Annotated in this window: 56 protein-coding genes (2 of these 56 running past the window's edge); 25 read left to right on the top strand and 31 right to left on the bottom strand. The window is 66.1% G+C overall.

What is annotated here, in order from left to right; genetic code table 11:
* Both GO606_RS12680 and GO606_RS12675 read left to right on the top strand, forming a co-directional pair.
* Window positions 1–870: the 3' portion of a lipopolysaccharide biosynthesis protein gene (locus tag GO606_RS12680; RefSeq protein ID WP_169117165.1), read on the top strand. Its footprint begins 591 nt before the window's first position; the window shows 870 of its 1,461 coding nt (coding positions 592–1,461); the start codon falls outside the window, past its left edge; its stop codon occupies window positions 868–870.
* Complete coding sequence (locus GO606_RS12675; protein ID WP_169117164.1) at window positions 867–1,901, top strand: polysaccharide pyruvyl transferase family protein; 1,035 nt, start codon at window positions 867–869, stop codon at window positions 1,899–1,901. The genes GO606_RS12680 and GO606_RS12675 overlap by 4 nt, the downstream gene beginning before the upstream one ends.
* A 134-nt stretch (window positions 1,902–2,035) precedes the next feature.
* On the opposite strand, the gene galU is transcribed toward GO606_RS12675, so the two are convergent.
* The 4 genes from galU to smc all read right to left on the bottom strand — a co-directional run bounded on the left by galU (window position 2,036) and on the right by smc (window position 9,785).
* On the bottom strand, window positions 2,036–2,908 hold the full coding sequence (gene galU, locus GO606_RS12670) for a UTP--glucose-1-phosphate uridylyltransferase GalU (RefSeq protein ID WP_169117163.1): 873 nt from the start codon (window positions 2,906–2,908) through the stop codon (window positions 2,036–2,038).
* 44 nt (window positions 2,909–2,952) lie between these two features.
* Window positions 2,953–4,971 carry an NAD-dependent DNA ligase LigA gene (ligA, locus tag GO606_RS12665; protein WP_169117162.1) on the bottom strand — a complete coding sequence of 673 codons (2,019 nt, stop codon included), beginning with the start codon at window positions 4,969–4,971 and terminating at the stop codon, window positions 2,953–2,955.
* Window positions 4,971–6,080 carry a cell division protein ZipA gene (locus tag GO606_RS12660; RefSeq protein ID WP_169117185.1) on the bottom strand — a complete coding sequence of 370 codons (1,110 nt, stop codon included), beginning with the start codon at window positions 6,078–6,080 and terminating at the stop codon, window positions 4,971–4,973. The genes ligA and GO606_RS12660 overlap by 1 nt, the downstream gene beginning before the upstream one ends.
* Before the next feature lie 120 nt (window positions 6,081–6,200).
* Entirely contained in the window at window positions 6,201–9,785 is a 3,585-nt protein-coding gene (gene smc / locus GO606_RS12655; protein ID WP_169117161.1) for a chromosome segregation protein SMC, read from the bottom strand.
* Between the two features lie 54 nt (window positions 9,786–9,839).
* On the opposite strand from smc, the gene dapC reads away from it, so the two are divergent.
* The 6 genes from dapC to GO606_RS12625 all read left to right on the top strand — a co-directional run bounded on the left by dapC (window position 9,840) and on the right by GO606_RS12625 (window position 15,749).
* Window positions 9,840–11,036 carry a succinyldiaminopimelate transaminase gene (dapC, locus tag GO606_RS12650; RefSeq protein ID WP_169117160.1) on the top strand — a complete coding sequence of 399 codons (1,197 nt, stop codon included), beginning with the start codon at window positions 9,840–9,842 and terminating at the stop codon, window positions 11,034–11,036.
* A 14-nt stretch (window positions 11,037–11,050) separates the two neighbouring features.
* The gene (dapD, locus tag GO606_RS12645; protein WP_169117159.1) at window positions 11,051–11,872 is read left to right on the top strand and encodes a 2,3,4,5-tetrahydropyridine-2,6-dicarboxylate N-succinyltransferase; all 822 of its coding nucleotides are present in this window, start codon (window positions 11,051–11,053) and stop codon (window positions 11,870–11,872) included.
* A gap of 94 nt (window positions 11,873–11,966) precedes the next feature.
* Entirely contained in the window at window positions 11,967–13,151 is a 1,185-nt protein-coding gene (locus GO606_RS12640) for a PilT/PilU family type 4a pilus ATPase (RefSeq protein ID WP_169117158.1), read from the top strand.
* A gap of 36 nt (window positions 13,152–13,187) precedes the next feature.
* On the top strand, window positions 13,188–14,342 hold the full coding sequence (dapE, locus tag GO606_RS12635; RefSeq protein ID WP_169117157.1) for a succinyl-diaminopimelate desuccinylase: 1,155 nt from the start codon (window positions 13,188–13,190) through the stop codon (window positions 14,340–14,342).
* Between the two features lie 2 nt (window positions 14,343–14,344).
* Window positions 14,345–15,286: a 50S ribosomal protein L3 N(5)-glutamine methyltransferase gene (gene prmB / locus GO606_RS12630; protein WP_169117156.1), complete on the top strand. Its 942-nt coding sequence runs from the start codon at window positions 14,345–14,347 to the stop codon at window positions 15,284–15,286.
* A gap of 4 nt (window positions 15,287–15,290) precedes the next feature.
* Entirely contained in the window at window positions 15,291–15,749 is a 459-nt protein-coding gene (locus GO606_RS12625) for a response regulator (protein ID WP_169117155.1), read from the top strand.
* A gap of 83 nt (window positions 15,750–15,832) precedes the next feature.
* Here GO606_RS12625 and GO606_RS12620 read toward each other — a convergent pair whose 3' ends face one another.
* The 12 genes from GO606_RS12620 to GO606_RS12565 all read right to left on the bottom strand — a co-directional run bounded on the left by GO606_RS12620 (window position 15,833) and on the right by GO606_RS12565 (window position 24,576).
* The gene (locus GO606_RS12620) at window positions 15,833–16,321 is read right to left on the bottom strand and encodes a glutathione peroxidase (protein ID WP_169117154.1); all 489 of its coding nucleotides are present in this window, start codon (window positions 16,319–16,321) and stop codon (window positions 15,833–15,835) included.
* A gap of 1 nt (window position 16,322) precedes the next feature.
* Window positions 16,323–16,517 (bottom strand): Fe-S cluster assembly protein IscX, encoded by a 195-nt coding sequence (gene iscX, locus GO606_RS12615; RefSeq protein ID WP_169117153.1) that lies wholly within the window; start codon window positions 16,515–16,517, stop codon window positions 16,323–16,325.
* Window positions 16,517–16,858: an ISC system 2Fe-2S type ferredoxin gene (gene fdx / locus GO606_RS12610; protein WP_169117152.1), complete on the bottom strand. Its 342-nt coding sequence runs from the start codon at window positions 16,856–16,858 to the stop codon at window positions 16,517–16,519. The genes iscX and fdx overlap by 1 nt, the downstream gene beginning before the upstream one ends.
* A complete protein-coding gene (gene hscA / locus GO606_RS12605; protein ID WP_169117151.1) occupies window positions 16,855–18,723 on the bottom strand; it encodes a Fe-S protein assembly chaperone HscA in 1,869 nt (622 codons plus the stop codon). Before hscA ends, fdx begins: the two co-directional genes overlap by 4 nt.
* Window positions 18,723–19,256, bottom strand: coding sequence for a Fe-S protein assembly co-chaperone HscB (gene hscB, locus GO606_RS12600; protein ID WP_169117150.1), 534 nt, complete (start codon window positions 19,254–19,256; stop codon window positions 18,723–18,725). The genes hscA and hscB overlap by 1 nt, the downstream gene beginning before the upstream one ends.
* A 16-nt stretch (window positions 19,257–19,272) precedes the next feature.
* Window positions 19,273–19,596 carry an iron-sulfur cluster assembly protein IscA gene (iscA, locus tag GO606_RS12595; protein ID WP_169117149.1) on the bottom strand — a complete coding sequence of 108 codons (324 nt, stop codon included), beginning with the start codon at window positions 19,594–19,596 and terminating at the stop codon, window positions 19,273–19,275.
* A 17-nt stretch (window positions 19,597–19,613) separates the two neighbouring features.
* Window positions 19,614–19,994: a Fe-S cluster assembly scaffold IscU gene (iscU, locus tag GO606_RS12590; protein WP_053421769.1), complete on the bottom strand. Its 381-nt coding sequence runs from the start codon at window positions 19,992–19,994 to the stop codon at window positions 19,614–19,616.
* Between the two features lie 25 nt (window positions 19,995–20,019).
* Window positions 20,020–21,231, bottom strand: coding sequence for an IscS subfamily cysteine desulfurase (locus GO606_RS12585; RefSeq protein WP_169117148.1), 1,212 nt, complete (start codon window positions 21,229–21,231; stop codon window positions 20,020–20,022).
* A 23-nt stretch (window positions 21,232–21,254) separates the two neighbouring features.
* Complete coding sequence (locus GO606_RS12580; RefSeq protein WP_169117147.1) at window positions 21,255–22,409, bottom strand: cysteine desulfurase family protein; 1,155 nt, start codon at window positions 22,407–22,409, stop codon at window positions 21,255–21,257.
* Between the two features lie 22 nt (window positions 22,410–22,431).
* Window positions 22,432–22,914 carry a Fe-S cluster assembly transcriptional regulator IscR gene (gene iscR / locus GO606_RS12575; protein WP_169117146.1) on the bottom strand — a complete coding sequence of 161 codons (483 nt, stop codon included), beginning with the start codon at window positions 22,912–22,914 and terminating at the stop codon, window positions 22,432–22,434.
* A 114-nt stretch (window positions 22,915–23,028) separates the two neighbouring features.
* The gene (gene cysE / locus GO606_RS12570) at window positions 23,029–23,796 is read right to left on the bottom strand and encodes a serine O-acetyltransferase (protein ID WP_169117145.1); all 768 of its coding nucleotides are present in this window, start codon (window positions 23,794–23,796) and stop codon (window positions 23,029–23,031) included.
* 51 nt (window positions 23,797–23,847) lie between these two features.
* A complete protein-coding gene (locus GO606_RS12565; protein WP_169117144.1) occupies window positions 23,848–24,576 on the bottom strand; it encodes an RNA methyltransferase in 729 nt (242 codons plus the stop codon).
* A gap of 79 nt (window positions 24,577–24,655) precedes the next feature.
* On the opposite strand from GO606_RS12565, the gene GO606_RS12560 reads away from it, so the two are divergent.
* The 3 genes from GO606_RS12560 to GO606_RS12550 all read left to right on the top strand — a co-directional run bounded on the left by GO606_RS12560 (window position 24,656) and on the right by GO606_RS12550 (window position 26,949).
* Window positions 24,656–25,462, top strand: a complete 807-nt coding sequence (locus GO606_RS12560) for an inositol monophosphatase family protein (protein WP_169117143.1) — start codon at window positions 24,656–24,658, stop codon at window positions 25,460–25,462.
* A gap of 297 nt (window positions 25,463–25,759) precedes the next feature.
* Window positions 25,760–26,383, top strand: a complete 624-nt coding sequence (locus GO606_RS12555) for a hypothetical protein (protein ID WP_169117142.1) — start codon at window positions 25,760–25,762, stop codon at window positions 26,381–26,383.
* A gap of 116 nt (window positions 26,384–26,499) precedes the next feature.
* On the top strand, window positions 26,500–26,949 hold the full coding sequence (locus tag GO606_RS12550; RefSeq protein WP_211166475.1) for a hypothetical protein: 450 nt from the start codon (window positions 26,500–26,502) through the stop codon (window positions 26,947–26,949).
* On the opposite strand, the gene GO606_RS12545 is transcribed toward GO606_RS12550, so the two are convergent.
* Together GO606_RS12545 and arsS are read right to left on the bottom strand one after the other, a co-directional pair.
* Entirely contained in the window at window positions 26,888–27,592 is a 705-nt protein-coding gene (locus GO606_RS12545) for a glutamine amidotransferase (RefSeq protein WP_169117141.1), read from the bottom strand. The genes GO606_RS12550 and GO606_RS12545 overlap by 62 nt on opposite strands.
* A 102-nt stretch (window positions 27,593–27,694) precedes the next feature.
* Window positions 27,695–28,726, bottom strand: a complete 1,032-nt coding sequence (gene arsS, locus GO606_RS12540) for an arsenosugar biosynthesis radical SAM (seleno)protein ArsS (RefSeq protein ID WP_169117140.1) — start codon at window positions 28,724–28,726, stop codon at window positions 27,695–27,697.
* Window positions 28,727–28,840: 114 nt separating this feature from the next.
* Between arsS and GO606_RS12535 the strand changes: the two genes are divergently transcribed.
* From GO606_RS12535 to GO606_RS12525, 3 genes are all read left to right on the top strand, one after another.
* Window positions 28,841–28,987 carry a hypothetical protein gene (locus GO606_RS12535; protein ID WP_169117139.1) on the top strand — a complete coding sequence of 49 codons (147 nt, stop codon included), beginning with the start codon at window positions 28,841–28,843 and terminating at the stop codon, window positions 28,985–28,987.
* A 202-nt stretch (window positions 28,988–29,189) separates the two neighbouring features.
* Window positions 29,190–31,748, top strand: coding sequence for a DNA mismatch repair protein MutS (gene mutS, locus GO606_RS12530; protein ID WP_169117138.1), 2,559 nt, complete (start codon window positions 29,190–29,192; stop codon window positions 31,746–31,748).
* Window positions 31,749–31,890: 142 nt separating this feature from the next.
* Window positions 31,891–32,646, top strand: a complete 756-nt coding sequence (locus tag GO606_RS12525) for a fused MFS/spermidine synthase (RefSeq protein WP_169117137.1) — start codon at window positions 31,891–31,893, stop codon at window positions 32,644–32,646.
* 33 nt (window positions 32,647–32,679) lie between these two features.
* Here the strand turns inward: GO606_RS12525 and dnaQ are convergent, their stop codons facing one another.
* From dnaQ to GO606_RS12510, 3 genes are read right to left on the bottom strand one after another with little or no spacing between them, the layout of a single operon-like run.
* Complete coding sequence (gene dnaQ, locus GO606_RS12520) at window positions 32,680–33,399, bottom strand: DNA polymerase III subunit epsilon (protein ID WP_169117136.1); 720 nt, start codon at window positions 33,397–33,399, stop codon at window positions 32,680–32,682.
* Window positions 33,400–33,437: 38 nt separating this feature from the next.
* Window positions 33,438–33,899, bottom strand: a complete 462-nt coding sequence (gene rnhA / locus GO606_RS12515; RefSeq protein ID WP_169117135.1) for a ribonuclease HI — start codon at window positions 33,897–33,899, stop codon at window positions 33,438–33,440.
* Window positions 33,896–34,636, bottom strand: coding sequence for a class I SAM-dependent methyltransferase (locus tag GO606_RS12510; protein ID WP_169117134.1), 741 nt, complete (start codon window positions 34,634–34,636; stop codon window positions 33,896–33,898). The genes rnhA and GO606_RS12510 overlap by 4 nt, the downstream gene beginning before the upstream one ends.
* Here GO606_RS12510 and gloB point away from each other — a divergent pair.
* Window positions 34,635–35,426: a hydroxyacylglutathione hydrolase gene (gloB, locus tag GO606_RS12505; protein ID WP_211166474.1), complete on the top strand. Its 792-nt coding sequence runs from the start codon at window positions 34,635–34,637 to the stop codon at window positions 35,424–35,426. The two genes, GO606_RS12510 and gloB, sit on opposite strands and share 2 nt — an antisense overlap.
* A 188-nt stretch (window positions 35,427–35,614) precedes the next feature.
* Window positions 35,615–37,102 (top strand): transglycosylase SLT domain-containing protein, encoded by a 1,488-nt coding sequence (locus GO606_RS12500; RefSeq protein ID WP_425532209.1) that lies wholly within the window; start codon window positions 35,615–35,617, stop codon window positions 37,100–37,102.
* 99 nt (window positions 37,103–37,201) lie between these two features.
* On the opposite strand, the gene GO606_RS12495 is transcribed toward GO606_RS12500, so the two are convergent.
* The 4 genes from GO606_RS12495 to GO606_RS12480 form a co-directional block, all read right to left on the bottom strand.
* Window positions 37,202–39,247 (bottom strand): ABC transporter ATP-binding protein, encoded by a 2,046-nt coding sequence (locus GO606_RS12495; protein WP_169117133.1) that lies wholly within the window; start codon window positions 39,245–39,247, stop codon window positions 37,202–37,204.
* Between the two features lie 72 nt (window positions 39,248–39,319).
* On the bottom strand, window positions 39,320–39,805 hold the full coding sequence (locus tag GO606_RS12490) for an FKBP-type peptidyl-prolyl cis-trans isomerase (protein ID WP_211166473.1): 486 nt from the start codon (window positions 39,803–39,805) through the stop codon (window positions 39,320–39,322).
* A complete protein-coding gene (locus tag GO606_RS12485; protein WP_169117131.1) occupies window positions 39,765–40,277 on the bottom strand; it encodes a peroxiredoxin in 513 nt (170 codons plus the stop codon). Before GO606_RS12485 ends, GO606_RS12490 begins: the two co-directional genes overlap by 41 nt.
* 90 nt (window positions 40,278–40,367) lie before the next feature.
* A complete protein-coding gene (locus tag GO606_RS12480; protein WP_169117130.1) occupies window positions 40,368–41,363 on the bottom strand; it encodes an AraC family transcriptional regulator in 996 nt (331 codons plus the stop codon).
* Window positions 41,364–41,568: 205 nt separating this feature from the next.
* Between GO606_RS12480 and GO606_RS12475 the strand changes: the two genes are divergently transcribed.
* The 3 genes from GO606_RS12475 to GO606_RS12465 all read left to right on the top strand — a co-directional run bounded on the left by GO606_RS12475 (window position 41,569) and on the right by GO606_RS12465 (window position 42,870).
* On the top strand, window positions 41,569–42,426 hold the full coding sequence (locus tag GO606_RS12475) for a class I SAM-dependent methyltransferase (RefSeq protein WP_169117129.1): 858 nt from the start codon (window positions 41,569–41,571) through the stop codon (window positions 42,424–42,426).
* Between the two features lie 100 nt (window positions 42,427–42,526).
* Window positions 42,527–42,721, top strand: a complete 195-nt coding sequence (locus GO606_RS12470) for a hypothetical protein (RefSeq protein WP_169117066.1) — start codon at window positions 42,527–42,529, stop codon at window positions 42,719–42,721.
* On the top strand, window positions 42,718–42,870 hold the full coding sequence (locus GO606_RS12465) for a sigma factor-like helix-turn-helix DNA-binding protein (protein WP_246979537.1): 153 nt from the start codon (window positions 42,718–42,720) through the stop codon (window positions 42,868–42,870). Before GO606_RS12470 ends, GO606_RS12465 begins: the two co-directional genes overlap by 4 nt.
* 119 nt (window positions 42,871–42,989) lie before the next feature.
* Here the strand turns inward: GO606_RS12465 and GO606_RS12460 are convergent, their stop codons facing one another.
* The 3 genes from GO606_RS12460 to GO606_RS12450 all read right to left on the bottom strand — a co-directional run bounded on the left by GO606_RS12460 (window position 42,990) and on the right by GO606_RS12450 (window position 45,461).
* Window positions 42,990–44,036, bottom strand: a complete 1,047-nt coding sequence (locus tag GO606_RS12460) for a methyltransferase domain-containing protein (RefSeq protein ID WP_169117128.1) — start codon at window positions 44,034–44,036, stop codon at window positions 42,990–42,992.
* A gap of 48 nt (window positions 44,037–44,084) precedes the next feature.
* A complete protein-coding gene (locus GO606_RS12455) occupies window positions 44,085–44,825 on the bottom strand; it encodes a DUF3641 domain-containing protein (RefSeq protein ID WP_169117127.1) in 741 nt (246 codons plus the stop codon).
* 213 nt (window positions 44,826–45,038) lie between these two features.
* A complete protein-coding gene (locus tag GO606_RS12450) occupies window positions 45,039–45,461 on the bottom strand; it encodes a hypothetical protein (protein WP_169117126.1) in 423 nt (140 codons plus the stop codon).
* 672 nt (window positions 45,462–46,133) lie between these two features.
* Between GO606_RS12450 and GO606_RS12445 the strand changes: the two genes are divergently transcribed.
* From GO606_RS12445 to GO606_RS12420, 6 genes are all read left to right on the top strand, one after another.
* Window positions 46,134–46,430, top strand: a complete 297-nt coding sequence (locus GO606_RS12445; RefSeq protein WP_169117125.1) for a hypothetical protein — start codon at window positions 46,134–46,136, stop codon at window positions 46,428–46,430.
* Entirely contained in the window at window positions 46,427–47,218 is a 792-nt protein-coding gene (locus tag GO606_RS12440; RefSeq protein ID WP_169117124.1) for a DUF6969 family protein, read from the top strand. The genes GO606_RS12445 and GO606_RS12440 overlap by 4 nt, the downstream gene beginning before the upstream one ends.
* A gap of 92 nt (window positions 47,219–47,310) precedes the next feature.
* The gene (locus GO606_RS12435) at window positions 47,311–47,502 is read left to right on the top strand and encodes an anti-sigma factor family protein (protein WP_169117123.1); all 192 of its coding nucleotides are present in this window, start codon (window positions 47,311–47,313) and stop codon (window positions 47,500–47,502) included.
* A gap of 308 nt (window positions 47,503–47,810) precedes the next feature.
* Window positions 47,811–48,044: a hypothetical protein gene (locus GO606_RS12430; protein WP_169117065.1), complete on the top strand. Its 234-nt coding sequence runs from the start codon at window positions 47,811–47,813 to the stop codon at window positions 48,042–48,044.
* 271 nt (window positions 48,045–48,315) lie between these two features.
* On the top strand, window positions 48,316–48,543 hold the full coding sequence (locus GO606_RS12425) for a hypothetical protein (protein WP_169117122.1): 228 nt from the start codon (window positions 48,316–48,318) through the stop codon (window positions 48,541–48,543).
* Between the two features lie 72 nt (window positions 48,544–48,615).
* Window positions 48,616–50,832 (top strand): FAD-dependent oxidoreductase, encoded by a 2,217-nt coding sequence (locus GO606_RS12420; RefSeq protein ID WP_169117121.1) that lies wholly within the window; start codon window positions 48,616–48,618, stop codon window positions 50,830–50,832.
* A 78-nt stretch (window positions 50,833–50,910) separates the two neighbouring features.
* Here the strand turns inward: GO606_RS12420 and GO606_RS12415 are convergent, their stop codons facing one another.
* The 3 genes in view from GO606_RS12415 to GO606_RS12405 are tightly spaced (at most 20 nt apart) and all read right to left on the bottom strand, a layout consistent with a single transcriptional unit that may run on beyond the window.
* Entirely contained in the window at window positions 50,911–54,282 is a 3,372-nt protein-coding gene (locus GO606_RS12415) for an EAL domain-containing protein (RefSeq protein ID WP_169117120.1), read from the bottom strand.
* A gap of 20 nt (window positions 54,283–54,302) precedes the next feature.
* Complete coding sequence (locus tag GO606_RS12410) at window positions 54,303–54,698, bottom strand: response regulator (RefSeq protein WP_169117119.1); 396 nt, start codon at window positions 54,696–54,698, stop codon at window positions 54,303–54,305.
* Between the two features lie 3 nt (window positions 54,699–54,701).
* Window positions 54,702–55,234: the end of a PAS domain-containing sensor histidine kinase gene (locus GO606_RS12405; protein WP_169117118.1), read on the bottom strand. It continues 946 nt past the right edge of the window; only the last 533 of its 1,479 coding nucleotides appear in the window; its start codon lies off the right edge, out of view; the stop codon is at window positions 54,702–54,704.

Here is a 55,234-nt window from a genome sequence, read left to right as displayed (position 1 = left end):
GCCGGTGTCAGGGCGAACTTGCGCACCGTGGTCGCCGGCGGCTGCAAATACACGATCGCGCAACTGTTCTCGTCGCTGAACAACACCGTCTATGGCCTGGCCATCGGGTTTTTCGTCAGCACCGAGGCGGCCGGTGTGTTCCGTCTCGCATGGACCGGGCTGGACCTGTGCATCCAGCTGACGATCCGCCCGTTCGCGCAGGTGGCGCAGCCGTTATTCGCGCGGATTCAGGCCGACCGCAAACGCCTCGGCGAAGCTTTCATCAAGGTATGTCAGCACTGCGCCGTGGTGACATTCCTGGTGTTCGGATGGATGGCGGTCATGGGACCGGAGGTGGGTACGTTCGCTTATGGCGCCCGCTGGGCCGGTGCGGGCGAAGTGCTGTCGATCATTTGCTTCGTGGTGTTCCCCGCGACGCCGAATTACCTGATCGCCGTGCTGCTCAACGCCGTGGGACGGCCGGACCGGGTCTTGACGCTCTCGGCGGTGCAATCCGCACTCAGCGTGCTGTTCGCCGTCGTCGCCGTGCATTGGGGCATGACCGGCATTGCCGTCGCCTTCGTGCTTCGCGCGCTGATCACGACGCCGCTGGGGTTCGTCTTCCTCAAGCGCAGCGCCGAGGTCCGCGGGCGGGATATCGGGCGCGCACTGGCGGCGCCCGTCATCGCAGCGACCCTGACGATGCTGGTCATCGTGGCGGCCAAACATTTCGCGCCGCAGTTCCACCCGGTACTGCTGACCCTCATCGTCAGCGGCATTGCCGCCGTGGTGATCTACGGCGCGGCCCTGTTCCAGTTGCAGCGAGAATTGCTGATGAATCTGTGGTCCTTGTTCAGCCACAAGCTGGGCCAAGCAAGCGTGCCGAAATGAAACTGTTCCACTGGGCGTCGAGCCACGGCAATTTCGGCGACGACATGAACCTTTTCCTCTGGGAGCATTTCCTGCCCGACCTGTTCGACAGAAATGACGATGCGCTCTTCATCGGCATCGGTACGATCCTGTCCGCCGATATTCCCAAGGCGCGTCACCGTATCGTGATGGGCAGCGGTACCGGTTACGGGCGCTTGCCCGCCGATCTCGGCGACGACAGCTGGCGCATCTATGCCGTGCGCGGCCCGCTCACAGCGCGGGCGATCAACGCAGATCCGAAGCTCGCGGTGGCCGATCCGGCGATTCTTCTGCCGCTGCTGCCGGAGTTCGCGCCGGCCTCGCGGTGCGGCGTCGCCTTCGTGCCACATTGGACGACGGCCGAAGAAGGCATCTGGCAAATTGCCTGCGCTCGCGCCGGTTTCGATTTCATCGATCCACGGCATGAAGCCAAGCGCGTGATTAGGCAGATCGCCTCGGCGCAGCTGGTGATCGCCGAGTCCATGCACGGGGCGATCGTGGCCGATGCGTTTCGCGTTCCGTGGATCGCCGTCGTCAGCGGCCGTGACACGCCTTTGAAGTGGCACGACTGGGCGTTGGCGCTGGACATGGAATATCGGCCGTACGAGGTGGGACCGCTGAGCGTGATCCCGATGGTCCGCGACGGCCGTCGAGAGGTATCTTCGGTCCGGGCCGAGATGAGTGCGCAGGAGTACACGTCGGGCGTCGACGCAGTGGTCAGCAGCTTCGTGGAACGTTCCTCACGGCCGGCGGCAGTCGTCCGGCCCGGAGCTGGAGCGCGCGTCAAGGCAGGTGTTTGCCGCCTGCTGGACCGCGCCGGTCATTCCATGCTCGCGGATCGGGGAGCGCGGATGCTGACCCAGCTCGGCAAGCTCCCGCCACGGCTCAGCGCTGACGGTGTCTTGCGTGACAGACAAGCCGAGCTCATGAGGCGAATCGAATCGTTTCGCGAGGATTTCAGGGCGGGCGCGTTCTCGGCCTCGCGGCCTCCAAACCCCCTGGACGCGCCATGAGCCGGGCTCATCGTTCGCCACCGGGCACGGCGCCGTCAGCGCGGAGCGCGCGAAAGCTGCTTTGCCGGCCACTCCGCGCGGGGTGAAAATCGCAACCGCCGGCGCCGTCCGGGCGCCGGTCGCCGCGCGCGGTTTCAGCTTCGGCTGGCCAGATACGCTGCGAACTCCTCGCCGATCTCCGGATGGCGCAGGCCGAGTTCGACCGTCGCCTTCAGGTAGCCGAGCTTCGAGCCGCAGTCGTAGCGCACGCCCTTGAACTGGTACGACAGCACCGCCTCGTCCTTCAGCAATGCGGCGATTGCGTCGGTCAGCTGGTACTCGCCGCCCGCGCCCGGCTGCAGTGCGCGGATGTGGTCGAAGATGCGCGGCGTCAGGATGTAGCGGCCGACGACCGCCTGCGTCGTCGGCGCCTCTTCAGGTTTCGGTTTCTCGATGATTCCGGTCACCCGCTGCACGTCGCCCTGCTGCCCCTCGGTGCTGACGATGCCGTACTGGCGCGTCTCTTCGCGCGGCACGTTCATCGTGCCGAGCACGGAACAGCGGTTGTAATTATAGACGCCGACCATCTGCTCCATGATCGAGGCCGAGCCCGGGTTGTCGAGCAGGTCGTCGGCGAGGATCACCGCGAACGCTTCATCGCCGATGACCGGTGCCGCGCACAGCACCGCATGGCCGAGGCCGAGCGCTTCCGACTGGCGGATGTAGATGCAGTTCACGCCCTTCGGCACGGTGCGCTTCACCAGCGCGAGCAATTCCTTCTTGCCGCGGGCTTCGAGCTCGGTTTCAAGCTCGTAGGCCTTGTCGAAGTGATCCTCGATCGAGCGCTTGGTGCGCCCGGTGATGAAGATCATGTCGGTGATCCCGGCCGCGACGGCTTCCTCGACCGCGTACTGGATCAGCGGCTTGTCGACGATCGGCAGCATCTCCTTCGGGCTCGCCTTGGTGGCCGGCAAAAAGCGCGTGCCCATGCCGGCCACCGGAAATACCGCTTTCGTGACTTTCTTCATGTCGTGACTCTCCTTCTTGAATGTTCTGGACGGGCCGCCGCCCGTCATGCTGGCTGTTCGAGCAGGCGGCGCAGGCCGTCTTCGTCGAGGATCGCCACGCCGAGTTCCTGCGCCTTCGCGAGCTTCGAGCCGGCCTCGGCGCCGGCGACCACGTAATCGGTCTTCTTCGACACCGAGCCGCTGACTTTTCCGCCATGCGACTCGATCAGCGCCTTCGCGTCGTCGCGGCTCATCGTCGGCAGCGTGCCGGTGAGCACGAAAGTCTTGCCGCTCGCGCGGCCCTCAGCGGCCACTGCGGGCGCGCCCTCGTCCCAGTGCACGCCGGCCGCGCGCAACTGCTCGATGACCTCGCGGTTGTGCATTTCGGCGAAGAATCCGGCGATGCTGTGCGCGACGATCGGCCCGACATCCGGGACCTGCTGCAGGCGCTCGACATCGGCGTTCATCAGCGCGTCGAGCGAACCGAAGTGGCGCGCGAGTTCCTTCGCCGTCGCCTCGCCGACGTTGCGGATGCCGAGCGCGAAGATGAAGCGTGCGAGCGTCGTATGGCGGCTCTTCTCGATCGCCGCGAGCAGGTTCGCCGCCGATTTGTCCGCCATCCGCGGCAGATTCGCGAGCTTCACCAGCCCGAGCCGGTACAGATCGGCCGGTGTCCTGACGATGCCACCATCGACGAGCTGGTCGACGAGCTTGTCGCCGAGCCCCTCGATGTCCATCGCGCGGCGGCCGGCAAAATGCAGCAGCGCCTGCTTGCGTTGCGCCGGACAGAACAGCCCGCCCGAGCAGCGCGTCACCGCCTCGTCGGGCTGCTTCTCGGCGTGCGAGCCGCACACCGGGCAGGTGTGCGGCATCACGAACGGGCGTTCGCTGCCGTTGCGACGCTCGACGACCGGTGCGACGATCTGCGGAATGACGTCGCCCGCGCGGCGCACGATGACCTGGTCGCCGATCAGCAGCCCCTTGCGCTGGATTTCCTCTTCGTTGTGCAGCGTCGCGTTCGTCACCGTCACGCCGCCGACGAAAACCGGCTTCAGCCGTGCGACCGGAGTCAGCGCGCCGGTGCGCCCGACCTGGATCTCGATATCGATGAGCTCGGTGATCTCTTCCTGCGCGGGGAACTTATGTGCGATGGCCCAGCGCGGTGCGCGAGAGATATATCCCAAGACAGCTTGTTCTTCCAGGCGATTAACCTTATAGACGACGCCATCGATATCGTAAGGAAGTTGCGTCCGCATTTCGCTGACTTCACGGTAATAGCTGAGAAGTCCTCTCGTGCCGCGGACGACCTTTCGCTTTGGTGCCGTAACGAAACCCCAGCTCTCCAATAGGTCGAGTGTTTGGGAGTGCGTTGGGGGCAAGTCATCGCCTTCAACTTCGGCTAGTGCATAGGCAAAGAAGCGCAATGGACGCTTGCCTGTAATTCGCGAGTCTAGTTGTCTAAGACCCCCCGCTGCAGCATTGCGTGGATTTACGAAGACCTTCTCACCAGCCGCGATCTGCCGCTCATTCAAGCGTTCGAAGTCGCCGCGTTGCATCAGCACCTCGCCCCGAACCTCGGCTCTTGACGGAGAGGCTCCTCGGAGACGAAGCGGAACGGAACGTACAGTCCGCAAATTAGCGGTGACGTCCTCGCCCGTACTTCCGTCGCCGCGGGTCGCTCCGCGAATAAAGAGCCCGTTCTCATAGATCAGGGTGATCGCCAAGCCGTCGAGCTTTGGTTCCACTGCATATTCAACCTCGTGGCGATCCAATTGCTCCCGACACCTGCGATCAAACGCTTCAACTTCAGCGTCTTCGAAGGCGTTTGCTAGCGAAAGCATGGGAATCTTGTGCGGAACCTGGTGAAAAGCAGAAAGAGGCGCCGCACCTACTCTTTGCGTTGGCGAATCTAGCGTCAATAGCTCGGGGTAACGAGTCTCGAGGGTTTCTAGCTCTCGGAACAGCCGGTCGTACTCCGAGTCTGGAATCGTGGGAGCACCGAGGACGTAGTAGGCGTAGTTGTGCGCGTCGAGCTCCCGCCGCAGCTGCGCGGCGCGCTCGAAGTCTCCAGGCGAAGCGGACATCAGGCGGAGAACAGGCGCAATGCCAGCGGGCTGCCCGCGGGGACCTCGGAATCGGCCATCTGCGCCTGGAACTGCTGGATCTGCGAACGGATCAGCAGCGCCGCGTCCGGGCCGAACGGTGCGTGATTGTCATCGACGACGCTGCCCTGCAGCGCGTCGGCCATATGGCTCGCCTGCTGCATCATGTGGTCGAACACGACGACGCCGTTGGCGACGCGCGGCACGTCGATGACGAACGTCAGGCCGTTGGTCATCAGGTTGCGCATTTCGTCGGCGGCAAAGAGCGCGGGCTCCATGTTGCACAGCGTGAACAGCGTGTGGCCGCTTTCGTCGCGGGCGTGGAACGCGCCGTCGTCGCCGATCGTCATGCCGCTGGCTTCGGCCAGCGCGCGGATCTTCGTGCCGGCGAAAGGCTGGTTGTGGCTGACGATGTTGACGCCGATCTGCACGTCGACTCCGGCGCAGAACTGGTCCAGGTCAGCGGCATTGCGCAGCGCTTCGGCGCGCGTCGGCAGATCGGTCGGCACCGCGAGGAACTGGTCCGCGACGCGCTGCACGCCGCCCGAAAAGTGCATGAAGTCGTTTTCGCCGATCGCCCCGTGCCGGTCGACGAGCTGCATCGCCGTGCAGAACCAGTGGAACGCGCCGGCGGAATGTGCGGTCAGCGGGCGCCACAAATTTTCGGCGTCGTCGAAGGCGAACCAGCGCACCGGCTTCGCGATCCCCTGCAACTGTTCGCTTTGCGCGGCCCACAGGCGCGGAGCGTCGAGCAGTTCGATCGATTCGATGCGGATCACGCAATCGATGCGCGGATCGATTGCGGCCGGCAGTCCCGGCGTCACCCGCCCCACCGGGCTGTGCGCGGCCGGATGGCGGATCGCCGGAGCGGGATTCGCATCGGGGGAGGGAGACTCGGTCGTCCAGGGTTCGACGCGTTCGTCTTGCGGCGCGGCCTCGTGCGGTTCGAGCAGCACGTCGCGGTGCTCGGACTTGAAGGCCTGCTCCGCCTGCCGCCGATGCTTGCGTTCCTGCCACTTGTTGTACGCGATGATGCCCACGACTGCCGTCATGCCGAGCGCGGCCAATCCGATCTGCAATTCGCTGTCCATCTTCATTCCCGTTGTGAACGCTTCACCGCCGCTGGCGAGAATCGTCACCAGTTGTCCTGTAAACAAAAAAAATCGGCGCCACCGCCCGGTCGTGCGGGCAAGCCGACGCCCGTCGGTGCGTCAGGCTGCCGCCGGCTCGGCCAGGCGCAGCGCCTCTTCGATATCCACTTCCACGACCCGCGAAACGCCCTGTTCCTGCATCGTCACGCCGACCAGCTGCTGGGCGATTTCCATCGTGATCTTGCTGTGGCTGATGAAAACGAACTGAGTCTGCGATGACATTCGTTTCACCATCTGGCAATAACGTTCGGTGTTGGTATCGTCCAGCGGCGCGTCGACCTCGTCAAGCATACAAAACGGCGCGGGATTGAGCTGAAACATCGAGAATACCAACGCAATGGCCGTCAGCGCCTTCTCGCCGCCCGAAAGCAGATGTATCGAGGTGTTTTTCTTGCCCGGCGGCTGGGCGACGATCTGGATGCCGGCGTCGAGAATCTCGTCGCCGGTCAGCACCAGCCGGGCCTGGCCGCCGCCGAACAGCTGCGGGAACAGCGTGCCGAAATGCTGCGTGACGGTATTGTAGGTGTCCTGCAGCTGTTCGCGGGTTTCGCGGTCGATGCGGCGGATTGCGTCCTCGAGCGTGGCGATCGCCTGGCTCAGGTCCTCGTTCTGCGCGTCGAGATAACCTTTGCGCTCCTGCGCGCTGCGCAGTTCGTCGAGGGCCGCGAGGTTGACCTGTCCGAGTTCGGCGATCTCGCGCGCGAGCCGCGCCACTTCGCGCACCAGCGCGGTCTCGCGCAGGTCGCCCGTCAGCAGCGGCTGCAGCGCCGCTTCGTCGGCCTGCGCTTCGGCGAGGCGCTCGTCGAACTGCGCGGCGGCAAGCTCCGCCGCCTGGACGCCCAGCCGCAATTCGGCAACGCGGCTGCGCGCCGGGGCCGCCTCCTGCTCGGTGCGCAGGCGCAGCTCCTCGGTCTGCTTGAGCAGGGACGCGGTCTGTTCGAGCGCGTCGCGTCGCGCCGCGAGCGCCGTCTCGCGGCTCTGGCGCAGCGTCAGCGCTTCCTGCAGCGCCTCGCGGCTGCGGCTGCAGTCGGTCGCGTCGAGTTCACGCCGGCGGGCGTCGAGCTCGGCGGCGATGCGGTCGATCTGTTCGGTCGCAAGCTCCGCGTTGCGGGCGATGTCGTCGAGCTTGCCGGCGCATTCGCGCTCGGAGAAGCGCGCTTCCTGCAGATCCCGCGCCGTCGCCTGTTCGAGCGCGCGCGTCTCGCGCAGCAGGTTGTCGCGCTCGGCGAGCACTTCCATCGCGGCGTCGAGCCGCTCGCGCTGCAGTTCGGCCAGCTCGGCCGAACGCGCCTGTTCCGTCTCGGCGCGCGCGAGCTGTTGGCGCTCGGCGGCTTCGAGGTGCACCAGGTCGTCGAGATCGCGCGTGAGCTGGGCGCGGCGCTCTTCGGCGCGCTGGCGCGCCTGGGTCAGCTTCAGTAGCGCGACCTGTTCGGCGTGGGTCTGCTGTTGCATCGATTGCAGCTCGCGCCGCAGCGCGTTGCCGCGCTCCTGCAGGTCCGCCGCGATCGCTTCGGCTTCCATCAGCGCGTCGTGCGCCTGCTGCGCCCCGGCTTCCAGCTCGCGCTGGCGATCGGCCAGCGTGTCGATTTCGCGCTGGCGTTCCATGACGCCGTGGGTGCGGCTGTCCGGAGCGTAATGGACGAGCGCGTGGCGCGTCAGGATCTGCCCGCGCGGACCGACGACGCAGGTGCCGGGGGCGAGTTCGGCGCGCCGGCCGAGCCACGGTTCGAGCGCATCGACGGCAAAACAGCCGTGCAGCCAGTCGGCCAGCGCGGGACGCAGCGCCGCTTCCGGCAGGTGCACCCGGTCGATCAGCGCGGTCGCGCCGGAGGGGGGTTCGACCGGCGGGAGCTGCGCGTCCTCCCCGGCGAACGCGACCGCGAACGCCGCCGGCGGCACCTCGTCGAACATCGCGCGGGCAGCGTCGTCGACGGCGCCGGTGAGCGCCGCGAGCCGTTCGCGCAGCACCGCCTCGACGGCGGTCTCCCAGCCGGCGTCGACGCGCAGTTCCCGCCACAGCGGCGCCAGCTCGGCGAGCTGGTGGCGCTTCAACCAGTCGCCGAGCTGCCCCTGCGACTGCACTTTCGCCTGCAACTGCACGAGCGCATCGCGCCGCGCGCGCAGTTCGGTCAGCCGGCGCTGCATCTGGCGTTCGTCATCGAGCGCGGCCTTCAGCACCGCCTGAGCCTGAGGCAGACGCGCCTGCGTTGCCGCGAGTTCCTGCTGGCGGGCGTCGTGCTCGTCGCGCAGGGTGTCGAGCCGGGCTTCCTGCTGCGCGAGCGCCGCCTCGTCCGGCCCCTCGATGGCGCCGCTGTCACCCAGGAGGCGCGCCCGGCGCTGCGCGAGCGCGTCGAGCGCGCGCAGCGCGTTTGCCCGGTTCGCCTCGCCGACGCGCAGCTGCTGCTCGGTCTGGCCGAGCTCGCGGCGTGCGGCGGCGACGGTGGCGTCTGCCGCCTGGCGCGCCGATTCGGCCTCCGGCAGGCGCTCGGCGACTTCGGCATGGCGTGCTTCGGCCTGCTCGGCGCGCAGCCCGGCGTTGTCCAGCAGGGCACTCCAGCGCTCGCGGTCGCTGCCGAGCGCTTCACTGCGCGCGCACCAGTGCGCTTCGTCGGTCGCAAGCTGGGCGAGACGGGCTTCGAGGCGCTTGCGCGCGTCCTCGAGATGCCGAAGCTCGGCTTCGAGGCGGCTGACTTCGGCGGAAATCGCGAACAGGTCGCTCTGGGCGGCGTGCATCGCCTCGGATGCCGAAAAATGCGCTGTGCGGCCGGAATCGACCGCGCTTTCGAGTTCCTGCAGGCGGGCGCTGTCGGCTTCCATCTTCGCCGACAGCTGATTGAGTTCGCTCTGCAACCGCGCCTGTTCGGCGCGTGCGTCGTTGCGCTTGAGCAGCCACAACAGCTGCTGCCGCTCGGTATGCGCTGCGCTCAGCGCGCGAAAACGGGCCGCGATCGCGGCCTGCGTGTCGAGGTGGCTGATGCGCTCGCCGAGCTCCATGCGGATGTCGTCAAGCCGGGCGAGATTGTCGCGCGCGTCGGACAGCCGGCCTTCGGTTTCGCGGCGCCGCTCGCGGTATTTCGTGACGCCCGCGGCCTCTTCGAGAAAGCCGCGGATTTCCTCGGGCCGTGCCTCGATGATCCGCGAAATCATGCCCTGCTCGATGATCGCGTAGGCGCGCGGCCCGAGCCCGGTACCGAGGAACAGGTCGATGACGTCCTTGCGCCGGACATGGACGTTGTTGAGGTAATACGTCGATTCGCCGCTGCGGTCGAGCACGCGCTTGACCGAGATTTCGGCATAGCGCGACCACTGTCCCGCTGCGCGCCCTTCGGCGTTGTCGAACACCAGTTCGACGCTCGCCCGCGACACCGGCTTTCTCGTCGTCGAGCCGTTGAAGATCACGTCCTGCATCGACTCGCCGCGCAGCGCGCTCGCGCGCGTTTCGCCGAGCACCCAGCGCACCGCGTCGATGATGTTCGACTTGCCGCAGCCGTTCGGCCCGACGACCCCCACGAGGTTGCCGGGAGTGAGGACGGTGGTCGGGTCGACGAAGGTCTTGAAACCGGCGAGTTTGAGCTTGGAAAGACGCACGTCGGAACGGGGGTGAACGGTCGGTTCAGGGCTGTCGAAAGCGCGCCATGATAACATCCCCGCTCCACGGCCCCAGCGGCCGACGCCCCGAAATATGCCGACACAATCGACGTGAATCCGAACCTCGACCGACTGCAGTCCTACCCTTTCGAAAAATTGCGCAAGCTGTTCGAAGGACTCACCCCGCCCGCCGGCCTGGAGACGATCCGGCTGTCGATCGGCGAGCCCCGGCACGCGACGCCGGCCTTCATCACGCAGGCACTGATCGACAATCTGGACGGTCTTGCCAGTTATCCGACGACCCAGGGCAGCGACGCGCTGCGCGGCGCGATCGCAGGCTGGCTCGAGCGGCGCTACGGGCTGCCCGCAGTCGACGCCGCGACCCAGGTGCTGCCGGTCAATGGTTCGCGTGAGGCGCTGTTCGCGTTCGCGCAGTGCGTCGTCGACGGCAGCCGTCCCGGCGCGAAGGTGCTGTGCCCGAATCCGTTCTATCAGATCTATGAAGGCGCCGCGCTCCTGGCGGGCGCCGAACCGGTGTTCCTCAACAACCTGCCCGAAAACCGTTTCGGCTCGGACTTCGATTCGCTGCCGGAAGCGGTGTGGCGCGACGTCCAGCTGGCGTTCGTCTGCTCGCCGGGCAATCCGACCGGACGCGTGCTGTCGTTGCAGGAATGGGCGCGCCTGTTCGAGCTTTCCGACCGCTACGGCTTCGTGATCGCCGCGGACGAATGCTATTCCGAGATCTATTTCGACGAGAACGCGCCCCCGGTCGGCGCACTGCAGGCCGCGCGCGAGCTCGGTCGCGGCGATTTCCGCAATCTCGTGACGTTCTCGAGCCTGTCGAAGCGCTCGAACGTGCCGGGCATGCGCTCCGGATTCGTCGCCGGCGACGCCGCCGTGCTCAAGGCTTTCCTGCGCTACCGCACTTACCACGGCTGCGCGATGAATCCCGCGGTGCAGGCCGCTTCGGTCACTGCATGGAACGACGAAGCGCACGTCGTCGACAACCGGCGGCTGTACCGCGAGAAATTCGATCGCGTGACACCGCTCGTCGCGCGCCACCTGAAAGTCGAGCGGCCCGACGCCGGCTTCTACCTGTGGGCGCAGACGCCGATCCCGGACACCGAGTTCGCCCGCCGCCTGCAGGGTGAATATAATGTCACGGTACTGCCGGGCAGCTTCCTCGCCCGCGAGGTGAACGGCGTCAATCCGGGCGCCGGCTTTGTGCGCATCGCTCTCGTCGCCACGACCGCCGAATGCATCGAGGCGGCCGAGCGCATCGCCGCTTTCTGCCAATCTCTCCCATAACGGAAAACTCCCCCATGCAAGACCTGCAAAAGATCATCGACGACGCGTTCGAGAACCGCGCGAACCTCTCCCCTTCCGCCGCGCCGGCGATCGTGCGCGACGCGGTCGCGTCGGTCATCGCCGGACTCGACGCCGGCCGCCTGCGCGTCGCCGAGAAGATCGACGGCAACTGGACCGTCAACCAGTGGATCAAGAAGGCCGTGCTGATCTCGTTCCGCCTCGCCGACAACGAGGTCATGGCGGGCGGCACGAACCAGTATTTCGACAAGGTGCCGACGAAGTTCGGCGACTACACGCCGGAGCAGTTTCGCGAAGGGGGCTTCCGCGTCGTGCCGCCGGCCGTCGCGCGCAAGGGCAGTTTCATCGGCAAGAACGTCGTGCTGATGCCGTCGTACGTGAACATCGGCGCCTATGTCGATGAAGGCACGATGGTCGACACCTGGGCGACGGTCGGCTCGTGCGCGCAGATCGGCAAGAACGTGCATCTGTCGGGCGGCGTGGGCATCGGCGGCGTGCTCGAACCGGTGCAGGCCGGGCCGGTGATCATCGAGGACAACGTGTTCGTCGGGGCACGCTCCGAAGTCGTCGAAGGCGTGATCATCGAGGAGAACGCGGTGCTGTCGATGGGCGTGTATATCGGCCAGAGCACCAAGATCTACGACCGGGCCAGCGGCGAGATCACCTACGGCCGCGTCCCCTCCGGTGCCGTCGTCGTGCCGGGCAGCCTGCCGTCGGCCGACGGCAAGTACAGCCTGTACTGCGCGGTGATCGTCAAGCGCGTGGATGCGCAGACGCGCGCCAAGACCGGCATCAACGAACTGCTGCGCGGCGCCTGATCCCCGCCTTGCGCTGCTGCTGATCCAGCCGGACGGGCGGTCCGGCCGGTTCCACTGTCTGCACCTCCCCTTTCCGCCCCGGAGGCCCGCCGCGATGATTTTCGACAAACTGTTCCAGCTGATGGCGGAAAAGCTCGCATCGGATATTTTCATTTCGGCCGGCGCCCCGATCAACATCAAGATCCAGGGCATCACGATGCCGATCAACCAGCAGGTCATGGAACCGCCCATGATCAAGCGGATGATCTACGAGATGATGACGCCGGAGCAGATCGACACGTTCGAACGCGTGAGGGAGCTCAATCTCTCGTTCGGGCGCCGCGATCTGGGCAATTTCCGCGTCAACCTGTTCTGGCAGCGGCACAGCATCGGCATCGTCGTGCGCTACATCCAGGGCGACATCCCGACGCTCGATTCGCTCGGCCTGTCGCCGGTGCTCGCCGAGGTGGTCACCGAGAAGCGCGGACTGGTGCTCGTCGTCGGCGCGACCGGCTCGGGCAAGTCGACAACGCTCGCGTCGATGATCGATCACCGCAACACGAACCAGTCCGGCCATATCCTCACCGTCGAGGACCCGATCGAGTACCTCTTCAAGCACCGCAAGTCGATCGTCAACCAGCGCGAAGTCGGCATCGACACCCACAGCTGGCACGACGCGCTGCGCAACGCGATGCGCCAGGCGCCCGACTGCATCCTGATCGGCGAAATCCGCGACCGTGAGACGATGCAGGCCGCGCTGGCCTATTCCCAGACCGGCCACCTGTGCCTCGCGACGCTGCATGCGAACAACGCCTATCATGCGCTCAACCGCATCGTGAACTTCTTCCCGCTCGAGAACCGCTCGCTGCTGTTCCTCGACCTGGCGGTGGCGCTCAAATGCATCGTCTCGCAGCGGCTCGTGCGCAAGCCCGATGGCGTACGCGTTCCGGCGGTCGAGATCCTGATGAACACGCGGCACGTCGCCGAACTGATCGAACGCGGCGAACTGAGCGAGGTCAAGGAGGCGATGCAGCAGAGCCTCGCGCCGGGGTCGCAGACATTCGAGCAGGATCTGTACCGGCTCTACCACGAAGGCACGGTGACGTTCGAGGAAGCGCTCGCGAACGCGGATTCGCCGACGAACCTCTCGTGGCTGATCAACAACGCGCAATTCGACAACGTGCCCGATCCGCAGGACGGCAGCGACGAGCCGCCAACCGTCGATTTCACGCGGAAAGAGCCGGGAAACCGGTCCTTCAGTGACTTCGCGCTGCACCTCGACGACGGCGTGAAGCCTTGAACCACATCACGACGACACCACGAATTCCCGAAAACAATGACTCCTGCTTCATCCGGTGACACTTTCAGGTTCGCCTGCGAACTCATCTCGCGCCCTTCCGTTACCCCCGACGATCGCGGCTGCCTCGACTTGATCACCGCCCGCCTGACGCCGCTGGGTTTTCGCTTCGAGCGCATCGACAGCGGCGGAGTCTGCAACCTGTGGGCGCGGCGCGGCGACACTGCGCCGGTGCTGTGCTTCGCGGGGCACACCGACGTCGTGCCGGCCGGCCCGCTCGAGGGGTGGGATTCGCCGCCGTTCGAGCCCACTATCCGTGGCGGCCAGCTGTTCGGCCGCGGCGCCGCAGACATGAAGACTTCGCTCGCCGCCTTCGTCACCGCGATCGAACGCTTCGTCGCAGCACACCCGGACCACGCCGGCTCGATCGCACTGCTGCTGACGTCGGACGAGGAAGGCATCGCGACGCACGGCACGGTCAAGGTCGTCGAAGCGCTCGCGGCGCGCGGCGAGCGACTCGATTATTGCGTCGTCGGCGAGCCGACTTCGGTCAATACGCTCGGCGACACGATCAAGAACGGACGGCGCGGCTCGCTGTCAGGCACGCTGCGGGTCAAGGGCGTGCAGGGGCATGTCGCCTACCCGCAGCTCGCGCGCAACCCGATCCACGAGTTCGCCCCGGCGCTCGCCGAACTCGCGAGCATTCGCTGGGACGAAGGCAACGAGTTCTTTCCGCCGACGACCTGGCAGGTGTCGAACATCCACGCCGGCACCGGCGCGAACAACGTCATTCCGGGTGCGTGCGAAGTGCTGTTCAATTTCCGCTTCGGCTCGGTCAGCAGCGCCGACGAGCTCAGGCAGCGCACCCATGCCGTGCTCGACCGCCATGGACTCGACTATGAACTCGACTGGCACCTGTCCGGCAAACCGTTCCTCACCGGCCGCGGCAAGCTGGTCGCAGCGCTGTCGGCGGCGATCCTCGACATCGCCGGCGTCGACACCGAACTGTCGACGAGCGGCGGCACCTCCGACGGCCGCTTCATCGCCGACATCTGTAGCGAGGTAGTCGAGTTCGGACCGGTCAATGCAACGATCCACAAAGTCAATGAGAGCGTCGCCCTCGACGCGATCGAACCCCTTTCCGCCATCTACGAGCGCACGCTGAACGCGTTGCTGCTGCCCAACCGAGACTGAAGATGTCCGACCTCCACGATGACACCGAACACGAACACGAACATGAACACCAGCATGGCCCGCTTGGCGAACTGGTCACGCTGCGCGACTGGCTGCGCTACGCGGTCACCCGATTCAATCGCGCCGGCCTGTTCTTCGGCCATGGCTGCGGCGATGCCTACGACGAAGCCGTGTGGCTGCTGCTGCACACGCTGTCGCTGCCGCTCGACCGGCTGGAGCCGTTCCTCGACGCCTGCATCACGGCCGACGAGCGGGAATCATTGTTCGCGGTCATCGAGCGCCGCGCCGCCGAGCGTGTGCCGGCCGCGTACATCACCGGGGAAGCCTGGCTGGGCGACTTCCGTTTCCAGGTCGATGAGCGTGTGATTGTTCCCCGCTCCTTTTTCGCCGAACTGCTCGAAGACGGCTTCGCCCCGTGGATCGACGATGCCGAAAGAGTCACTGCGGCGCTCGACTTGTGCACGGGCTCAGGCTGCCTCGCGATCCTGATGGCGCATGCGTTCCCGAATGCACAAATCGTCGGCGCCGATCTTTCCGACGAGGCGCTGGACGTCGCGCGCGCGAACGTGTCCGACTACGATCTCGACGACCGCATCGAACTGTTGAAAAGCGACGTGTTCGACGGCCTTGCCGGCCGCACCTTCGATCTCATCATCAGCAATCCGCCGTACGTCACGGCAGATGCGATGGCGACGCTGCCGCCCGAATACCTGCACGAGCCGCACATGGCGCTCGCGGCGGGCGAAGACGGGCTCGACATCGTCCGCCGCCTGGTCGCAGGCGCGAAGGCACACCTCAGTCCGGGTGGCGTGCTGGCGGTCGAGGTCGGCCACAACCGGCACCTCGTCGAAGAAGCCTTCCCCGACCTTTTGCCGGTCTGGCTTTCGGCCAAGGGAGGCGACGACATGGTTTTCGTGCTGCGCGCCGACGAATTACCGGAGTAAGAAAATGCCTGCCGAACGCCCGATCCTGCTCGTTGAAGACAATCCGGACGACGAAGCCCTGATGTTGCGGGCCTTCAGCAAGAACAGTATCCGCAATCCCGTCGTCGTCGCGCGCGACGGGGTGGAAGCGATCGACTATCTGTTCGGTACCGGCAGCTTCCAGGGCCGCGACCTTTCGCTGATGCCGTCCGTGGTGCTGCTCGACCTGAAGCTGCCACGGATCGACGGCCTCGAAGTGCTGCGCCGGATGCGGGCGGACGAACACACGGGTTTGTTGCCGGTGGTCGTCCTCACCACCTCGCGCGAAAGGCAGGACATCCACGAAGCCTACCGGCTCGGCGCGAACAGCTACATTCGCAAGCCCGTGGATTTCGAGCGTTTCATCCACGCGGTCGGGCAGATCGTCACCTACTGGCTGGTGCTGAACGAAACCGCGGATCCTTCCGGCAACAGTCTTTACTGACGCCCGTCTGCGCCCCTGCCAACCCGGCTTGGTCCGTGAGGCAGGGTGAACAGCGCAGGGCGCGGGAACCGGCCACGCGCGAACTACAGCAGCGCTTCGATCCGGTCTGCGATGCTTTCCGGTTTCGTCGCGGGGGCGAAACGCGCGGCGATCTGGCCGTTGCGGTCGACGAGGAACTTGGTGAAGTTCCACTTGATCGCTTCGGTGCCGAGAATGCCGGGCGCGACCGACGTGAGATGCCGATACAGCGGATGCGCATTGTCGCCGTTCACGTCGATTTTTTCGCTGAGCGGGAAGCTGACGCCGTAGTTCTTCGCGCAGAACGCAGCGATTTCTTCAGCGCCGCCCGGCTCCTGCCCGCCAAACTGGTTGCACGGAAAACCGATCACCGAAAAACCGCGCGGCGCGAACCTGTCGTGCAGTTCCTGCAGCGCGGCATACTGCGGCGTGAAGCCGCATTCGCTCGCGGTATTGACGATCAGCAGCACCTTGCCACGAAATTCCGCGAGCGGCATCGGCGCGCCGTCGAGCCGCCTGGTTTCGAAATCGAACACGCTGGTCGGGGCGTTCATTTCAGGCCACCTCGTCTATCCACGCCTGCTGGATGGCTTCGAGGACGCGCTCGCCGCAATGCTTCGGGTCGTCGTCGAATTCCGGCAGCGCGATCGTCCACTGCATCAGGTCCACGAAATTGACTTTCGCCGGGTTCGTCTCGGGATGGCGTTCGGCGAGCTGGATCGCGATCTCCTGCACTTCGGTCCACTTCATCAGTGTTTGCCCTCCCGGGCCATGTTGATCGTGTAGCGGGGAATCTCGATCACCAGCGGCGTCTCGCCCACGATTGCCTGGCAGGACAGACGCGACTGCGGTTCGAGCCCCCACGCCATGTCGAGCAGGTCTTCCTCGGTTTCCTCGGCTTCGGGCAAGCTATCGAAGCCTTCGCGGACGATGACGTGGCAGGTTGTACAGGCGCAGGATTGTTCGCACGCGTGTTCGATCTCGATGCCGTGCTCCAGCAGGCTGCTGCAGATCGATTTGCCGGGCTCGGCCTCGATGACGCTGCCGTCCGGACAGAGCTCGACGTGGGGTAGCACGATGATCTGGGTCATACCTGGATCTCATCAACCTTTTGGCCGGCCAGCGCCGAACGGATGCTGCTGTCCATGCGGCGGGCGGCGAATTCATCGGTGGCACGGGCAAGCGCCTCGATGCCCTTCTTGACCGCGCGCGGATCGTCGCCCGTCGCCAGCTGCTTCAGTTCGGCGATCGCCGCTTCGATGGCCGCGCGCTCGTCGGCGTTGAGGAGCGCACCGTCCTGCTCCAGCGCGTGGGTTGTTGCCTCGATGACGCGTTCGGCCTCGACCTGCTGTTCGCGCAGGGCTCGCGCATGCATGTCGTCGCCGACGTGTTCCACACCTTCCTTCAGCATGCCGGCGATCTCGTCGTCGGTCAGGCCGTACGAAGGTTTCACCAGGACGCTCGCCTCGACGCCGGACGACATCTCGCGCGCGGACACCGACAGCAGCCCGTCGGCATCGACCTGGAACGCGACCCGGATGCGCGCGGCGCCCGCGACCATCGGGGGAATGCCGCGCAATTCGAAACGTGCGAGCGAGCGGCAATCCTTGACCAGCTCGCGCTCGCCCTGCACGACGTGGAAAGCCATCGCGGTCTGTCCGTCCTTGAACGTTGTGAACTCCTGCGCCCGCGCGATCGGGAGCGTCGAATTGCGCGGCACGACCTTTTCGGTCAGCCCGCCCATCGTCTCCAGACCGAGCGACAGCGGAATCACGTCGAGCAGCAGCCACTCGTCGTCGTCCTTGCGGTTGCCGGCGAGCACGTTGGCCTGGATTGCCGCGCCGAGCGCGACGACCTTGTCGGGGTCGAGGTTCGTCAGCGGCTCCTGGCCGAAGAATTCCGCGACCGCGCGCTGCACCTGCGGCATCCGCGTCGCGCCGCCGACCATCACGACGCCCTTCACCTCTTCCGGCCCGAGGCCCGCGTCGCGCAAGACCTTGCGCATCGGCGCCATGGTCTTGGCGATCAGGTGCTGCGTCATCGTCGCGAACTCGTCGCGCGTGACGACCAGATTGACCTCTTCGCCCGACGACAGCTTCGCCCGGATCGGCGCTTCCTCGCTCGCGGTCAGGAGTTCCTTCGCTTCGCGCGCCTTCATCAGCAGGCGGCGCGCGTCGTCGCTGGTCGGCGGCTCGATCGCGGCCTTGTCGAGGATCCAGCAGAACAGGCGGTGATCGAAGTCGTCGCCGCCGAGCGCCGCATCGCCGTTGGTCGCCAGCACCTCGAAGATGCCACGCGACAGCTTCAGGATCGACAGGTCGAAAGTGCCGCCGCCCAGGTCGTAGATCGCGTAGACGCCCTCGGAGGCATTGTCGAGCCCGTACGCGACCGCAGCAGCGGTCGGTTCGTTGAGAAGACGCAGCACGTTCAGCCCGGCGAGCTTCGCCGCGTCCTTCGTCGCCTGCCGCTGGGCATCGTCGAAATACGCCGGCACGGTGATGACCACGCCGGTCAGCGGACCGCCCAGGCTCGCCTCGGCGCGCGCGCCGAGCACCTTCAGGATTTCAGCGGAGATCTCGACCGGCGTCTTCACGCCCTGCACGGTGCGCAACCGCACCATGCCGCCCGCGTCGATGAAGTCGTACGGCGTCGATTCGACGTGCGAGACGTCCTTCAGGCCGCGCCCCATGAAGCGCTTCACCGACATGATCGTGTTCTTCGGATCGGTGGCGTGGGCAGCAGCCGCGGTGTGGCCGACTTCGACCCGCCCATCGGCGTGGTAGCGCACGATCGACGGCAGCATCGCGCGGCCCGCCTCGTCGGCGAGGCACACGGCGATGCCGTTGCGGACAGTCGCTACGAGAGAATTGGTGGTACCCAGGTCTATTCCAACCGCGAGCCGGTGCTTGTGCGGCTCGGCGGACTGGCCGGGTTCAGCGATTTGCAGAAGGGCCATCAGGTCTCCAGCGCCTCGAGGGCGTCGTCGATCTCGTGTTGGATTTTTTCCATGAACATCAGCCGGCGAACGATTTCGGCAGCCGCCGCGAAGTCATGGCGCTCGTCGATGGTGCGTTCGAGTTCGTTGAACACTTCCCGCGCGTGATGACGCAGCCGGTGATGCAGCTGCGTGAGCTCGTGCCCCTCGCCGGCCGCGCGCGCCTCCTCGACCGCTTCGCGCCACTCCATCTGTTCCATCAGGAACGCGGAGGACATCGCGGTGTTGGTGTGCAGGCCGGCGTCGACGCCAGCGAGCTCGAGCAGGTATTGCGCGCGTGGAAGCGGCTTGCGCAGTGTCCGAAAACCTTCGTTCACGCGTGTCGCCCATTGCATCGACAGGCGTTTCTCCACGTCCGGCAGGTGCGCGAAACGGTCGGGATGAACCCGCCCCTGCAGATCGTGATAAGCCATCTCCAGCGCTGCTTCGTCAACGCAAAAACGCCGCGGCAGGCCGAAAAGGGCGAAGAAATCCTGTTGCAGGTCGACGCTCATGGGCTTTGCTCGCAGCTCAGACGTTGAAGCTTTCGCCGCAACCGCAAGCGTCCTTGACGTTCGGGTTGTTGAACTTGAAGCCTTCGTTCAGACCTTCGCGGACGAAATCGAGTTCGGTGCCGTCAAGGTAGGCGAGGCTTTGCGGGTCGACGATGACTTTGACGCCATGACTTTCGAAGATCAGGTCCTCGTCATGCATCTCATCGACGAACTCGAGCCGGTAGGCCATGCCCGAACAGCCCGACGTCTTGACGCCCAGGCGGATGCCGACACCCTTGCCGCGCTTGGCCATGAATTCCGACACATGCTTGGCCGCGTTGGTGCTCAGTGTGACGCTCATCGTTCAGTCTCCCGAAATCAGCCTTGCTTCTTCTTGTAGTCCGCCACTGCCGCCTTGATCGCATCTTCCGCAAGGATCGAGCAATGGATCTTGACCGGCGGCAGCGCGAGCTCCTCGGCAATCTGGGTGTTCTTGATCTCCAGCGCCTGCTCGACGGTCTTGCCCTTGACCCATTCGGTCACCAGCGAGCTCGACGCGATCGCGGAACCGCAGCCGTAGGTCTTGAATTTCGCGTCCTCGATGACGCCGTCCTTGCCGACCTTGATCTGCAGCTTCATGACGTCGCCGCACGCGGGCGCGCCGACCATGCCGGTGCCGACGCCTTCGTCTTCCTTGCCGAAAGCGCCGACATTGCGAGGATTCTCGTAGTGATCCAACACTTTTTCGCTATATGCCATGTTGTCTTCTCCTGGGGGATTTCGTTCAGTGTGCAGCCCACTGCACGCTGTCCAGATCGACGCCGTCCTGCACCATTTCCCACAGCGGTGACAGTTCGCGCAGCTTGCCGATCTTCTTGTGCAGCAGGTCGATCGTGTAGTCGACTTCTTCTTCGGTGGTGAAACGCCCGATCGTAAACCGGATCGAGCTGTGTGCGAGCTCGTCGTTGCGGCCCAGCGCGCGCAGCACATAGGACGGTTCGAGGCTCGCCGACGTACAGGCCGAACCGCTCGACACCGCGACATCCTTGATCGCCATGATCAGCGATTCGCCTTCGACGTAGGCGAAGGAGATGTTCAGGTTGTGCGGCACACGATGTTCGACGTCGCCGTTGATGTAGGTCGCGTCGATGTCCTGCAGGCCTTTCATCAGACGGTCGCGCAGCGCGCGGACGCGTTCGTTCTCGGTCTTCATTTCCTCGCGCGCGATGCGGAAAGCTTCGCCCATGCCGACGATCTGGTGCGTCGCGAGGGTGCCGGAACGCAGCCCGCGCTCGTGGCCGCCGCCGTGCATCTGCGCTTCGAGGCGTGCGCGCGGCTTGCGCCGCACGTACAGCGCGCCGATGCCTTTCGGGCCGTAGGTCTTGTGCGCCGAGAACGACATCAGGTCGACTTTCAGCTTCGACAGGTCGATATCGACCTTGCCGGTGGCCTGCGCCGCATCGACGTGGAAGACGATGCCTTTTTCGCGGCAGATCTCGCCGATCTCCGCGATCGGCTGGATCACGCCGATCTCGTTATTGACGAACATCACCGACACCAGAATGGTATCGGGCCGGATCGCATCCTTCAGTGCCGACAGGTCGACGAGACCGTTTTCCTGCACATCGAGATAAGTCGCTTCGAAACCCTGGCGCTCGAGTTCGCGGAACGTGTCGAGCACCGCCTTGTGTTCGGTCTTCAGCGTGATGAGGTGCTTGCCCTTACCCTTGTAGAACTGCGCGGCACCCTTGATCGCGAGGTTGTTCGACTCGGTCGCGCCCGAAGTCCACACGATTTCCTTGGCATCGGCATTGACCAGCCGGGCCACCTGTTCGCGCGCGTCTTCGACGGCCTTTTCGGCTTCCCATCCGTACGCGTGGGAGCGGCTGGCCGGATTGCCGAAATGCTCGGTGAGCCACGGGATCATTGCCTGCGCCACGCGCGGATCGACCGGCGTCGTGGCGGAATAGTCCAGGTAAATCGGAAACTTGAGCATCGGGTTCCTCCGTCGATCTGCGTTCAAGATTGGACCGCCATTGCGGTCAGTTTATTCAATTCGTTCGTCAAGCGTTCGAAGGCTGCGAGGAAGCCTTCCACGTCCGCCATGCTCGTGTCGCGACCGAGGCTCACGCGCACTGCGCCGCGCGCGACGTCACGTTCGACGCCCATCGCGAGCAACGTATGCGACGGCTCGGGGTTGGCACTCGAGCACGCCGACCCGCTCGCGCAGGCGAAACCCGCGCGGTCGAGCTTCGCGACCAGGGTTTCGCCATCGAAACCGTCGGCAGCGAAAAATGTCGTGTTCGGCAGGCGCGGCGCCTCGACCGAGAAAATTCTCATGCCGCTCGCGACGAGACCCGCTTCCAGCCGATCCCGCAATCCGGCCAGGCGCCGTGCTTCGTCTTCGAGCCGTGCGGTCGCACGTTCGCAGGCGACGCCGAACCCGACGATCGCCGCGACGTTCTCGGTTCCGGACCGCAGGCCGCGCTCCTGGCCACCTCCGGCGATCAGCGGCGCCAGCTCGATCCGCTTGTCGATCACCAGCGCACCGGCACCGAGCGGACCGCCGATCTTGTGCGCCGACAGCGTCATCGCATGCACGCCGAGCGTCCGGAAGTCGACGGGGATCTTGCCGAGCGCCTGTACCGCATCGCTATGAAACCACGCGCCTGCCGTTTTCGCATCGTCCGCGAGTGCGGCGATGTCCTGCAGCACCCCGGTTTCGTTGTTCGCGAGCATCACCGAAACCAGCGTCGGCCTCGCATCGAGCACCGCCTTCCAGTCGTCCCCGGCGATCCGCCCCGCGGCATCGACGGCGATTTCGCGCAGCGCCCAGCCGCCGCGCCGCAGCTGTTTTGCCGGCTCGCGCACGCAGGGATGCTCGATGGCACTGATCGCCAGCAATCCCGGCTTCATCAGCGCCGCGGCACCCTTGATGAAGAGGTTGTTCGCTTCGGAGCCGCAACTCGTGAAAATCACTTCGGTTGCATGCGCGCCCACTGCCGCCGCCACCCGGGCGCGCGCCTCGTCGATTGCGGATCTTGCCTGCCGCCCGTACTCGTGCCGGCTCGACGCATTGCCGAAACGGCTGTCGAGCCACGGCAGCATTGCCGCGCGCACCAGAGGGTCCAGCGGCGTGGTGGCGTTCCAGTCGAGGTAGACGGGTGCGAACATCGCTTATGTTTTCGTTTTCGCTTTACGCAGCCGCTACTTCGCGCACCGAGATCATCGCGCGCCGCCGCACGTCCTTCAGCACGCTCGTCTCCGTTTCGGCCTTGACTTCGCCCGTCGCCAACGCAGCGAGCGTGACCGAATCGAGGTACTCGTACATCCGCTTGTTCAGGTTCGCCCACAGATCATGAGTCAGACAACGTTGTTCGTCGTGGCAATTCTGCCGGCCGCCGCACTGGGTTGCATCGAGCGGCTCATCAACCGCGACGATGATGTCCGCGACGGTGATCCGGCTCATGTCGCGCGCAAGCCGGTAGCCGCCGCCGGGGCCGCGCACGCTGGACACCAGCTTGTGGCGGCGCAGCTTTCCGAACAGCTGTTCGAGATAGGACAGCGAAATTTTCTGGCGCTCGGCAATGCCCGCCAGCGTTACCGGGCCTTCGGTCTGACGCGATGCCAGATCGATCATCGCCGTTACCGCAAATCGTCCCTTGGTGGTCAGTCTCATGTTGGCTCCTCGCATGGCGGAGATTGCCGCCCGGGTAAATACCCGAACGTTTTACTCGACTATACGTAACCCGACAAAATCGGTCAACTACTCCAGAACCGGATCACGACGCGGTCAATCCACCATCTTCGAGAGGCGTTGGGCATCGAATTCGTCGCTCTGCTCGATCGTTGAATCCAGCCTCACGCCGGCCTTTTCGAGCTGTTCGACGAGCAACTGAATACGACGATCGGTTTCGACCGCGTGATCCAGCAGGCCGTGCATCGCCTTCGCGATCGGGTCGTCCATCTGCTTGGTCACGCCATATGCCGAGAAACCCATCTGCTCGGCCTTCTGCTCGCGCGCCTTGTCACGCGCATCGGCGCGCTCCGGGTCGATGATGCGCGCGGGATTGCCGACCGCCGTGCTACCGGCCGGCACCGGCTTGACGACGACGGCATTGGACCCGATGCGCGCGCCATCGCCGACGGTGAAGCCGCCGAGCACTTTCGCACCGGCGCCGACGACGACGCCATTGCCGAGCGTCGGGTGCCGCTTGATGCCGCGGTACAGCGACGTCCCGCCGAGCGTCACCGCCTGATAGATCGTGCAATCGTCACCGATCACGGCGGTCTCGCCGATCACCACCCCCATGCCGTGATCGATGAACACACGCCGGCCTATCGTCGCCCCGGGATGGATCTCGATGCCGGTCAGGAAACGCGAGATGTGGCTGACGAAACGGCCGACCCAGTACAGCTCGCGGCTCCACGCCGCGTGCGCGAGGCGGTGGAACAGGAGCGCATGCACGCCGGGATAACAGGTCAGCACTTCCCAGGTCGAGCGGGCGGCGGGGTCGCGTTCGCGAACGCTGGCCAGGTCTTCGCGCAGGCGGCTGAACATGGGTGATTTGCTCCAGGAAACTTCATTGCCAGTAGTGAATGCCCGACTAGTTTAGTCGGGTTTGCGTTCGAGTGCACCCACGATGCCGCGGAGGATGTTCACTTCCTCTTTTTCGAGCCGCACGCGCCCGAACAGGCGCCTGAGGCGTTGCAGCAGGCGCTTGGGATTGGCCGGATCGTAGAAGCCGCTCGCGGTCATTGCGCGCTCGAGATGACGGTGAAAGCCCTCGATTTCCTCGAAGGTCGCCAGATCAGGCAAGGGCTCGGACGGCAGGGTCGGCGACAGCGCCGCCATTCGCAGCTCGTAGCACAGCAGTTGCACCGCAGCACCCAGATTCAGCGACGAAAACGCCGGATTGGCCGGAATCGACACCGGCATCGAGCAGCGTTCGACTTCGTCGTTCGTCAGTCCGCTCATCTCGGTGCCGAACACCAGGGCGACGTCCCCCTTTCCGGCGAACGCGACGAGTTCGGGGGCGGCTTCGCGCGCACCGCGCACCGGCACCGAACGTTCGCGCCGCCGCGCGGTGATCGCGGCGGACAGGATCGTGCCTTGCAGTGCCTCGTCGAGCGAAGCGACGACGCAGGCGCTCTCGAGCACGTCGGTCGCGCCGGACGCACGGGCGTCGGCCACGGGGTCGGGGAACGCAGACGGCGCGACGAGATACAGACGGGTCAGCCCCATCGTCTTCATCGCACGCGCGGCGGCGCCGATATTGCCGGGATGGCTCGTGCGTGAAAGCACGATTCGGATACGGTCAAGCGCGATGGCGCCGTTCATATTAAAATCTTGTGTTTTTTCGAATTTTCTTAAGCGGAGGCCCCTTCCGGGCAACCTTCCGCAAGCGAGACCGACGCGCATGCATCCCACCCTGACCATTGCAGTGAAAGCCGCCCGCCGTGCGGGTACCGTAATCAACCGGGCCTCGATGCAGCTGGACATCCTGACCGTCCAGACCAAGTCGCCGAACGATTTCGTCACCGAAGTGGACCAGGCCGCCGAGGCGGCCATCATCGAAGTGCTGCGTGACGCCTACCCGGAGCACGGCATTCTAGCAGAGGAGTCCGGAGAGTCCGCCGAGTCGGCGAACAGCGAATACCAGTGGATCATCGATCCGCTCGACGGCACGACCAACTTCATCCACGGCTTTCCGCAGTACGCAATCTCGATCGCGCTGGCGAAGAATGGAGTGCTCGAGCAGGCGGTCGTCTATGACCCGACGCGCAACGAGCTTTTCACCGCGACGAAAGGCCGCGGCGCCTTCCTCAACGACCGTCGCATCCGCGTGTCGAAGCGCACGCGGCTGAACGAGGCGCTCATCGGCACCGGCTTCCCGTACCGCGAATTCGACAACATCGACGCATACCTGGGAATGTTCAAGGACCTGACGCAGAAGACCGCCGGCATCCGCCGCCCCGGTGCCGCGGCGCTCGATCTCGCCTACGTCGCGTGCGGCCGGCTCGACGGTTTCTGGGAAATGGGCCTGCAGCCCTGGGACATGGCCGCGGGCGCGTTGATGATCCAGGAAGCCGGCGGACTCGTCAGCGACCTCGCCGGCGAAGCGGCATACATGGAAACCGGCAACGTCGTCGCCGGCACGCCCAAAGTGTTCGGCCAGCTGCTGCAGGTGATCCAGCCGCACCGCACGGCGTCGACCCGGGCCTGATCAGGCAGCGCATCCTGCAGTCCGGGGTCTTCTTCGCGCACAAGCTCGGTATGGTGCTGCACGATGGTCAATCGTTTTGCGGCGCACGACAAGCCGGACTCGGTCGAGCTGTTGGGGCATTGAGGAGATGAACGCGATGAACCTCCCCGCCGGTTCGTGAGCCGATTTACGACGATGCGCCGACCTTGATCCTGCCCGTCCGCTGTGCCAGATTGGGTTTCGGCAACCCGGGCAGCGGGAGAGGCGACATGAGACATCGAAGCGGTCCCCGACAAGCCGCTCCCCGCTGGCGGGCGCATGCCGGTGTGGCTAATCGCGCTGATCGCCGGTGACGCCGTGGCGGCCGATCCGCTCGCCGACGCCGAAGCGCGGTTCCGCACCCTCGAGAGCTACCGCGTCACGCTGCGCTCGTGGGCGGCCGATGGCCACCGGCAAGTGATTCGCTACGCGTGGCGCAGGCCCGGCTGGGTGCGGATGGATTTTGTCGAACCGCATCGCGGCGCGGTGATGATCTACGACCCCGTGACGGGCCGCGTGCGGCTGTCGCCCTTCGGCCTGAAGCACATGACCCTGAACCTTGCTGCGGACAACCCGGTGATCTGCGACCCACGCGGCCACAGCGTTGACCGCTCCCACGTCGGCGCACTCCTCGCGGACCTCGCCGAGTTGCGCATCCACGGCAGCCTGGCCCTGCATGCCGACGCCGAAGTGGCCAGTCGGCGGACCCTGGTCGTCGAGATCGAAGGCGCCGCCGGGATCAGCGTCGCCGGCGTGCATCGCTGCCGGATATGGTTCGCGCAGGACACGTCGTTTCCAATGAAGGTGCAGAGCTACGGAACGCACGGCAAGCTGATCGAAACCGTCGATATGAGCGACGCGGAACTCGATATCGCGTTCCCCGAGCGCTTCTTCACGCCGTGAAGCGCGGAGCAGGCACAACGCAAACAGGGTGCCATCACCAGGAGGATGAAACATGGGACTCGCCACCGTACGTTTCTTCAGCCTTCTGTTCGCCGCCCTGGCATTGGCTCCGGCCCTTGCGCATTTGCTGGAACTCCCCCAACAAGATCGGTCTGGCCCGCGACGATTACCTGACGGTGCAGCAAATCTACAGAGGATGGGCCTTGCTCGGATTCGTCGTCGCCGGGGCCCTGCTGTCGACGCTCATCCTTACGGTCATGGTTCGCAAACGTCGCAGGGAATTCATACTGGCTCTCGTCGGCTTTGCTTGTATTTTGGCGACGCAAGTTGTGTTCTGGACTTTTACGTTTCCGACCAACCAGGCAACAAGCAACTGGACGGTGCTGCCGGGAGACTGGATGGCACTTCGAGCGCAGTGGGAATACTCCCACGCGGCAAGCGCCGTGCTCAACCTCATCGCCCTGATCGCGCTGATCGGTTCGGTACTGACCCGCGTCCAAGCGCTCACAACCCAACCCTGTCGAGCCAGTCGGCGAAACAGCGTGCGCCCTGTGCCTCCAGGGTAGGTGCGAGGCGGGCGCAGTCGGCGCGCAATTCAGGCACCGACAACCCGGCCGCCCCAAGCTCGCACGCATGCCCGACGAGCCAGCGTTCCATTTGGGTTGTCTGCGCTTCCGGGTGGCACTGGAAGGCCAACGCGTTGCGCCCCCAGGAAAACGCCTGGTGGCGGCAGACGTCGGTGGATGCGAGCAGGGTCGCCCCGGCAGGCAGATCGAAGGTATCGCCGTGCCAGTGCAACATCGAAGTCAGTGCCCCGTCCAGGTGCGCGAGGGGCGAGTCGCGCCCGGCCCCGGTCAGCTGCAGCGGCGTCCAGCCGATCTCCTTTGCAGGCCCCGGATAGACGCGAGCCCCGAGGGCTCGAGCCATCATCTGGGCGCCGAGACAAACTCCCAGCGTTGGCCGTTCGGCTTTCAGTCGCCTTTCGAGCAGGCGCAGTTCATCGAGGATGAAGGGATAGCTGGCCTCGTCGTACGCGCCGATCGGGCCTCCCAGCACAACGAGCAGATCGGAGTCGCACGGGTCGAAGCGAGACAGGTCATCGACGCCGGCTTCAAGGTAGCGCAGCGCGATGCCGCGCTTGGCGAGCACGGTGGCGAAGGAGCCCATGTCTTCGAAGGCGACATGGCGAAGGGCGAAGGCGGATTTCATCGGCGGACTTTCCTCGACGGGCGATTAATGACGCGTGTGTGTCACAAGATACACCCTGCATCCAGCCTTGCGACGTCATTCCCGGCACGCTGCCGCGGCAGATCACGCCCGGGCCGTAGTCCTCGCATTGCCGTAACAGTGCGACAGCACCTCGGCGCAGCCGGGCGCTTCAGCCAGCGCCCCGCCGCAGCTCGACCCCTGCCCCGCCGTGCAGCCGTAGCAGTGATCGGCAACGCGGACCGCGCCGCCCGCGAGCGCCTCGATGTTGGCATCGCGAATGTGCAGACGCGGATGGGCGCCATCGCCGATCGGCATATCGAGTTGCTGGTTGAAGTCGCAGTCGTACAGGTAACCTTGCCAATCAACGCTCACGAGGCTGCGGCACATCACCGCCGCGAGATTGTCCGGACGATGAGCATCGCGCAGGATTTTCGTGTAATCGTCGAACTGCCCCTTCGACACGAGGGTGCTGCCGAAACGCTTGATCGGCATGTTCGCGAGCGTGAAGAGCCGGTTGAAGCGGACACCGAACTCGACTCCGAGATGCTCGCGGTAGGCGCGTTCGAGCGCTGCCTGGGGCGGGGGCAGTGTCGGCCCTTGCGGGTTGTAGACCAGGTTCAGGCACAGCCCGCTGCCCTCCTCGCCGTATCCGAGCGCGTTGAGCTTCTGCAGAGCGCGAATGCTCGCACCGAAGACCCCCTTGCCGCGCTGCTTATCGACGTTGTCCTCGAGATAGCACGGCAGCGAGGCGACGACCTCGACCCCCTGTTCCGCGAGGAAGCGTGCCAGATCCTCGTATCCGGGTTCCTCGAGGATCGTCAGGTTGCAGCGGTCCAGCACGTGCAGGCCGCGCGCGCGCGCCGCACCCACCAGGCGGCGGAAGTTCGCGTTCATCTCCGGGGCACCGCCCGTCAGATCAAGCGTGAGGATCGTCGGACTTGCGTCGATGAAGTCGACCACCGCATTCGCGATATCGGCGGTCATTTCCTCGGTCCGGGTCGGCCCCGCATTGACGTGGCAATGCACGCAGCTCTGATTGCAGCGGTAGCCGAGATTCACCTGCAGCGTCTCGACCGTTCCGCGGCGAATCCGGGGAAAGTCGGTGACGGCGAGCAATGGAAAGGTGGGATGCATCGGGCGTTTCCTTGAGCGCAGTTATCTTTGTCGTTACCCAACAGTCGAACGAGCCGCGAGATCCTTGCATATCTGCCCAAGTTGGCCCTGACGCATTGAGCGCTGCCGCAGTGGATGGTTCGACAAAAGAGCGTTCGGTTCAAGGGACTGCTGCAACCAGTTCGCGATGTCGCAACGCAGCATGGCAATCACATGACCCGCACCGCCGAGGCGCTTGGCATCACGCGCAAGAGCAAGACCTTCCTCGCACGCTTCGAATAACGCGGCCGCCAGTGAATCGCCCCGGGAAGTGCGGGCTGGTAAGATGCTCGCCCACCAGCAGGAAAGTGTCGTAGGGCGTCCACTGCATTCGGAAGGAATGCCCGTGCAACAGCAAAAACTCATGATAATCAATAATTTACAAACAGTAAACGCGGAAAAAAAGAGCCCTATTGATATCGAGACAGGGACTCATACTCCGGTAATGCAGCAGTATCTCCGCATCAAGGCGCAGCATCCGGACACGTTGCTGTTCTACCGCATGGGGGACTTCTACGAGCTGTTCTTCGATGACGCGGAGAAGGCCGCGCGGCTGCTCGACATCACGCTGACGACGCGCGGGCAGTCGGCCGGCACGCCGATCCGGATGGCCGGCGTGCCGTTCCACGCGGTCGAACAATACCTTGCGCGGCTCGTCAAGCTCGGCGAATCGGTCGTGATCGCCGAGCAGGTGGGCGAGCCGGGGGCGACGAAGGGGCCGATGGAGCGCGCGGTGAGCCGCATCGTCACGCCCGGCACGCTGACCGACGCGGCGCTGCTCGACGACCGCGCCGATTCGCTGCTGCTCGCGGCGAACCTGCACCGCGGCGTGCTGGGCCTCGCGTGGCTGAACCTCGCCAATGGCGACCTGCGCGTGATGGAATGCCCGTCCGAGCAGCTGCAGGCGCAGTTCGAACGGCTGCGCCCGGCCGAGGTGCTGGTGCCCGACGGGCTGGCGCTGCCGCTCGTCGAATCGCTGTCGCCGGTGCTGCGCCGGCTCGCCGACTGGCAGTTCGACGCGGCCAACGGCGAGCGCCTGCTGACCGGGCACTTCGGCACGCGCGACCTGGCCGGCTTCGACGCCGAGGGCCTGCCGGTCGCGCTCGCGGCCGCGGCGGCGCTGTTCGAGTATGCGCGCAGCACGCAGCGCCAGAGCCTCGAGCACGTCACCGGCCTGCGGGTCGAGCGCGAAGCCGAATACCTGCGGCTCGATGCGGCGACGCGCCGCAACCTGGAGCTGACCGAGACCTTGCGCGGCGAGGCCTCGCCGACGCTGTTGTCGCTGCTCGACTCGTGCATCACCAGCATGGGCTCGCGCTGGCTGCGGCATGCGCTGCATCATCCGCTGCGCGACCGCGCACTCGCCGCGCAGCGCCACGGCGCCGTCGGCGAACTCGCCGGATCGGATCCCGGCGCGTCGGCGGACACCGGTGATGCGCGGATGCTCGGCGACGTCCGCGTCGCGCTGCGCGGAGTTGCCGACGTCGATCGCATCACCGCGCGGATTGCGCTGCGCAGCGCGAGGCCGCGCGATCTCGCGGCGCTGCGCGACAGCCTCGCGCGCCTGCCCGAACTGCATCGCGCGCTCGGCACCCCGCAGGCCCCGCTGCTCGGCGAGCTGCTCGCCGCGATCGCGGTGCCGGACGGCGCGCTCGACCTGCTCGTGCGCGCCGTCGCCGCCGAGCCGGCCGCCGCAGTGCGCGACGGCGGCGTGATCGCTCCCGGTTTCGACGCGGAGCTCGACGAGCTGCGCGGCATCCAGTCGAACTGCGGCGAGTTCCTGCTGGCGCTCGAAGCGCGCGAACGCGACCGCAGCGGCATCGCGAACCTCAAGGTCGAGTTCAACAAGGTGCATGGCTTCTACATCGAGGTGAGCCACGCGAACACGGGGAAAGTGCCGGACGACTACCGCCGCCGCCAGACGCTGAAGAACGCCGAGCGCTACATCACGCCGGAACTGAAGGCGTTCGAGGACAAGGCGCTGTCGGCCCAGGAGCGCGCGCTCGCCCGCGAGAAGCTGCTCTATGAAGCGCTGCTCGAAGCGCTCGCCGCGCATATCCCGGCGCTGCAGCGCATCGCCCGCGCGCTCGCGTGCCTCGACGGTCTGGGCGCGTTCGCCGAAGCTGCCGTGCGCCACGGCTACGTCTGCCCGCAGTTTTCCGCGCAGCCGGGCATCGACATCACCGGCGGGCGCCACCCGGTCGTCGAGCGGCAGGTCGAAGACTTCATTTCGAACGACTGCCGCCTCGCCCCGACCCGCCGCATGCTGCTGATCACCGGGCCGAACATGGGCGGCAAATCGACCTTCATGCGCCAGGTCGCGCTGATCGCGCTGCTCGCCCACGTCGGCGCGTTCGTACCGGCGCAGAGCGCACGCCTCGGCCCGCTCGATGCGATCTTCACCCGCATCGGCGCGTCCGACGACCTCGCCTCGGGCCGCTCGACGTTCATGGTCGAGATGACCGAGGCGTCGGCGATCCTGCATGGCGCGACCGAGCAGAGCCTCGTGCTGATGGACGAGATCGGGCGCGGCACCTCGACTTTCGACGGGCTCGCGCTGGCATTCGCGATCGCCCGCCACCTGCTTGAGAAGAACCGCTGCCTGACGCTGTTCGCGACCCATTACTTCGAACTCACCCGCCTCAACGGCGACTACCCCGAGTGCGCGAACGTGCATCTCGACGCCATCGAGCACGCGCACCGCATCGTGTTCCTGCATGCGGTCGAGGACGGACCGGCGAGCCAGAGCTACGGTATCGAAGTCGCGGCGCTCGCCGGCATTCCGGGCTCGGTCGTGCGCGACGCCAAACGGCGCCTGCGCGCGCTCGAGAACCGCGAGGTCGGCAATGGGCCGCAGGCGGACCTCTTTGCCGCGCTGCCGGACCGCGAACCCGACACGCCCTCGCACCCGGCGCTCACCGCGCTGGCCGAACTGGACCCCGACACCCTGAGCCCGCGCGAGGCGCTCGAGCGCCTGTACGCGCTGAAACGGATGACTGCATGAGCGCTTCGCCGGGCCGCCCCAAGAAGCGCTCAGTCCCGCCTGGCGGGGTGCAGCAGGGGTTTCGCGGAGCATTGCTCTGCGCCTGCGGAACGGGCCGGCTGTGCAAAGCTGGCCCTCTTGCGCGTAGCGCGAGGGTGCTCCAGTGAGCACCCCGATCGACATCAGCGAAGATCGCGGCGTCCGCTATCTTCATTTCGGCTCGGAGTGGGTCCAGGGCGCAATGCGCATCCGCCGGCCGCACGCACTCGAACTCGCCTACACGCGCGAGATGATGGCCGGTCTGCTGCTGCGCGACGCCGACGAATGGCCGCGCAACGCGCTGGTGATCGGCCTCGGCGCCGCCTCGCTGGTGCGCTTCCTGCATCGCCACTGCCCGCAGACGCGCATCCAGGTCGTCGAGATCGAACCGCAGGTCGTCGCGGCTGCCCGCCAGTTCTTCCGCCTGCCGCAGGAGGACGCACGTTTTTCGATCCACGTCGGTGACGGCGCCCGCTACGTGATGGAAACCGACCGGCGCTTCGACCTGATCCTCGTCGATGGCTTCGACCGCCACGCGCGGGCCGGCGCGCTTGACACTGCGCCGTTCTACGCCGCGGCGCGTGCACGCCTGTCGGACGCGGGACTGATGTCGACGAACCTCTTCGGCCGGTCGCGCGGGTTTCGCGCCAGCGTCGAGCGGATCATCCACGCATTCGAGAACCGCGCGATCGCGTTTCCGTCGTGCGACAGCGGCAACGTCGTCGCATTCGGTGCGCAAGGCGACGAGATCACCGTGCCGGTGACGGAGTTGCGCGAACGCGCCCGGGCATTGAAGGACCGCACCGGCCTCGACCTCGGCCCGACCGTCGCCCGGCTCGAGCAGGCGGGCAGCCTGCCCGGCGGGCGGCTGGTCCTGTAGCCGCGCCTCCGGTCGCTTCAGGCCCTCGCCCTGTCAGGCGGCGGCCGCTTCAGGCTCGGGCACGATCCACAGGCAGGTGCCCTTCGTCGCTTTCGCGATGTCGTGAAGCACCCGGCCATGTTCGGCCAGCTCTTCGCCGCTCGCGCGGAGCACTTTCAGCGGGGGCCGATCGACGAGCACGCCGCCGGCTTCGGCGCTGCCCGGCACGGGCTCCTCGAGCGCCATGATCAGGCTCTCCTGGCCGCGCGTCATCGCAAGATAGACTTCGGCGAGCAGTTCCGCGTCGAGCAGCGCGCCGTGCAGCGTCCGCGACGCGTTGTCGATCTGGTGCCGGTCGCACAGCGCGTCGAGCGACGCCTTCTTGCCCGGGTTCTGCTCCTTCGCCATCTTCAGCGTGTCGATGACACCCGCGCAAAGGCTGTCGAGCTTTCCCCGCCCGAGCCGCGACAGCTCGTGGTTCAGGAAGCCGACGTCGAAGTTCGCGTTATGGATGATCAGTTCGGCGTCACGGATGAAATCCTCGAACTCGGCCGCGATGGCGCTGAACTTCGGCTTGTCGGCGAGGAAGTCCTCGGTGATGCCGTGCACCGCGATCGCCTCGGCATCGATGCCGCGCTCCGGGTTGATATAGACGTGGTAATGCCGCCCCGTCAGGTTGCGGTTCAGCAGCTCGACGCAGCCGATTTCGATGACGCGGTCGCCGTTGCGCCAGTCGAGGCCGGTGGTTTCCGTGTCGAGGACGATCTGTCTCATGTGTTTTCCCCAATATTGTTCCAGGCGCCGCCGAAGCTTCAGCCTGCGACGCTCGTGCCCTGCCGGCGCACCGCGTCAACGCCGCGGCGCGCGAGTTCGTCGGCGCGCTCGTTCTCGACATGGCCGGCATGGCCCCGGACCCAGATCCACTGGACCTGGTGACGGCTCGCGGCCTCATCGAGCGCGCGCCACAGGTCCTCGTTCTTCACCGGGGCTTTCGCCGCGGTCTTCCACCCGCGCGCCTTCCAGCCGTGGATCCACTCGGAGATGCCTTTCTGCACGTACTGGCTGTCGGTATGCACGCGGGCGGCGACCGGACGCTTGAGCAGTTCGAGTGCGCGGATCACCGCGAGCAGTTCCATGCGGTTGTTCGTCGTGTGCGGTTCGCCACCCCAGATTTCCTTCTCGTGCGCTCCCGAGCGCAGGATCGCGCCCCAGCCGCCGGGCCCCGGATTGCCGCTGCAGGCGCCGTCGGTGAATATTTCGATCTGATCGGTCATTTAGTCTTTTGTACTCCGCCCGTCACCTGCCGGCCGCGCTGGGCCACCGGCGAGAGCCGTTTCGCTGCGGCGCGACGATCGCGCCAGTTGGGGGTGATCAGGCGCATCCCCTGCACCCGCTTGATTCCCTGAATGATGTAGGTGCCGCCGAAGATCGGCCACCAGCGGTCCCCGGCCTTGTCGATGAAGCGCCAGCGTTCGAGCCATTTTCCGCTCGTGACCGCCGGCGCGTAGCAGCCGAAACTGCCGGACTGGGTTTCGAACCCCAGCAGCGCGAGCCAATCCTTCGTGCGGCGCACGGACAGATACTGTCCGCGCCACGGGAATGCCCCGTTGCTGCGCGCCAGCAGGCGGCGCACGCCCCACAGGCTGAAGGGGTTGAAGCCGCTGATGATGGCGCTGCCCTCGGGCACGAGTACGCGTTCGACCTCGCGCAGCACCTGGTGAGGGTTCGGTGAAAACTCGAGCACGTGCGGCAGCAGCACCAGATCGAGAGTGGCGGTGGCGAACGGCAGCGCTTCCGCGTTCGACGTCACTTCGGCCTCGCCCAGCCGCGCGCAGCGGAAGCGGAACGGCATGCGGTTGCCGCGCAGGAACTCGTGCTCGGGCAGCCCGATCTGAACTGCGTTGTAGCCGAAAATATCGGCCACCATGACGTCGAACCTGGCCGATTCCCACTGCAGCAGGTATTGTCCCTGCGGGGTTTCAAGCCAGTCCGACAGACTGAGGATGGACATGAACGATCAGCACTCAAAAATCGGCAGCATCGAAATTATCCCTCTCCCGGCGTTCCGGGATAACTACCTGTGGCTGCTGCGTCGCGGCCAGCTTGCAGCAGTCGTCGACCCGGGTGACGCAGCAGTCGTCGAAGACGGCCTCGCGGCGCACGGGCTGGACCTTTGCGCGATCCTGCTGACCCATCACCACGCGGACCACGTCGGTGGCGTCGCCGAGCTGATCGCAAGCCGCGACATCCCGGTGTTCGGCCCGGCTGCAGCCGACATCCAGGGTGTTAACCATCCCGTTGCGGAAGGCGACGAAGTCAGTCTCGAACCGCTCGGCATCCGCTTTCGCGTGCTCGAAGTGCCCGGCCATACCGCAAGCCACGTCGCCTATCTCGCGCCGGGCATGCTGTTTCCCGGCGACACCCTCTTCAGCGCCGGCTGCGGGCGGCTGCTCGGCGGCACTGCCGCGCAACTTCACGCTTCGCTGCGCCGCCTTGCAGATCTGCCCGGCGACACCGCCGTGTATTGCACCCATGAGTATACGCTCGCCAACCTCGCGTTTGCGCGCGTCGCCGACCCGGGGAATCCCGAGCGGGACGAGTGGCTCGTCGAGTGCGAGGCGCGGCGCGATGCCGGGCGGCCGACCCTGCCGACCACCATCGAACGCGAGCGGCGCGTGAACCCCTTCCTGCGCACCGGCGAACCGGCAGTGATGGGCGTGATCGCCGACCGCACCGGCGTGCGTCCGCGCGACTCGCTCGAATGCTTCACGGCATTGAGGGCCTGGAAGGACGTTTTTTGAGCGCCCCCAGGAAACGGCTTTGCCGTTTCCGCCCCCCGAGGGGGACAAGAAAACTTGGGGCGGCCCGGCGTTTTCTTGACGAGGCGAAAAACCGCTGTCCGCGCCCGGTCATCGACACCGGTTTGACGCCCCTCCGCCCCTGCCCTAGAGTCCACCCCTCTTTTTCCTCTCCCGGGGGCGCCGGCTCGATGGCGATTTCTTTCGCAAGCCTCCTGTTTCTCGTGTTCCTGAGCTTCGCACCGGAGTCTGTCCGGGCGTCCGCGGATTCAGCAGCGCCGACTCTCTTGCCGGAGCCGGGCGCGACCCGCCTCGTCGGCGGCGATGACGCCGCTCCGGACGGCCTGAAGATGCCTCGCGGGCCGGTCCTCGAGCTGACGGACCCGCCGCCGCGCGTGCTCACGCTCGACCTCACCCGTGACGCCAACGACATATGGGATCGCATTCGCCGCGGCTTCGGCATGCCGGATCTCGACAGCGAGCTGGTCGCCGAACAGCAGCTCTTCTACATCAACCGCCCGGGTTTCCTGAAAAAGGTTTTCGAGCGCGGCGGGCGCTATCTCTACCACATCGTCGACGAGCTCGAACGCCGCGGCATGCCGACCGAGCTCGCGCTGCTGCCGATGGTCGAAAGCAGCTACAACCCGATGGCCTACTCGCGCTCGCACGCGTCGGGGCTGTGGCAGTTCATCCCCTCGACGGGGCGAAACTACAACCTCACGCAGGACGCGTGGGTCGACGAGCGGCGCGACGTGATCGCTTCCACCGCTGCCGCCCTCGACTACCTGCAGGCCATCTACGACATGCACGGCGACTGGCATCTGGCGCTCGCCTCGTACAACTGGGGCGAAGGTGCGGTCGGCCGCGCGATCCAGCGCAACCTGGACGCCGGGCTTCCGGCCGAATACAGCCATCTGCGCATGCCGGGGGAAACGCGCAACTATGTGCCCAAGCTGCAGGCGCTGAAGAACATCGTCGCGCAGCCCGAGCTGTACCGCTTCGAACTTCCGTACGTGCCGAACAGCCCCCACTTCGTCACCGTCGACACCCCTGCGACGATTGAACTGGCCACCGCCGCCCGCCTTGCCGGGATGCCGCTCGACGAGTTCCTCGCCCTCAACCCCAGCCACAATCGTCCGGCGGTGACCGAAGGCAGTGCGCTGGTCGTGCCCGTCGATCGCGCCGAACAGTTCCAGCTGCGGCTCGCCGAACATCAGCGCAACGGGACGCAGTGGCGCACCTACGAGTTGCAGCGCGGCGAGACGCTCGCATCCGTGGCGCGGGATTTCGGCCTGTCGCTGAACCAGCTCTACCAGATCAACCGGCTCGATGCGCGCAGCCGTGTAAGCCCCGGCTACTCGCTGCTCGTCCCCGAGGGCGTCGATCCCGGCACTGCGCCCCCCGATGCGCTCGAACAGGCGGCATCGCCGGGGCGCTCGATCGTCCCGCGGCTGGCTGGCGGCAAACCCGTCAGGATGGATGCGAAGGGCATGGAAAAGCCGACCGCATTGAAGAGCACGCAACCCGCGGCGAAGAAGGGAGTCAAGCGGCCTGCCGGCAAAAGCGCGGGGACTTCGTCGAGCAAAGCGCCGATCGCATCTGCGACAGCGAAAAAAACGACCGGCCCAGCCGCGAAGCCGACCTCTGGCAAGAAGCAGCCGCAAAAAAACCAGCGCTGAGGCAGAGTGGACAAATCGTTCGCCCGCAACGGGACATTGCGGGCGGCAAAAGCAAGTGCCGGGACGACCGGGAGCTCGAATCCCTGACTGCTGTCGCGCTCAGCGCGGCCAGTGGCAGCGGACGACCTGGCCGGCGCCGCGGGCGGTCTCGCCCGGATACTGCGCCCGGCAGATGTCGGTCGCATGGGGGCAGCGCGGATGGAAGTGACAGCCGGCGGGCGGATCGAGCGGCGACGGCAGGTCGTCGCCCGGCGGCGCTGACCGGACGTCTGAGGCTTCGCCGTCGATGCGCAGCACCGCCGCGAGCAAGGCGCGAGTATAGGGATGGGCGGGCGCGGCGAGCACGCGCTCGACCGGGCCGCGCTCGACGATCCGTCCGAGATACATCACCGCGACGTCGTGCGCGAGCCAGCTCACGACGCCCAGGTTATGCGTGATGAAAAGATACGCGAGGCCGAACTCGCCCTGCAGCTCGCGCATCAGGTTGAGGATCTGGGCCTGCACCGACACATCCAGCGCGCTCGTCGGCTCGTCGCAAACGAGCAGTCGCGGCGACACCGCCAGCGCGCGGGCAATCGCGATGCGCTGGCGCTGGCCGCCGGAAAACTCGTGCGGGTAGCGCAACTTCATCGCCGGCGTGAGTCCGACCCGCTGCAGCAGGTCGTCGATGCGCCGCGCGCGCGCTGGGCCGTCGGGCTCAACGCCGAGCGCGAGCATGCCTTCTTCGATGATCTGGCCGACGCGCATGCGCGGGTTCAGCGACGCGAACGGATCCTGGAACACCATCTGGAACGAACGGCGCAATGGCCGCAGCGCCGCGCGTGACAGCCCGGTGATCGGCGTGCCGTCGAGGAAAACCTCGCCGGCGCTCGGCGCGACCAACTGCAGGATCGCCTTGCCGGCCGTCGTCTTGCCGCAGCCGGACTCGCCGACCAGCGCCAGCGTGCGGCCCGGAGCCAGCGTCAGGCTGACCCCGTCGACCGCCTTGATGCTTCCGACCTGGCGTCGCAAAAGGCCTTTTCGCACGGGAAAATGCACTTTCAGGTCGCGCACGTCGAGCAGCGGCGCGGGCGTCGGGCGGCGCCCCGTGTCGATGAATGCGGCTGCTGCCGGCGTCGCTGCAGCGGCAACGGTCCGGCCAGCCGAATAAAGATGACAGCGCACCGCCTGCCCGTCGCGCCGCTCCCAGACGGGCGCTTCGCGGCGGCACAGGTCGAAGGCATCGGGACAGCGGTCGGCGAAACGGCAGCCGACGAAGTCGCGGTCGAGCGCCGGGACGTTGCCGCCGAGCGCCGCGAGCGGACGCTGGCGTTGCGCGTCGGTCGGCAGTGCCGCGAACAGCTTGCGCGAATACGGGTGCAGCGGGCGGCGGAAAAAATCGCTGCGATTTCCCGTTTCGACCAGTTCGCCCGCATACATCACGCCGATTCGCTGCGCCATGCGCGCCACCACGCCGAGATCATGCGTGATCAACAGCATTCCCATGCCGCGCTCGGCCTGCAGGCGGGCGAGGAGATCGAGCACCTGCGCCTGGATCGTCACGTCGAGGGCGGTGGTCGGCTCGTCGGCGACCAGGAGTTCCGGCTCGCCGGCGAGCGCGATCGCGATCATGACCCGCTGCTTCATGCCGCCGGAAAACTGGAAAGGGTAGTCGTCGAGGCGCCGCCCGGCGTCCGGTATCCCGACCGATTCGAGCAGTCGACGCGCTTCGGCGCGGGCCGGGGCGCCTTCGAGGCCGCGATGGCGCGCGAGCACTTCGCCGATCTGGCTCATGACCGTCATCACGGGGTTGAGGCTCGTCGAAGGCTCCTGGAAGATCATCGCGATCTGCCCGCCGCGTACTTCGCGCATGCGCGCCTCCGTCAGGCGCAGCAGGTCGCGCCCGGCAAAGCGTACCTCGCCGCTGGCGATGCGGCCGCCATCGGGCAGCAGGCGCAGCAGCGCCAGCGCCGTCATCGATTTGCCGCAGCCCGATTCGCCGAGCAGCGCAAAGGTCTCGCCGCCCGCGATCGAAAACCCCACGCCGTCGACCGGCCGTACCGGGCTTTCGTGCGGGCCGATCAGCACGCGCAGCTCGCTCACCTCCAGCAGCGCGCGCGGCGGTTCGGCATCAGGGCGGCCGGTTTTCTCGATCGTTTCGGTCATCGCCACAGGATAACGGAGCAGACAGGAAAAGGGCCGCTTGCGCGGCCCCCTTGGTGCGGGATCAGCCGATCATCAGTGGTGGTGTCCGCCGGCGCCGTGAACGTGACCATGCGAGAGTTCTTCGGCAGTCGCCGGACGCACTGCGGCGACCGTGACATCGAACACGAGGGCGGTGCCGGCGAGCGGATGATTGCCATCGACGACGACCTTGCCGTCGGCGATGTCGGTGATGCGGTAGATCATCTCCTCTTCGCCGTCGTCGCTGACGCGCTCGAAGGACATGCCGACTTCGATGTTGTCGGGGAACTGGCCCACTTCCTCGACCAGCACCAGTTCTTCATCGTAGTCGCCAAAGGCGTCTTCGGGCTGCAGCTTGACCTTGAGCTGGTCGCCGACCTTCTTGCCGTGCAGCGCTTCTTCCAGCACGGGGAAGATGCCGTCGTAGCCGCCGTGAAGGTAGACCAGCGGCTGCTGACCGTCGTCGATCATGGTGCCGTCGGGATCGACGACGGTGTAGTTAAGCGTTACCACGCTGTTCTTGACGATTTCCATGTGCATTCTCTGTTTGCAGTTTCCTGACCAGTTCGAAAACCCCCGCCACGTGGCCGCGGGGGGCAACGTCCTGGAGCTTGTGGCGGATGACGCCTTCCTTGTCGATGACGAAAGTCGTCCGCACCACCCCCATCTTCTTCACACCGTCGACTTCCCTCGGCTGCCACACGTGGTAGAGCCGGCAGACCTCCCTCTCGACGTCCGAGAGCAGACGTACCGACAACCCGTGCTGGTCGCGAAACTCGGCGTGGGTCAGGCAATCGTCGGGACTCACACCGACCACGATGCAGTCATGACGGGCAAAGTCGTCTTCGTGATCGCTGAAGTCGGCCGCCTGGCGCGTGCATCCCGGGGTGTTGTCGCGCGGATAAAAGTAGAGGACCACATGATGCCTGCCGCGTTCCGCGGCGAGGTCGAAAACCTCCATCTCCGCATCCGGCAATGAAAACGCTGGCGCCATCTCACCGATCTGCAGCATGTGATCCCCCTGACGTGCGAAAGATTCTAACGGAGAGCCGGAGCGAACTCTACCGGTAACCGGAGCGGGCCGCAGCGCCCTGAAAAGTCTTCAACGGGCGCGGCGACGCCAGGTCGCGGGCGGCAGGCCGACCAGACGCTTGAAAGCGCGCGAGAACGCGGCTTCCGATTCGTAGCCGACATCAAGCGCGATCGAGGCAACGGTGCGGCCGGTTTCGCGCAGCAGGCGCGAACCGACCTGGATGCGCCAGTTCGCCAGGTAGTGCATCGGCGGTTCGCCGAGGAACTGCACGAACCGCTCATGCAGCGCGGAGCGGGACAGCCCGACCTGCTGGCCGAGTTCATCGATCGTCCACGGACGCTCGGGGTATTCATGCAGGAGAGCAAGGGCGCGGCCGACGTAGCGGTCGCGCAAACCGGCCAGCCAGCCGGTCGCGTCTTCCGGCAGGCCGTCGAGATAGCGCCGCGCGGTGTCGACGAACATCATCTCGGCCAGGCGTTCGAGCACCGCGTCAGCGCCGGGACGGCGCTGCGTGGACTCCTGCGCCGCCTGGTCGATGACGCGTGCGATGGCCCCTCCGGCGCGCGCCGCCGGCAGGTGCAGCAGGTGTGGCAAGGCCGCCACCAGCGGGTTGAACGGCCGCAGGTCGCAGCCGAGGAATCCACATACCAGGATGGTGTCGGCGTCGGCGACCGGTGCCGCAGCGCCGGGTTCCCTGACGCCGCGGTGGTAGGCGACGGGCATCGGCCGGGGTTCGTGCCGCGTGGCGAAGACCCAGTCGGCGCTCAGGCGTGCGGGCTCCACGCCCGGGGCGCTCGACATGACGTGGGCGTCGCCGTGGGGAAACATGACGATGTCGCCGACCCCGAGCCGCACCGGCGCAAACCCGCTGACCGCTGCCCAGCCGGCGCCCTTCGCGACCATGTGGAATTCCATGACGTGCTCCGCGCCGGGCAGCACTGCCGCCGCGATCTCCCGCGCGGGAGGCGCTTCGGCGGCCCAGTCCTCCCAGCAGCTGACGTAGTAGAAGACCGCGCCACGCAGGCGAACGGCACGCAACAGATCGGACAGCGTATCTCGGCTCATGGCGTTGTTCCGGCCGGCAATGCCCGGGCTGCGCAGTACCATCGGAGCGACAGGCGGTCAACTGCGGACGCACGAGCAAATTTGCCCGACTCTCAGTGAAGCATCAAACGCGGCGCGGCGAAAGAATGACTGCGTCGGAAGGTGAGTTCGCCGCGCCGACCCGGGCCCGCAGAGGACCGGTTTTCCCCATCGACAGGAGACCATCATGAACGCACCCACCGCCCTGTGCCCCTCCAGCCAGTCCATTGCGGTTCCGCCGCCACCCGACCTCGAAGCGATCAAGCTGCGCCAGCAAGCGACCTGGGCAAGCGGAGATTACGGATTCATCGGCACGCGCCTGCAGATCGTCGGCGAATTGCTGGCCGAAGCCGTCGACCTGCGCGCGGGCGAACGCGTGATCGATGTGGCCGCCGGCAACGGCAATGCAACGCTGGCCGCGGCACGGCGCTTCGCCGAAGTGACCGCGATCGATTACGTGCCGCACCTCCTCGACCAGGCCGCCGGGCGTGCACGCGCCGATGGCCTGGCGGTGGACTTCCGCGTCGCCGACGCCGAAGCGCTGCCCTTTGCCGACGGCAGCTTCGACGTCGCGCTGTCAACGTTCGGCGTGATGTTTACCCCCGACCACGACCGCAGTGCCGGCGAATTGCTGCGCGTGGTTCGCCCCGGCGGGCGCATCGGCCTTGCTGCCTGGACTCCGGCCGGATTCATCGGCGAACTGTTCCGCGTCATCGGCGCCCACGTTCCGCCTCCGGCCGGCGTCCGCTCGCCGCTGCGGTGGGGCGATGAACCGTACCTCGTCGAGTTGTTCGGCCGCCACGCCACCGACATCCGCTGCGCGCGCCGGTCGTTCAACTTCCGCTACCGCTCCGCAGCCCACTGGATCGAGGTCTTCCGCACCTACTACGGCCCCACACACAAGGCCTTCGAGGCGCTGGATGACGCGGGGCAGGCGCGGCTTCACGCCGATCTGCTGCAACTGCTCGAATCCCGCAATACGGCCGGACCGGACTCGCTGGTGGTTCCGAGCGAATACCTCGAAGTGGTGATCACGCGGCAGTAGTGCAGCGGGTCGACGCGCTGAAGCGCACGGGCTGGACATTCGCGGCGGCTGTAAGGTCCACACCGTTCCGCGCGTCGACTCAATGTGGGAGAAGACCAGAATGCACATCCGCGACACCCTCGGAAAACTGCTCGGCGTTGCCCCGCCCCGCGCCCCGGACGACCATCACCCCGAACTGCTCGGCAGTCTGCTGGTGATGGCCTGGATGGTGGAGGCGCGCGACCCTTACACCGGCGGGCAGTCTTCGACGCCTGTCTCGACAAGCTGCCGGAGCGGATCGCCCGCGTTTATATGATGCGTGAGTTCCTCGAGCTCGACACCGGCGAAATCTGCCAGCAGCTCGATATTTCCACCAGCAACTGCTGGGTGATTCTCCACCGCGCCCGCATGGGGCTGCGCGAATGCCTGGAGAATGGCTGGTTCCAGGGGGAGTCCGTCGCATGACGAACTGCAGGGAGGCGACCCGCCTCATGTCCGAAGGGTACGAGCGCATGCTCACGTTCAGGGAACGCATTGCCCTGCGGGTGCACACCCTGTCGTACCCTGAGCATGGCGCCCGTTCCTCAGCAACAGGCGGCCGAACCGCCCGACTGCGCGCTGCGGTCGAAGGGCATCTGGCTCCCGCAGCCCTCGAACAGGCCGAAGTGGCGGTCGAAGTTGCCGATGAACTCGAAATGCTCGCGAAAGCGCGTGTCGTGCAGCATGCGCCACGTGTTGCCGCACACCGGGAAGACCCGGCCGGCCTCGATGTCGTGGTGCTTGTCGAGGCGGAAGCGCTGCGCCATCGACGGCACGCTGCCGCGGTAGATCACCGCCTGCCCGTAGTCCTCGCACTGCGGCTCGAGGCCATCGAGCTTGAACAGGCGGTAGGTCGCCGAGTGGAAGCCGATGCCCTCGGCGCGTGCGGCGAGCGCCGGGTCGGTGATCTCGATCGGGCGGTCCTCGACGAGCCGCGGGTCGTCGAAGCCGTGCCGCCGCGCAAGCGCCAGGAAGTCCGCCCAGTACAGCGCGCCGCCGAGACATTCACCGTAGAGCAGCGGGTCGTTGCGCACCGCGGCCGGTACGCGCCGGTCGGCATAGATGTCCGAGAAGTAGAACTCGCCGCCCGGTTTGAGCAGGCGGAAGACTTCGCGCAGCACCGCGTCCTTGTCCGGCGAGAGGTTCACCACGCAGTTCGACACCACGGCGTCGAAGCTCGCATCGGGCAGGCCGAGCTCGTCCAGATGCTCGATGTAACCGAGGTGGAAGGCCACGTTGTCGCGACCGTAGCCGAAGGCTTCGCGGTGGTATTGCTGATGGCGTCGGGCGACGTCCAACTGCTCCTCGGTCATGTCGACGCCGACCACCTGCCCGTGCTCGCCGACGAGTTGCGACAGCACATAGACGTCGCGCCCAGAACCGCTGCCCAGATCCAGCAGCCGACAGCCGTCCAGTAGCGGCGGGCAGACGAGACCGCAGCCGTAATAGCGCGACAGCACCTCGGGGTGCACCCGCGCGAGCAGCGGCTTGAGCCACGCCGGCATCCGGCTCGCATCGCAGCAGGCCGTCGTGCGCAGGTCATCGCTGCTCTGCAGCTGGTTTCCGTAGTAGTCCTTGACGACTTCATGCATGGCTTGAATCTCCGGGGAAAGATGCGCTGGACGGTGTTCTGGTGCCGCTCATGCCGCGCAGCTCTGACTTTCGGCGTGCGCTTCGCCCAGCGCCCCGCCGCAGCTCGACCCCTGCCCGGCCGTGCAGCCATAGCAGTGGTCGGCGACGCGGATCGCACGGCCCGCGAGCGTCTCGGCAGTCCCGAACGCGTCACCGAGATGTTCCTTGTAGGCGCGCTCGAGCGCTTCTTGCGGCGGCGGCAGGACCGGACCCTGCGGGTTGTATACGAGATTCAGCACCAGTTCGCTGCCGCGCATGCCGTAACCGAGCGCGTTGAGTTTGCGCAGGCCGCGGATGCTCGCAGCGAAGACGCCCTTGCCGCGCTGCCGGTCGACGTTGTCTTCGAGGTAGCAGGGCAGCGAGGCGACGACCTCGACCTGTTGTCGCGCGAGAAAGGCCGCCAGATCTTCGTCGCCCGGCTCCTCCAGGATCGTCAGGTTGCAGCGGTCGATCACCCGCACGTTGCGCTCCTGCGCCGCCATCACGAGACGGCGAAAGTTCGCATTAAGCTCCGGCGCCCCGCCGGTCAGATCGAGCGTCGTGACCATCGGACTCGCGTCGAGAAAGGCGATTACGGCGTCGACCGTCCCGGCCGACATCTCCTCGCGGCGGTTCGGGCCGGCATTGACGTGGCAATGGACACAGCTCTGGTTGCAGCGGTATCCCAGATTCACCTGCAGCGTTTCGATCCGCGATCGGCGGATTTTCGGGAAATCGGTGACGCTGAGCAGCGGAAAAATCGGGTGCATCGGGGCCTCCTGGAGCACGGTTGTTTTTGATTGTTTCCTATACATGGCCGGAGTCGGACGAGCGGGGCGATCCTTACATCGTCTGATCGTCTGCAAAACTTTTGCGCCCTTCGACAGTGCGTGGGGCGGCAAGGAGAAAGCGGGCGGCGATCCTCTCCCGACACTGCCGCACTGTCCTCGTGGCGCGCAGCCACGGCGCACCGCCGGCCTGGGTCACCCAGACGATCTCGTCGGCATCGAGCACCTCGCATCGCGCACCTGTAGCCGCCCGGCCGCGACCGCTTCCGGCAGCGCCTGCGGCGCGCATTCCTGCAGCACGACGAGCGCCTGCGCGAGTTCCAGCGAGCGCCGCGCCGCAGCGTCGGTCATGATGTCGCGATAGAGATCGGTACCGGTGAGCACCACCGCGAGCCCCCTGCCCGGCTGCGCGCCGGCCCAGGCCGCGATCGATTCCGCCGACCGCCGCGCATGCAGCGCGAGCATCGCGGCGTCGCCGGCGGCGAGCGCATCGGGCAAGGCCTTGACGATGCGCACGCGGCAGTCGCCGGCGAGGTGCCGCTGCCAGCGCCGGGCCGTCTGCCAGTTGCCGTTGTTGGCGTCGCGCAGCGCCGGGCTGACGATCACCAGTTGCGGCATACGCGAGGCGCGTGCTGGCGCCGGAGATTGCGCCACGGGTTCAGGCACGGGCGGCGAACACCGCCAATCAGCCGCGCGCATCGCACCAGTGACGCGACGCCGAACATCCGGCGGCAGGCGTTGCGAGCGCGAAAAGTCGAGGCTGACCGGGCAAATCTGCTCGTCGGGCGTGCAGCGATTCGGCAGAGAATTCCGGAAAACTCGTCATCGGGTCGTCTCGGGCACAAGCCCGGTCAATCGCCCGGGTCGTGTCCCGGGGCGCGGGGTGAGAAGCCGGAATGGTCGGCAGGTCGTCGTCTCCGGTCAGGCAGAAGCGCGGGTCGGGCGGCCACCGCAGGCGGTCCGGCCTCGTGATTGTCGCGAACTTCGGCGAAGGTTTCCACCGCGATCAGGGTGCGCCAAGCGCCTCAGGACATGTGCGTCGTGGGCAGGAAGGTGAGGCGCTGTCCGCGCATCGGCGCGGTGACCGCCTTCCGAAGTCGCCCCTATTCGAGTTGGTCGTTTCACTGCGTGCGCCCTTACGCGCGGGCAGTCGGGAAACGAGCGGACTGCAAAAAGAAACGCTTCTACTGTAAGGAATCGGCACACCCCACGACCAATGCGCATGACCATCCGCCTCGGCGGACGGTCTGTCGTGCCAAAACATCCACTTCACGATGGAGGGACGTTTCCATGAATCACGCCAACACGTGTCGCACCGTCACCGCGATGGTTTCCGCTGGCCTGGTGAGCGCTGCGCTCGGCCTTCCGCTGACGGCGTTTGCGCAGACCAATCCTTGTGCCGCCGGAGCCCGCGCGACGCGCGCGCCGATGGCAGGCAAGGCGCTGGACTGGAAATCGAAAGAGCTCGCGGCGCTGGTGGCCTACATGGGAGACGAGCAGAAGCGCTTCAAGGCGCACTTGGCGAAGAATCCCTGCGCCGCCAAGAACCCCTGCGCTGCGAAGAATCCGTGCGCCGTAAAGAAATGACGACGGGCACGGCCGCAAGGGTCCCGACCGCTCCGTCGCATGACGGGGCGCCCGCTGCAGGCCGGCCGGAGCCGCCCGGTCTGGCGGACTTCCTCCCCGCGCTTCGGGATCTCGACGCACGCACCCGGCGCGAACTCCTCGATGCCGGGAAGGAAGTGCTCGAATGCCGCCGGGTGCTGACCAAGGTCGGCCTCAACGTGGTCGGCGAGGTGCTGCGCGACCAGGGCGATTTCGTCGAGATGGAGCACTACCCGCGCGACGACGTGTTCGATGCCGACACGCACGCGCAGTACTATTACCACGCGCACCGCGGCGACATCGAGCACGGGCACTTCCACACCTTCCTGCGGGCCGGGGGCATGCCCGAGGGAGTGGCGCCCCTGGCATGGCCGCAGGCGAGCGAGCCCTGGCCCGCGGGCGGCGATGCGATCAGCCACCTCGTCGCGATTTCGATGGATGCATGGGGAGAGCCGATCGGCCTGTTCGCGACCAACCGCTGGGTTACCGGCGAGACCTGGTATCCGGCCGACGACGTGATCCGCATGCTCGACCGCTTTGAGATCGACCATGCGTGGCCTTCGTGGCCAGCGAACCGCTGGCTGGGCGCGATGCTGCGGCTCTACCGGCCCTGGGTCGAGGGCCTGATCCGGCATCGCGATGCGGTGATCGCCGCGCATCTGCGCGAGCGCCGGGGCGAGGATATTTTCGAGGATCGTTCGCTGGAGATCACCGGCTATCTGCCCGTCTCTGTCAAGCATCTGATCGCAGCCCTGGAGGAGGCGGCATAGACGAACAGCAACTGCTGGGTGATCCTGCACCGCGCACGCATGGGACTGCGCGAGTGCCTGGAGAACCGCTGGTTCCAGGGAGGGGCTATCGCATGATGAACTGCAAGGAGGCGACCCGCCTCATGTCCGAAGGGTACGAGCGCGAGCTGACGCTGCGCGAGCGCCTCGCGCTGAAGATGCACAGGATGATGTGCATCGGCTGCACCAACTACGGCAAGCACCTGGGCTTCCTGCGCAAGGCCGCGCAGCGCTTGCGCGAAGGCGGCGCCGACAGCGAAGGTTGAAGCCCACGACACCCGCCCGAGGAGCGTGTGATGGGATTCATGCTGGGACGCATGGAAAACTGGCTCGGGCGCGCCCTGATCGATGGCCGTCAAGACGCTCAGCAATTACGCCAACCATCTCTTCCATACCCCGCTCGACTCGGCGTTCAAGGGACACCGCTGGGGGCAGCAGAGCTGACTACAGGCCCTGAGGAAAGCCTGCTCCACCGGACGGCGAGATCAGCGATCTTTCGTCACTGCCGGGCTGTCTAAAATTTGCGGCACTTACGGCACGACGCTGACCCCGGCTGTAAGGAGAAGCATGCGCCGTGCGACCAATCACTACGAGTGTGCTCGCCACCCTCCCCCTGAACATCGAACTGGAGGATCTGATCATGAGAACAATTGCAAGTGGCTTGATTGCGGCCGCCATCGGCGCCGGAATCCTCGCGGCGGCCCCTGCGGGTGCGGCCTCGACCAGTCTTCATGGCTGGTTGTGGTTTGCCGCGGTGCTGCCGGGAACCTGGCTGGGCGGCAGGCTTCGACCTTATTTCGGGCTGTGACAAGGATCATAATGAAACCCGGACATGTCCTCGCCGTCGCGTAACAAGGCACCGGCGGCAGGTGCGGCCGTGTCGCCATCGCCATCGCCCCGGCGGGCGATTCATCAACTGGTCGTCTACCTGACGCCATGAGCGCACGCCACATTCGTCGATCGAGCGGGGCGGAAAATCCGTTGTAAGGATTGATGCGGCATCGGCGACTTAGCGATGTGACCGCAGGAAACGCATGTGGTCTCTTGCCGCAACACCCTACCGACAGAGAGGACAGATCATGAAATACGCCCACACCCGCCGCACGCTCACGACCCTCTTTTCCGCCGGCGTCCTCAGCGCCGCGCTGGGCATGCCTCTGGCGTCACACGCCGCGAACCCCTGCGCGCCGATGACGGGCACCCAGGCCGCCAATCCGTGCGCTGCAAAGAATCCCTGCACTGCGCGGATCCACCACCGACTTCCCGCCGCTGCCTGCGACGCCGAGCGAATTCGTGCGACGGTGTAAGGTATTCGCGCCGACTGACGACCAACCGATACGTGGCGTCCGCGCCAGTTCCCAACCAACCGGGCCCCGAGAATGAAAACCAGCCGACTTGCGCTCCTCGCCACGATTGTCCTCGCGATGGCCCTGTTCTTCCTGTTCGATCTCGACCGGTACTTCAGTCTCGACTTCTTCAAGAGACAGCAGGCCGCCATCGAAGCGTGGCGGGACGCGCGGCCGGCGGCTGCGGCGTTGCTGTTCTTCGCAGTCTATGTCGCCGTCACGGGCCTGTCGCTACCGGGCGCGGCGGTCATGACACTCGCCGCGGGCGCGATCTTCGGCCTGGGGTGGGGCACCCTGATCGTCTCCTTCGCTTCCACGATCGGCGCCACCCTCGCCTTCCTCGCCTCGCGCTTCGTGCTGCGCGACATGGTGCAGGCGCGCTTCGGCGACCGCCTGCGCGCGATCAACGAAGGCGTCGCGAAGGATGGCGGCCTCTACCTCTTCACGCTGCGCCTGGTGCCGGTGTTTCCGTTCTTCGTCATCAACCTCGTGATGGGGCTCACGCCGATCCGGACCTGGACCTTCTACTGGGTGAGCCAGCTCGGCATGCTGGCCGGCACCCTCGTCTATGTGAACGCCGGCACCCAGCTCGTCCGGATCGACTCGCTCGCCGGCATCCTGTCGCCGGGCCTGCTCGCCTCCTTCGCGCTGCTCGGCGTGTTCCCGCTGATCGCGAAGAAGATCGTCGAGCTGGTCAAGGCGCGGAAGGTGTATGCCGGTTGGCAGAAACCCGCACGCTTCGACCGCAACCTGGTGGTGATCGGCGCAGGCGCGGCCGGGCTGGTCAGCAGCTACATCGCCGCCGCGGTGAAAGCGAAGGTGACCCTGGTCGAAAAGCACAAGATGGGCGGCGACTGCCTGAACACCGGCTGCGTGCCGTCGAAGGCGCTGATCCGCTCGGCGAAGCTGCTGTCGCACATCCGGCGCGCGAAGGAATTCGGCATTCGCGAGGCCACGGCGGACTTCGACTTCGCCGACGTGATGGCGCGCGTGCATGCGATCATCAGGACCGTCGAACCGCACGACTCGGTCGAGCGCTACACCGACCTCGGCGTCGAGGTGATCGAGGGCCGGGCGAAGATCGTCTCGCCATGGGAAGTCGAGATCGCGCGCAACGACGGCGGACACGAGACGCTCACGACGCGCAGCATCATCATCGCCGCCGGCGCGCGCCCCTTCGTGCCGCCGATTCCGGGCATCGACGACGTCGGCTATTACACCTCGGACACGATCTGGAACCTGCGCGAGTTGCCCCGTCGCCTGCTCGTGCTCGGCGGCGGCCCCGTCGGCTCGGAGCTCGCGCAGACCTTCGCCCGCTTCGGCGCCGCGGTGACGATGCTCGTGAAGGGAGAGCGGATCATGCCGCGCGAAGACCCGGAAGTCTCCGAGCTGGTGATGGGACGTTTCCGCGCCGAAGGCATCGAGCTGCGAACCGGCCATGAGGCGAAGCGCTTCGTCGTCGACGACGGCGAGAAAGTCCTGATTGCCGAACATCAGGGGCAGGAAGTGCGCATTCCGTTCGACGTGCTGCTCGTCGCCGTCGGCCGCGCGGCGAAACTGAAAGGCTACGGCCTGGAGGAACTGGGCATTCCGGTCGGGCGCACGGTCGCGGTCAACGAATACCTGCAGACGAACTACCCGAACATCTACGCCGCGGGCGACGTCGCCGGCCCGTATCAGTTCACGCATACCGCCGCCCATCAGGCCTGGTATGCCTCGGTCAACGCGCTGTTTGCGCCGTTCAAGAAATTCCGTGCCGACTATTCGGCCGTGCCGTGGGCGACCTTTGTCGATCCCGAGGTCGCGCGCGTCGGCCTGAACGAACAGGACGCCAAACGGCGCAACATCCCCTTCGAGCTCACTCGCTTCGCCATCGAGGATCTCGACCGCGCGATCGCCGACGGCGAGGCGCACGGTTTCGTCAAGGTGCTCACGGTGCCGGGCAAGGACAGGATCCTCGGCGTCACGATCGTCGGCGAGCACGCCGGCGACCTGATCGCCGAGTACGTGTTCGCGATGCGTCATGGACTCGGACTCAACAAGATCCTCGGCACGATCCACATCTACCCGACGCTCGCGGAAGCGAACAAGTACGCCGCCGGCGAGTGGAAGCGCGCCCACGCGCCGCAAAAACTGCTCGAATGGGTCGGGCGTTTCCACGGCTGGCGCAGGGGGACTGGCGGTGCACGATCGGACACCGGACCAAGCGTTGGAAAAATCCCGAATGCGAACGCCTCGTCCGGGAGCTGAGCGCATGCCCGTACATCTGCGCCTGCTTGCCGCCGGCTTCGGCTGGCGGCACAAGCGGTGCCGGTCGTGCACAGCACATCAACGAGATGGGTGATCCGGCCCTCGCCGGCTGCGCAGGAAGTCGACAACCTGGTCGGGAGGCAGCGGGCGGCTGATCAGATAGCCCTGGAGTTCGTTGCACTTGAACAGGCGCAGGAACTTCGCCTGTTCCTCCTCCTCGACGCCTTCGGCGATCACCTTGAGGTCCAGCGAATGGGCGAGCGAGATGATCGTCGCCACGATCGTCATGCTCTCGGGCGTCGTCGCCATGGTCTCGATGAAGGACTTGTCGATCTTCAGGGCGCCGACCGGCAGCTTCGCGAGGTAGCCCAGCGACGAGTACCCGGTGCCGAAATCGTCGATCGCGATGTCTCCGCCCATGAGCCGGATCTCGGTCAGCTTCGCGATGTTTTCCTGCATCTCGGTCATCACCATGCTCTCGGTGATCTCGAGATCCACATGCCGCGCATCGCCATTGGCTTCCTCGATCGCGCCGCGCACGGATTCGACGAAGTTCTTCTGCTGCAACTGGATCGCGGACACGTTGACGGCAATGCGAGGCGGTTCGATCCCCGCTGCCTGCCAGGCGTGCGCGTCGGCGAGCGCCTGGCGGATCGCCCATAGCCCCACCTGCAGGATCATGCCGGTCTCTTCGAGGATCGGAATGAACTTGTCCGGCTGCACCAGGCCGACGGTCGGGTCGTTCCACCGCATCAGGGCTTCGAGCCCGGTGACGAGGCCGGTCGCTCCGGACACTTTCGGCTGGTAATAGAGCACGAATTCGTTGCGTTCGAGGGCTTGGCGCAGGCGGTTTTCAAGCATCAGCGATTCGGCCACGCGGGCATTCATTTCCGGCCCGTAGAACAGGTAATTCGTCCCTGAGCCCTTGGCCTTGCGCAGCGCCGCCTCGGCATTCCTGAGCAGGGTATCGGCGTCCTGGTCTTCGCCGGTCGTGACCGCGATCCCCGCCGACGCGGCCACCCGCAAGCCGTGCTCGCCGATGACGATCGACCTGCTGAACACGTCGACGGCGAGTTGCTCGATCAGGTGCGCGATTTCGGTGACCTGCCGGTTGTCGCTGACGATGCCGGCGAAATGGTCGACGGCGATGCGGGCGACGTCCATCGGATTGGGCCAGGCTGCGCTCAGCCGCTGCCCGACCTCGCGCAACACCCCGTCGCCGACTTGGCGGCCAAAGGTTTCATTGATGTTGCGGAAGCGGTGAATGTTCCACACTACGACCGCGACGCGCTCGCCCGGGTGCTGCCGGACGCTTTGCAGCGCCTGGGTCAGGTGTTCGAGCAGATGGGCGCGATTCGGCATGCCGGTGAGGAGATCGTGGTACGCGACGAACGCGAGGCGGTCCTTCTTCGCGATGAATTCGAGCGCGAACGACACGTCGCCGGCAAGTTCGCCGAGGAGCTGCAGTTCGTCGCCGGCAAAAAAACCGGGCTCCGGGGCATAAAGCACCAGCACCGCCGCGACCTTCCCTTCGGAAAAAAGCGGCAGCGCGATTTTCGAGCGGTATCCGTAGCGCTGCGCTTCGGACAATCCGGTCATGCTCGCCCCTGATGCCGGTATGTCGTTGATGAACACCGGAATCCCGGTGCGCACCGCCTCTCCGACCGGATCGCGGGTTTCTCCGGCAGTGGCGGCGGCGAGTTCCCGGACCGTCACCGCGTCGTCGCCGCCGGCCCATGCCACGGGAGTGACCTGCGTCGTCGCCGGGTCGAGTTCGCCGATCCATGCGATGCCGAATCCCCCCGCCTCGACCGCGATGCGACAGGCCTCGTCGAACAGCGCGTCGCGGCTGTGAATGCGCACGATCGCGGAGTTGATGCCGCTCAGGACGGCATACACACGCGTGAGACGGCGAATGTGCTGCTGCTGCTCGCTGCGTTCGAGAAACTGTCCGATCTGGCCGCCGAGCGACGCCAGCGTATCAATGAGCCGCAAATCCTCATCCTGGTATTCGCGGCTGAAGGCCTCGAGCACGCCCGCGACCTCGCCGCGCACGACGATCGGAAACGCGCCGCCCGCGCGCAGCCCTGCGTCGAGCGCCTCGATGGTCCAATGGCAGCGGGGATTCGGTTCGATTCGCGAACGCCACAGCGCGCGGCGCGACGACCAGACGTTGCCCGGAGCACCGCTGTCGCGTTCGAGCACCATCCGGGATATCTTCTCCACCCATTTGCCGCACAGTTCCGTTGGCTGGCACCACGCGCCGAGGCAACACAGCACACCCGCAGGCTCATCCACCTTCCACAACGCCCCCGCTGCGAAATCGAGCTTTGCGCAGATCGCCTGCAAGACCTTCAGCGCGACTTCGTCGAAGCTCACCGCTTCACCGAGGATCCGCGCCACCTCGTATTGCGCGCTCAAATGCCGCTGCGCGCGTTCTCGCGCCACGATCTCCACTTCGAGTTCGAGGGCATGCCGGCTTACCTGCCGGTACAGGCTGCCGTTCTCGTAGATCCGTCCGACCTGCGCGGCGAGGATGCGCAGCAATTTCTCGTCGTCCGCGGTGAAACCGCCCTCCCCCTGCTTGTTGCCGAGGCACAGCCAGCCATAAACCTTGGTCAGCGACGTGAGCGGTGCGGCGACGACGGAACGCAGTGGCGGATACCCTGCCGGCAAGCCGGTTTCCACGCCCCGCTCGACGGGAAATTCGCAGCGTTCGGCCTGTTGCTCGCGATAGACCCGCCCGAGCAGGCCCTCATCGAGTTGCACCGCTCCCATCGTCGCGACAACTTCCGGCGGAATGCCGGAATGGACGGTGTACGCCCGCGCCTCGCTGTCCGTACAGCGTGCGACGAGGCTCCCGTAGTCCGCGCCGATGAGCTGCCGGGCACTCTTGCAGACGTGGTCGAGCAGATGAGCCAGCTCGCGCTGCGATGCGAGTTGCAGATTGAGCTCGATCAGCGCCTCGAGCTTGGCGCTTGCCGCCTGCAGCTCGGCGACTTTCTCGGCGAGCTTGCCGGTTATCAGGTGCAGGTGCCGGCGGTCGAACTCGGGTTCCTGGAGCGTCACCGGCACGCGGGCCGGCTGTTCGAGGGCCTTCGTCACGACCCGGATGACCTCTTCGGGATCGGACGGCTTGGTCAGGATATCGACGACTCCGCACGCCTTCGCCAGCCGTTGCGCGTCGTCCTCGAGATAGTAGGCGGTGTAGAAGATCACCGGCGTCTCGCTGATCGCCGCATCGGCGCGCAGCTGCCGCACGAATTCGTAGCCGTCCACCTGCGGCATCAGGATGTCGCAAATCACCAGCGCAGGCTTTTCCTCGCGCACCAGCCGAAGCGCCTCCGCACCGTCCGCCGCCTCGATGACGCGATGATTCAATGCCTTGAGAATCGTCGCCAGCAACTCCCGGTTGTCAGGCATGTCATCGACGACGGCGATAGTAGCCATGCTCGAGTATCGTCCTCCAGTCACTGGCCGCCGTGCTGCTGGCGCAGCGACGGCGGCAGATACTGTTCGATCAGTGCGACGAACTGTTCCGGTTCGATCGGTTTCGACAGATAACCGTCGAACCCCGCGGCAAGCACCTGCTCCCGGTCTCCGATCATCGAAAACGCGGTGACCGCGACCACCGGGATCGCCGCCAGGACGGGCTCGCTCTTGAGCTGCCGCACCACTTCGTAGCCGTTCTTCTTCGGCATCTGGAGGTCGCAGATGATCAGGTCCGGTCTGTCGCGGCGCGCAAGATCGAGCGCCGCCTCCCCGTCCTCGGCCGAAAGGATGTCGTAACCGTTTGCCGCGAGAAGATAGCGCAGCAGTTCCAGGCTGGCAGGATGATCTTCCGCGATCAGTATTCGTGCGGCCACTTTTCAGGGCTCCGGCAAAGTCAGGGTGAAGACGCTGCCCGTACCCGGCGCGCTCGTGCAACTCAGCTCGCCCCCGAGCAACGCGGCGAGCTTGCGGCTCAGATGCAACCCGAGACCGGTGCCTTCCACTCCTTTCGTCCGCGACGCCTGCCCCTGGACGAAGGCTTCGAACAACGAGGCAAGCTCCTGCTCCCCGATTCCCGGTCCGGTATCGCTGACCGACAGCACGAACCTGCATTTTTCGCCCGAATCGTCGAGCGCCAGGTCGATCCGGACGCTGCCGTGCAGGGTGAACTTTATCGCGTTGCCGACGAGGTTGATAACAATCTGACTCAGGGCGCGCCGATCGGTTTCGAAGACGATCGCCTCGACCGGCATCGCGACGATCAGTTCGAGCCCCTTCGACAGCGCCTGCGGGCGCAGCGAGGCAGCGATTTCGCCGACCAGCGCGCCGCAGTCGGTCGGCTCGAAATTGAGTTCGACCTTGCCAGCCTCGATCTTCGCGAGATTCAGCAGGTCGTTGATCAGCGCCAGCA

This window comes from Aromatoleum anaerobium (assembly GCF_012910705.2).
Lineage (GTDB): Bacteria > Pseudomonadota > Gammaproteobacteria > Burkholderiales > Rhodocyclaceae > Aromatoleum > Aromatoleum anaerobium.
The sequence above is the reverse complement of the archived record's forward strand: the minus strand, read 5'-3'. Positions and strand labels throughout refer to the sequence as shown.

Bases quoted from the DNA above. Each gene is read 5' to 3' on its own strand.
- GO606_RS12475 (WP_169117129.1), top strand. From the start codon at position 41,569: ATGAACGCACCCACCGCCCTGTGCCCCTCCAGCCAGTCCATTGCGGTT.
- rnhA (WP_169117135.1), bottom strand. From the start codon at position 33,899: ATGACCGATCAGATCGAAATATTCACCGACGGCGCCTGCAGCGGCAAT.
- cysE (WP_169117145.1), bottom strand. From the start codon at position 23,796: ATGTTCAGCCGCCTGCGCGAAGACCTGGCCAGCGTTCGCGAACGCGAC.
- GO606_RS12415 (WP_169117120.1), bottom strand. From the start codon at position 54,282: ATGGCTACTATCGCCGTCGTCGATGACATGCCTGACAACCGGGAGTTG.
- arsS (WP_169117140.1), bottom strand. From the start codon at position 28,726: ATGCATCCCACCTTTCCATTGCTCGCCGTCACCGACTTTCCCCGGATT.
- galU (WP_169117163.1), bottom strand. From the start codon at position 2,908: ATGAAGAAAGTCACGAAAGCGGTATTTCCGGTGGCCGGCATGGGCACG.
- GO606_RS12490 (WP_211166473.1), bottom strand. From the start codon at position 39,805: ATGCACATGGAAATCGTCAAGAACAGCGTGGTAACGCTTAACTACACC.
- GO606_RS12450 (WP_169117126.1), bottom strand. From the start codon at position 45,461: ATGCCGCAACTGGTGATCGTCAGCCCGGCGCTGCGCGACGCCAACAAC.
- gloB (WP_211166474.1), top strand. From the start codon at position 34,635: ATGAACGATCAGCACTCAAAAATCGGCAGCATCGAAATTATCCCTCTC.
- GO606_RS12555 (WP_169117142.1), top strand. From the start codon at position 25,760: ATGCCGGTGTGGCTAATCGCGCTGATCGCCGGTGACGCCGTGGCGGCC.
- dapE (WP_169117157.1), top strand. From the start codon at position 13,188: ATGACTCCTGCTTCATCCGGTGACACTTTCAGGTTCGCCTGCGAACTC.
- GO606_RS12470 (WP_169117066.1), top strand. From the start codon at position 42,527: ATGCACATCCGCGACACCCTCGGAAAACTGCTCGGCGTTGCCCCGCCC.
- GO606_RS12660 (WP_169117185.1), bottom strand. From the start codon at position 6,080: ATGGACAGCGAATTGCAGATCGGATTGGCCGCGCTCGGCATGACGGCA.
- GO606_RS12560 (WP_169117143.1), top strand. From the start codon at position 24,656: ATGCATCCCACCCTGACCATTGCAGTGAAAGCCGCCCGCCGTGCGGGT.
- GO606_RS12480 (WP_169117130.1), bottom strand. From the start codon at position 41,363: ATGAGCCGAGATACGCTGTCCGATCTGTTGCGTGCCGTTCGCCTGCGT.
- GO606_RS12460 (WP_169117128.1), bottom strand. From the start codon at position 44,036: ATGCATGAAGTCGTCAAGGACTACTACGGAAACCAGCTGCAGAGCAGC.
- GO606_RS12485 (WP_169117131.1), bottom strand. From the start codon at position 40,277: ATGCTGCAGATCGGTGAGATGGCGCCAGCGTTTTCATTGCCGGATGCG.
- GO606_RS12425 (WP_169117122.1), top strand. From the start codon at position 48,316: ATGAAATACGCCCACACCCGCCGCACGCTCACGACCCTCTTTTCCGCC.
- GO606_RS12420 (WP_169117121.1), top strand. From the start codon at position 48,616: ATGAAAACCAGCCGACTTGCGCTCCTCGCCACGATTGTCCTCGCGATG.
- GO606_RS12625 (WP_169117155.1), top strand. From the start codon at position 15,291: ATGCCTGCCGAACGCCCGATCCTGCTCGTTGAAGACAATCCGGACGAC.
- GO606_RS12465 (WP_246979537.1), top strand. From the start codon at position 42,718: ATGATGCGTGAGTTCCTCGAGCTCGACACCGGCGAAATCTGCCAGCAG.
- GO606_RS12445 (WP_169117125.1), top strand. From the start codon at position 46,134: ATGAATCACGCCAACACGTGTCGCACCGTCACCGCGATGGTTTCCGCT.
- iscR (WP_169117146.1), bottom strand. From the start codon at position 22,914: ATGAGACTGACCACCAAGGGACGATTTGCGGTAACGGCGATGATCGAT.
- iscA (WP_169117149.1), bottom strand. From the start codon at position 19,596: ATGAGCGTCACACTGAGCACCAACGCGGCCAAGCATGTGTCGGAATTC.
- GO606_RS12640 (WP_169117158.1), top strand. From the start codon at position 11,967: ATGATTTTCGACAAACTGTTCCAGCTGATGGCGGAAAAGCTCGCATCG.
- GO606_RS12620 (WP_169117154.1), bottom strand. From the start codon at position 16,321: ATGAACGCCCCGACCAGCGTGTTCGATTTCGAAACCAGGCGGCTCGAC.
- iscU (WP_053421769.1), bottom strand. From the start codon at position 19,994: ATGGCATATAGCGAAAAAGTGTTGGATCACTACGAGAATCCTCGCAAT.
- GO606_RS12535 (WP_169117139.1), top strand. From the start codon at position 28,841: ATGGTTCGACAAAAGAGCGTTCGGTTCAAGGGACTGCTGCAACCAGTT.
- prmB (WP_169117156.1), top strand. From the start codon at position 14,345: ATGTCCGACCTCCACGATGACACCGAACACGAACACGAACATGAACAC.
- GO606_RS12455 (WP_169117127.1), bottom strand. From the start codon at position 44,825: ATGCACCCGATTTTTCCGCTGCTCAGCGTCACCGATTTCCCGAAAATC.
- hscB (WP_169117150.1), bottom strand. From the start codon at position 19,256: ATGAGCGTCGACCTGCAACAGGATTTCTTCGCCCTTTTCGGCCTGCCG.
- GO606_RS12440 (WP_169117124.1), top strand. From the start codon at position 46,427: ATGACGACGGGCACGGCCGCAAGGGTCCCGACCGCTCCGTCGCATGAC.
- ligA (WP_169117162.1), bottom strand. From the start codon at position 4,971: ATGTCCGCTTCGCCTGGAGACTTCGAGCGCGCCGCGCAGCTGCGGCGG.
- iscX (WP_169117153.1), bottom strand. From the start codon at position 16,517: ATGAAGTGGACCGAAGTGCAGGAGATCGCGATCCAGCTCGCCGAACGC.
- GO606_RS12585 (WP_169117148.1), bottom strand. From the start codon at position 21,231: ATGCTCAAGTTTCCGATTTACCTGGACTATTCCGCCACGACGCCGGTC.
- GO606_RS12565 (WP_169117144.1), bottom strand. From the start codon at position 24,576: ATGAACGGCGCCATCGCGCTTGACCGTATCCGAATCGTGCTTTCACGC.
- GO606_RS12545 (WP_169117141.1), bottom strand. From the start codon at position 27,592: ATGAAATCCGCCTTCGCCCTTCGCCATGTCGCCTTCGAAGACATGGGC.
- fdx (WP_169117152.1), bottom strand. From the start codon at position 16,858: ATGACCCAGATCATCGTGCTACCCCACGTCGAGCTCTGTCCGGACGGC.
- GO606_RS12675 (WP_169117164.1), top strand. From the start codon at position 867: ATGAAACTGTTCCACTGGGCGTCGAGCCACGGCAATTTCGGCGACGAC.
- GO606_RS12580 (WP_169117147.1), bottom strand. From the start codon at position 22,409: ATGTTCGCACCCGTCTACCTCGACTGGAACGCCACCACGCCGCTGGAC.
- mutS (WP_169117138.1), top strand. From the start codon at position 29,190: ATGCAGCAGTATCTCCGCATCAAGGCGCAGCATCCGGACACGTTGCTG.
- GO606_RS12510 (WP_169117134.1), bottom strand. From the start codon at position 34,636: ATGTCCATCCTCAGTCTGTCGGACTGGCTTGAAACCCCGCAGGGACAA.
- GO606_RS12495 (WP_169117133.1), bottom strand. From the start codon at position 39,247: ATGACCGAAACGATCGAGAAAACCGGCCGCCCTGATGCCGAACCGCCG.
- smc (WP_169117161.1), bottom strand. From the start codon at position 9,785: ATGTTATCATGGCGCGCTTTCGACAGCCCTGAACCGACCGTTCACCCC.
- hscA (WP_169117151.1), bottom strand. From the start codon at position 18,723: ATGGCCCTTCTGCAAATCGCTGAACCCGGCCAGTCCGCCGAGCCGCAC.
- GO606_RS12435 (WP_169117123.1), top strand. From the start codon at position 47,311: ATGATGAACTGCAAGGAGGCGACCCGCCTCATGTCCGAAGGGTACGAG.
- dapD (WP_169117159.1), top strand. From the start codon at position 11,051: ATGCAAGACCTGCAAAAGATCATCGACGACGCGTTCGAGAACCGCGCG.
- dnaQ (WP_169117136.1), bottom strand. From the start codon at position 33,399: ATGAGACAGATCGTCCTCGACACGGAAACCACCGGCCTCGACTGGCGC.
- GO606_RS12500 (WP_425532209.1), top strand. From the start codon at position 35,615: ATGGCGATTTCTTTCGCAAGCCTCCTGTTTCTCGTGTTCCTGAGCTTC.